At 41.6% G+C, this 57,671-nt stretch carries 45 protein-coding genes (1 of these 45 cut by a window edge); 20 read left to right on the plus strand and 25 right to left on the minus strand.

Features of this window, described 5'->3' with window-relative positions; genetic code table 11:
* Both ACS8FB_RS00745 and ACS8FB_RS00750 read left to right on the plus strand, forming a co-directional pair.
* Positions 1-970: the 3' portion of a YadA family autotransporter adhesin gene (locus ACS8FB_RS00745; RefSeq protein ID WP_439260567.1), read on the plus strand. The gene continues 1,760 nt to the left of window position 1, outside the view; only the last 970 of its 2,730 coding nucleotides appear in the window; its start codon lies beyond the left edge, outside the window; it ends in the stop codon at positions 968-970.
* A 79-nt stretch (positions 971-1,049) separates the two neighbouring features.
* Positions 1,050-1,490: an outer membrane protein assembly factor BamE gene (locus ACS8FB_RS00750; RefSeq protein WP_439260568.1), complete on the plus strand. Its 441-nt coding sequence runs from the start codon at positions 1,050-1,052 to the stop codon at positions 1,488-1,490.
* A 104-nt stretch (positions 1,491-1,594) separates the two neighbouring features.
* Here ACS8FB_RS00750 and fdhD read toward each other — a convergent pair whose 3' ends face one another.
* The 10 genes from fdhD to ACS8FB_RS00800 all read right to left on the minus strand — a co-directional run bounded on the left by fdhD (position 1,595) and on the right by ACS8FB_RS00800 (position 16,708).
* Positions 1,595-2,665, minus strand: a complete 1,071-nt coding sequence (fdhD, locus tag ACS8FB_RS00755) for a formate dehydrogenase accessory sulfurtransferase FdhD (protein ID WP_439260569.1) — start codon at positions 2,663-2,665, stop codon at positions 1,595-1,597.
* Between the two features lie 198 nt (positions 2,666-2,863).
* Complete coding sequence (locus ACS8FB_RS00760) at positions 2,864-5,239, minus strand: FdhF/YdeP family oxidoreductase (RefSeq protein WP_439260570.1); 2,376 nt, start codon at positions 5,237-5,239, stop codon at positions 2,864-2,866.
* Positions 5,240-5,467: 228 nt separating this feature from the next.
* Positions 5,468-6,436 (minus strand): c-type cytochrome, encoded by a 969-nt coding sequence (locus ACS8FB_RS00765; protein WP_439260571.1) that lies wholly within the window; start codon positions 6,434-6,436, stop codon positions 5,468-5,470.
* Positions 6,436-7,827, minus strand: coding sequence for a cytochrome c (locus ACS8FB_RS00770; protein WP_439260572.1), 1,392 nt, complete (start codon positions 7,825-7,827; stop codon positions 6,436-6,438). The genes ACS8FB_RS00765 and ACS8FB_RS00770 overlap by 1 nt, the downstream gene beginning before the upstream one ends.
* A gap of 398 nt (positions 7,828-8,225) precedes the next feature.
* Positions 8,226-9,020 (minus strand): ABC transporter ATP-binding protein, encoded by a 795-nt coding sequence (locus ACS8FB_RS00775; RefSeq protein ID WP_299216624.1) that lies wholly within the window; start codon positions 9,018-9,020, stop codon positions 8,226-8,228.
* A gap of 69 nt (positions 9,021-9,089) precedes the next feature.
* Complete coding sequence (locus ACS8FB_RS00780; protein ID WP_439260573.1) at positions 9,090-9,989, minus strand: ABC transporter permease; 900 nt, start codon at positions 9,987-9,989, stop codon at positions 9,090-9,092.
* 286 nt (positions 9,990-10,275) lie between these two features.
* Complete coding sequence (locus tag ACS8FB_RS00785; protein ID WP_439260574.1) at positions 10,276-11,316, minus strand: ABC transporter substrate-binding protein; 1,041 nt, start codon at positions 11,314-11,316, stop codon at positions 10,276-10,278.
* Positions 11,317-11,393: 77 nt separating this feature from the next.
* A complete protein-coding gene (locus ACS8FB_RS00790; protein WP_439260575.1) occupies positions 11,394-12,446 on the minus strand; it encodes an ABC transporter substrate-binding protein in 1,053 nt (350 codons plus the stop codon).
* A 428-nt stretch (positions 12,447-12,874) separates the two neighbouring features.
* The gene (gene metG / locus ACS8FB_RS00795) at positions 12,875-14,989 is read right to left on the minus strand and encodes a methionine--tRNA ligase (protein ID WP_439260576.1); all 2,115 of its coding nucleotides are present in this window, start codon (positions 14,987-14,989) and stop codon (positions 12,875-12,877) included.
* A gap of 237 nt (positions 14,990-15,226) precedes the next feature.
* Entirely contained in the window at positions 15,227-16,708 is a 1,482-nt protein-coding gene (locus ACS8FB_RS00800; protein ID WP_439260577.1) for a GntP family permease, read from the minus strand.
* A 398-nt stretch (positions 16,709-17,106) separates the two neighbouring features.
* Between ACS8FB_RS00800 and ACS8FB_RS00805 the strand changes: the two genes are divergently transcribed.
* From ACS8FB_RS00805 to dcd, 8 genes are all read left to right on the plus strand, one after another.
* Complete coding sequence (locus ACS8FB_RS00805) at positions 17,107-18,447, plus strand: short-chain fatty acid transporter (protein WP_439260578.1); 1,341 nt, start codon at positions 17,107-17,109, stop codon at positions 18,445-18,447.
* Between the two features lie 139 nt (positions 18,448-18,586).
* Complete coding sequence (locus tag ACS8FB_RS00810) at positions 18,587-19,300, plus strand: CoA transferase subunit A (protein WP_439260579.1); 714 nt, start codon at positions 18,587-18,589, stop codon at positions 19,298-19,300.
* A 72-nt stretch (positions 19,301-19,372) separates the two neighbouring features.
* Complete coding sequence (locus ACS8FB_RS00815; RefSeq protein WP_058369431.1) at positions 19,373-20,002, plus strand: CoA transferase subunit B; 630 nt, start codon at positions 19,373-19,375, stop codon at positions 20,000-20,002.
* 64 nt (positions 20,003-20,066) lie between these two features.
* On the plus strand, positions 20,067-20,867 hold the full coding sequence (locus ACS8FB_RS00820; protein ID WP_299216597.1) for a 3-hydroxybutyrate dehydrogenase: 801 nt from the start codon (positions 20,067-20,069) through the stop codon (positions 20,865-20,867).
* 839 nt (positions 20,868-21,706) lie between these two features.
* The gene (locus ACS8FB_RS00825) at positions 21,707-22,507 is read left to right on the plus strand and encodes a 3-hydroxybutyrate dehydrogenase (protein WP_439260580.1); all 801 of its coding nucleotides are present in this window, start codon (positions 21,707-21,709) and stop codon (positions 22,505-22,507) included.
* A 264-nt stretch (positions 22,508-22,771) separates the two neighbouring features.
* On the plus strand, positions 22,772-24,121 hold the full coding sequence (gene mgtE / locus ACS8FB_RS00830; protein ID WP_439260581.1) for a magnesium transporter: 1,350 nt from the start codon (positions 22,772-22,774) through the stop codon (positions 24,119-24,121).
* Positions 24,122-24,365: 244 nt separating this feature from the next.
* Positions 24,366-25,583: an iron-sulfur cluster carrier protein ApbC gene (apbC, locus tag ACS8FB_RS00835; RefSeq protein WP_439260582.1), complete on the plus strand. Its 1,218-nt coding sequence runs from the start codon at positions 24,366-24,368 to the stop codon at positions 25,581-25,583.
* Between the two features lie 117 nt (positions 25,584-25,700).
* Positions 25,701-26,276 (plus strand): dCTP deaminase, encoded by a 576-nt coding sequence (gene dcd / locus ACS8FB_RS00840; protein ID WP_058369435.1) that lies wholly within the window; start codon positions 25,701-25,703, stop codon positions 26,274-26,276.
* A gap of 78 nt (positions 26,277-26,354) precedes the next feature.
* Here the strand turns inward: dcd and ACS8FB_RS00845 are convergent, their stop codons facing one another.
* From ACS8FB_RS00845 to ACS8FB_RS00870, 6 genes are all read right to left on the minus strand, one after another.
* Positions 26,355-26,792, minus strand: coding sequence for a ClpXP protease specificity-enhancing factor (locus ACS8FB_RS00845; RefSeq protein WP_439260583.1), 438 nt, complete (start codon positions 26,790-26,792; stop codon positions 26,355-26,357).
* A 137-nt stretch (positions 26,793-26,929) separates the two neighbouring features.
* Positions 26,930-27,544: a glutathione S-transferase N-terminal domain-containing protein gene (locus ACS8FB_RS00850; protein WP_439260584.1), complete on the minus strand. Its 615-nt coding sequence runs from the start codon at positions 27,542-27,544 to the stop codon at positions 26,930-26,932.
* Between the two features lie 227 nt (positions 27,545-27,771).
* Positions 27,772-28,488: a cytochrome c1 gene (locus ACS8FB_RS00855; protein WP_299216576.1), complete on the minus strand. Its 717-nt coding sequence runs from the start codon at positions 28,486-28,488 to the stop codon at positions 27,772-27,774.
* Positions 28,488-29,693, minus strand: a complete 1,206-nt coding sequence (locus tag ACS8FB_RS00860; RefSeq protein WP_299217979.1) for a cytochrome b — start codon at positions 29,691-29,693, stop codon at positions 28,488-28,490. Before ACS8FB_RS00860 ends, ACS8FB_RS00855 begins: the two co-directional genes overlap by 1 nt.
* A 22-nt stretch (positions 29,694-29,715) precedes the next feature.
* On the minus strand, positions 29,716-30,300 hold the full coding sequence (gene petA / locus ACS8FB_RS00865; protein WP_439260585.1) for a ubiquinol-cytochrome c reductase iron-sulfur subunit: 585 nt from the start codon (positions 30,298-30,300) through the stop codon (positions 29,716-29,718).
* Between the two features lie 464 nt (positions 30,301-30,764).
* On the minus strand, positions 30,765-32,711 hold the full coding sequence (locus ACS8FB_RS00870; RefSeq protein WP_439260586.1) for an ATP-binding cassette domain-containing protein: 1,947 nt from the start codon (positions 32,709-32,711) through the stop codon (positions 30,765-30,767).
* Positions 32,712-32,961: 250 nt separating this feature from the next.
* On the opposite strand from ACS8FB_RS00870, the gene ACS8FB_RS00875 reads away from it, so the two are divergent.
* From ACS8FB_RS00875 to ACS8FB_RS00885, 3 genes are all read left to right on the plus strand, one after another.
* Positions 32,962-33,231 carry a SlyX family protein gene (locus ACS8FB_RS00875; protein ID WP_439260587.1) on the plus strand — a complete coding sequence of 90 codons (270 nt, stop codon included), beginning with the start codon at positions 32,962-32,964 and terminating at the stop codon, positions 33,229-33,231.
* A gap of 228 nt (positions 33,232-33,459) precedes the next feature.
* On the plus strand, positions 33,460-34,833 hold the full coding sequence (locus ACS8FB_RS00880; RefSeq protein ID WP_439260588.1) for a hypothetical protein: 1,374 nt from the start codon (positions 33,460-33,462) through the stop codon (positions 34,831-34,833).
* Positions 34,834-35,235: 402 nt separating this feature from the next.
* The gene (locus ACS8FB_RS00885) at positions 35,236-36,660 is read left to right on the plus strand and encodes an outer membrane protein transport protein (RefSeq protein ID WP_439260589.1); all 1,425 of its coding nucleotides are present in this window, start codon (positions 35,236-35,238) and stop codon (positions 36,658-36,660) included.
* Between the two features lie 332 nt (positions 36,661-36,992).
* Here ACS8FB_RS00885 and putP read toward each other — a convergent pair whose 3' ends face one another.
* Positions 36,993-38,492 carry a sodium/proline symporter PutP gene (gene putP / locus ACS8FB_RS00890; RefSeq protein ID WP_439260590.1) on the minus strand — a complete coding sequence of 500 codons (1,500 nt, stop codon included), beginning with the start codon at positions 38,490-38,492 and terminating at the stop codon, positions 36,993-36,995.
* A 780-nt stretch (positions 38,493-39,272) separates the two neighbouring features.
* The gene (locus tag ACS8FB_RS00895; RefSeq protein WP_299216559.1) at positions 39,273-40,145 is read right to left on the minus strand and encodes a LysR family transcriptional regulator; all 873 of its coding nucleotides are present in this window, start codon (positions 40,143-40,145) and stop codon (positions 39,273-39,275) included.
* A gap of 330 nt (positions 40,146-40,475) precedes the next feature.
* Here ACS8FB_RS00895 and leuC point away from each other — a divergent pair, with 330 nt between their 5' ends.
* The 5 genes from leuC (at position 40,476) to ACS8FB_RS00920 (ending at position 46,273) form a co-directional block, all read left to right on the plus strand.
* Positions 40,476-41,894 carry a 3-isopropylmalate dehydratase large subunit gene (gene leuC, locus ACS8FB_RS00900; RefSeq protein ID WP_439260591.1) on the plus strand — a complete coding sequence of 473 codons (1,419 nt, stop codon included), beginning with the start codon at positions 40,476-40,478 and terminating at the stop codon, positions 41,892-41,894.
* 153 nt (positions 41,895-42,047) lie between these two features.
* Entirely contained in the window at positions 42,048-42,698 is a 651-nt protein-coding gene (gene leuD, locus ACS8FB_RS00905) for a 3-isopropylmalate dehydratase small subunit (RefSeq protein WP_439260592.1), read from the plus strand.
* A gap of 134 nt (positions 42,699-42,832) precedes the next feature.
* Entirely contained in the window at positions 42,833-43,558 is a 726-nt protein-coding gene (locus tag ACS8FB_RS00910; protein ID WP_439260593.1) for a hypothetical protein, read from the plus strand.
* Positions 43,559-43,668: 110 nt separating this feature from the next.
* Positions 43,669-44,772, plus strand: coding sequence for a 3-isopropylmalate dehydrogenase (leuB, locus tag ACS8FB_RS00915; protein ID WP_439260594.1), 1,104 nt, complete (start codon positions 43,669-43,671; stop codon positions 44,770-44,772).
* A 382-nt stretch (positions 44,773-45,154) separates the two neighbouring features.
* A complete protein-coding gene (locus ACS8FB_RS00920) occupies positions 45,155-46,273 on the plus strand; it encodes a L,D-transpeptidase family protein (RefSeq protein WP_439260595.1) in 1,119 nt (372 codons plus the stop codon).
* 212 nt (positions 46,274-46,485) lie between these two features.
* On the opposite strand, the gene infA is transcribed toward ACS8FB_RS00920, so the two are convergent.
* The 7 genes from infA to dinB form a co-directional block, all read right to left on the minus strand.
* Positions 46,486-46,707 carry a translation initiation factor IF-1 gene (infA, locus tag ACS8FB_RS00925; RefSeq protein WP_068036477.1) on the minus strand — a complete coding sequence of 74 codons (222 nt, stop codon included), beginning with the start codon at positions 46,705-46,707 and terminating at the stop codon, positions 46,486-46,488.
* Between the two features lie 119 nt (positions 46,708-46,826).
* The gene (gene truA / locus ACS8FB_RS00930) at positions 46,827-47,654 is read right to left on the minus strand and encodes a tRNA pseudouridine(38-40) synthase TruA (RefSeq protein WP_439260596.1); all 828 of its coding nucleotides are present in this window, start codon (positions 47,652-47,654) and stop codon (positions 46,827-46,829) included.
* A gap of 69 nt (positions 47,655-47,723) precedes the next feature.
* Entirely contained in the window at positions 47,724-48,830 is a 1,107-nt protein-coding gene (locus tag ACS8FB_RS00935; protein ID WP_439260597.1) for an asparaginase, read from the minus strand.
* Positions 48,831-48,980: 150 nt separating this feature from the next.
* Positions 48,981-50,705, minus strand: a complete 1,725-nt coding sequence (locus ACS8FB_RS00940; protein ID WP_439260598.1) for a FimV/HubP family polar landmark protein — start codon at positions 50,703-50,705, stop codon at positions 48,981-48,983.
* A gap of 58 nt (positions 50,706-50,763) precedes the next feature.
* Complete coding sequence (locus ACS8FB_RS00945; RefSeq protein ID WP_439260599.1) at positions 50,764-52,626, minus strand: type IV pilus assembly protein FimV; 1,863 nt, start codon at positions 52,624-52,626, stop codon at positions 50,764-50,766.
* 122 nt (positions 52,627-52,748) lie between these two features.
* Positions 52,749-53,903, minus strand: a complete 1,155-nt coding sequence (gene queA / locus ACS8FB_RS00950; protein ID WP_439260827.1) for a tRNA preQ1(34) S-adenosylmethionine ribosyltransferase-isomerase QueA — start codon at positions 53,901-53,903, stop codon at positions 52,749-52,751.
* 157 nt (positions 53,904-54,060) lie between these two features.
* Positions 54,061-55,146 (minus strand): DNA polymerase IV, encoded by a 1,086-nt coding sequence (dinB, locus tag ACS8FB_RS00955; protein ID WP_439260600.1) that lies wholly within the window; start codon positions 55,144-55,146, stop codon positions 54,061-54,063.
* Between the two features lie 541 nt (positions 55,147-55,687).
* Between dinB and ACS8FB_RS00960 the strand changes: the two genes are divergently transcribed.
* Together ACS8FB_RS00960 and ACS8FB_RS00965 are read left to right on the plus strand one after the other, a co-directional pair.
* Complete coding sequence (locus ACS8FB_RS00960) at positions 55,688-55,933, plus strand: hypothetical protein (RefSeq protein WP_299216540.1); 246 nt, start codon at positions 55,688-55,690, stop codon at positions 55,931-55,933.
* A 1,236-nt stretch (positions 55,934-57,169) separates the two neighbouring features.
* Positions 57,170-57,631, plus strand: coding sequence for a tetratricopeptide repeat protein (locus ACS8FB_RS00965; RefSeq protein ID WP_439260601.1), 462 nt, complete (start codon positions 57,170-57,172; stop codon positions 57,629-57,631).
* The last annotated feature ends 40 nt before the right edge of the window (positions 57,632-57,671 follow it).

Raw genomic sequence — 57,671 nt, forward strand, 5'->3', positions numbered from 1 at the left:
TACTAACGTTAGTAATGGCACTGTAGCAGCAGGCTCTAGCGATGCCATAACAGGCGATCAGTTAAACAACACCGCAGACTCTATTACTGGCGTCATTGGCGGTAACGCGGTAAACAATGGCGGTGTTATTACGACTACTAATATTGGCGGTACTGGTCAAGATACTATCGATGGCGCTATCGGATCTATTCAGCAAGGCACAGCAGATACTAATGAAGCAGTTTCTAACAATACAACTAACATCGCTAGCAATACGACCAATATTACTAATAATACCAATCGACTGGATGGCGGATTAAACTTTGGTGCGGATAGTGGCAACAATATCAATAAACCAATAGGTGATGATAGCGTACTTGGCTTTGTAGGTGGTAACAACATTACCACTACTGCTCAAGGCAGTAGTATTAGATTCGATCTAAACAATAATATTAATGTAGATAGTGTGACTACAGATAGAGTGGTCGCTGGCAATACCACAGTCAACGATGATGGCGTGACCGTAACTGGTGGCCCAAATAATAATGTCGTTGTTAGTAATAATGGTCTAGACAACGGTGGCAACACAATAACTAACGTTGCTGATGGTGTCGAGGATAGTGATGCTGTGAACGTAGGTCAGCTTAACGACCAATTTGATAGTATTGACAGAGTAATCAATGGTCAAATTGCTGATATGGACTCAAAACTTGAGGGCAAGGTTGATTCGCTAGGTTATAGAATCGACGATGTTGAAGACGACGCCAATGCAGGTATCTCGGCGGCAATGGCAATGTCTTCATTACCGCAAGCTTATATTCCTGGTAAATCGATGGTAGGTGGCGGTGTGGCATCATATAACGGGGAAAGCGCAGTTGCTATCGGTGTGTCCAGAGTCTCTGATAACGGTCGCTGGGTGATGAAAATAAATGGTACAGCAGATACTCAAGGCAATGCTGGCGGCGCTATTGGTGCAGGCTTCCATTTCTAATCCAATCCAACCTATTTTGACGATGTCTGTACTCTGACAGACATTGTCATATCACTCATGACACATTAAGGAATAAACAATGAATTTATCTACTTATGGCCACGGATTATTGGCTACTGCCTTATTATTTGCTGTAACTGGCTGTACTTGGCTTGTGAGTCCTGGCGCACAGCATGGGACAGTTCATCCTGATGATCTTGTATTCCCTGAGCAAAGTAAGGCATGGCAAAAAGAAGGCAGGATCGTTGAGCAAAATGATGTTGCCAAAATCAAAGTCGGTACGACCAAAAATGAGATTTATAAACTCATCGGTACACCGCACTTTCAAGAAGGTTTTAATTCCCGTGAATGGGATTATATTCTCAAGTTCTATGATACCGATCAAAACGTAGAAACCTGTCGCTATAAAATCATCTTTGATGATAGTTACGAAGGTATACTGCGTAAAGATGAGTTTTATGCCACAGAGACCTATTGGCAACCTGCCTCTTGTGCAAAATATTCACAATTTACCCAATAGTCTAACTAAATGTGAAAGTACGAATAAAAGAAGTATAAAAAAGAGAACAAGGCATCTAGTGTCTTGTTCTCTTTTTTTATCAGCAGCTATGCGCGCTGAATGCTTCAAATACCAGAATAATACGTCACCCTGTTGTCACGTAAAAATCCAGCCAACCCCAAGCCATAACGTTCAGCGACTCGAACTGCTGTACTAGTAGGGGCAGACATACCGACTAACCAAGGTATGCGGCTACGGATAGATTTTTGTACCAGCTCAATGGATAAGCGAGACGTCATAAGAACGTATTCAACCTCCATTTTGTTCCGCAGTTGCCAGCCGATAAGTTTGTCAAGCGCGTTATGACGTCCTACATCTTCAAATAAATACAAATCATCACCTTGCATCGTTGCCGCTGCATGTACTGCACCTGTCAATTGATGAGTGTGTTGCATAGTATCTACTCGTTGCCGTATTGACAACAGATAGCTGAGGTGTGGGACGATGTCTTTTACATACTGTCTCTTTTGATGATAGGCACTCAAGTCAGGTAATGCTTGTGTTAGACCAGTCATACCGCACATGCCGCAGCCAGTACGGCCCGCTAGCTGACGTTTTTGTGCCTGAATACGCTGATGACAACGCTGATTCAATACTAGCTCTACTATATAAACATCATAATCTTGCAATTGTGCTAAGCTTTGTTCAAGTATTTCGCTTTGTTCAAATATTTCTGTTTCAGAATTTTTATCGATTGAGCCTTGTATAAAGCTCTCATAGTTGGTTGTATCGGTAAGCTGAGTCACCTCCCAATCTAGCAATTCATGACTATACTGAATTAAGCCCTCACTAAACAAAAACCCAACGGCCAAATACTCCAACTGGTAAGGACTGGCCATCAATACGGCATAATGCACACCATTGATGACGATAGCAACAGCAGCCTCTACTGCCAAACTTGCAGGTTTATTTTCGATATAAGGATGGTAATGGTCATAATAATTTGATGGATAATAGTGCTTTTGTGCCAAATGAGTGCGTGAAAGCGGTGTGACTGACGAGGGTAGTGAAGCATCAATTAAGACAGGTGCTTGAGCTTCATCAATTATATCGGAGACTGTATGAGATACCGAAGCAGATGACGCAACGGTTTCGAGTAGATTGTCTTCTAAGACTTTGGTATGTTCAGTTATCATAAAATCTGCTTTTAACCTAAAGCGTGTTATCAATAAGTACACTTATGCATTTAGCGGTCTTAAAATAGATAAATTTCGCTAAACAGTACCAAAAGCCTCGTTAATGTATTCATATTAATAACGATTTCTTCTTTGTTTAGCGCAATTTACCTCATTTTAAGCCTCACCATCTAAACTAAAAAATGACCATGGCAAAAATCAAGCCGAAGCTACCAGTCCATCTGCGCTACTAACTTGTGCTTGCTTATCAACTTTACTTGGCTCGCGACTATCAGCAGCTACGCGCTCCAAAGTCACAGTTGAGGATTTATAAGCTGGGATGTGCGACTCTGGTGCATGAGTGTCTAAATCAAATAAATCATTACACTCAGGATAATAAGCAGCGACTGCATTAGAAGCAATATCCATCTCAGTTAAAACGAGTGGACCAAGAGTACGTGCTTGGTTGCTACTGTCTTGACGCGTCACTATAACGCTATCTCCTTTTTGCCAGCCCAAGCGGCTAATTTCATCAGGATGCATAAAGAGCACATCACGGCGGTTGGTTTGACGATAACGGTCATTGTAGCCAAAAATCATCGTATTGAACTGATCATGACTACGCACACTGGTAAACTGCCAAACCTTTTGTTGCTCATTTTGAGATGGATTAACCTTCTGTTCAGTCGATGCAGTCTTTTGAGCCATTTGCTCAGCAACATAAGTAATCGGATATTGTGGTACTTCGATTTGAGCCTTACCACTATCTGTATTCCATACGCGATGACGCGCTGGGTGATATAGATGAAAACCGCGCTCGCTATCACGAATACGCTGATTAAAGTTCTCAAAACCATCGATAGCTTGCGATACATAATCACGCACCACATCATAGTCTTCACTCATCGCTTGCCAATCTATATTGGTTGTCGAGCCTAGTACATGTGTCGCAATATCTGCGACAATCTGCGCTTCAGACTTTAACGTATCGCTGATAGGTTTAATAGTGCCCTTGGTCGCGACAATTTGACACATAGAGTCTTCGATGGTGGCAAACTGCTCGCCTTTAGCGGTCACTAAACTTTCAATCCGGCTTAAGCAAGGCAGAATAATATTATTGGCACCAGGATACAGCATGGTGCCGTTAAGTTTGGTACCAACAAAAACATTCAATTCGTTGTCTGTTAAAGCTTGTTGAATCGCACTAGTATTTGGTGCTGCTACTGCAAAGTTGCCGCCCATAGCCATAAAAGCTTTAAGCTTGCCGTCGATCAAAGCTTTTGCTCCTGAGACAACATCATAGCCATCTTCTTGCGGCATCGAACGTTCAAACACCCGCTCAAGGCTGTCTAAAAGTTTTTGCTTAGGGCGTTCATGAATACCCATGGTTCTATCGCCCTGCACATTAGAGTGCCCGCGAATTGGCGAAGCGCCAGCACCATCAATACCTATCATGCCCATAAGCAGCAGCAAGTTGGTAATCATAGCCACATTGTCTTCGCCCTGCACATGTTGCGTAACGCCCATGCCCCAAGTACATATCGTCGCTGGACTATCGGCAACCAATTTTGCCAGTTTGACAATCTCTGCTTGTACAATACCACTACCGCGCTCAATATCTGTCCAAGTTTGCTCGGTTAGCCATTCTTTTAATGCCTCAAAACCTGAGGTGTGCTCGGTAATAAAATTGTGATCAATTTTGTCATGCTCGACCAGCCATTTGGCCATACCCGCTAACAAAGCCGTATCGCCACCAATTTGAATCTGGACGACTTCATCAGTCATCTCATCACTTTGACCTGCTGCCATGTGCGTGGGTTTTTGCGGATTTCTAAAAGCCTTTAAGCCTTGTTCGCGCATCGGATTGATAGAGATGATTCGGCAGCCTTCTTTATGCGCGTGTGCCAGCATCTCAAGCATGCGTGGATGATTGGTGGCTGGATTATGTCCAAAAGATAACAGCAGTTTGGCCTTTTCAAAATCTTCAAGCATGACCGTGGCTTTGCCGACACCCAATTGCTTACCCAGCATAACGGATGTTGGCTCATGGCACATATTGGAGCAATCAGGCAAGTTATTGGTGCCAAAACAGCGTACAAACAGCTGATACATAAAGGCAGGCTCGTTCGTTACTCGCCCTGAGGTATAAAATAAAGCGTCATCTGGCGAGTCAAGCTTATTCAACTCTTTCGCGATAATCTCATAAGCAGCCTGCCAAGAGATAGGGAGATAGCGGTCCTGCGCTGCATCATACCGAAGCGGTTCTGATAAACGACCACTATGCTCAATCTCGTAGCCGTTCCATTTCTGGAGCTCTTTGACGGTATATTTTTCAAAGAATTTGGCATCTGCTTTAGTAGACATGGCCTCACTAGCGATGACTTTAATACCAGTTTCGCAAATATCAAGTGTTTTATGAGACTTATGATCAGGCCATGCACAGCCTGGACAATCAAAACCCGTCTTAGGCTGATTGCTTTTCAACATGCTTAAGCTACCGCGCACAAAGGCCTTATAATCCATAAGTTTACGAGTAGAGGCAATGAGCGCTGGCCAACCAGCAGCAGGATGAGAGTAAATAGGAATTTTGCGCATAACAAACCTCATAGTAAATGGTGGCAAATAAGCTTATATAACAACTATATAGTGACTAACGAGAAGTTTGTATATAATTAACTATAGATAACAAAAAACCTTCAAGAAAAGTATATTTGCTTGAAGGTTTTTTATGTGACTGCTAACTCAGTGCTTGTTGGTTAAGGGATTATGAGCTGAGTTTTATTAATTGATAACAACGTATCAGTGTGCATTTTTTAATAAAAATCAGTAGCGCGCGTCCTTGGGCTTTTTACCATTTGGCCAATCATTCACTTTACCAGCAAAGTCAGGGCGCGGCTGATGAGTAAAGAAATGCGCCACATCGACGGCATCTTGATCGCTCAGCACATTTCCATGACCCCATAAGCCTTTGGTTTGAATACCCATCGGCATATTATATTTTACAAAAGCCGCTGCTTTATAAGTTCGCGCCATGCCAGCGCCGATGTTGAAAGATTCATCACCCCATAATGGCGGAAACACGATGTCACCGCGACTGTCTTTGATGCCTTCGCCGTTATCACCGTGACAGGTCGCACACTGAGCTTTATAAATTTGCTCGCCGCGCGTGGGGTCTGGGGTTAACGATTCGTCGACTTTACCAGCGTTTTGAATATCGACCTTTTGCTCTTTCGGCGTGTTTTGCGATAGCCACTTCATGTAAGCTATCATGGCCAGCATTTCAGATGATTCAGGGTTTAATGGTTTGCCATTCATTGAGCGCTGAAAGCAGCCATTGATGCGTTTGGTTAAATCAACTTCCTTACCAGAGCGTGGCATGACACGAGGATAAGTATTGTAGCTATTGATATAGGGATCGCCAAGAGGCACTTTTCCCTGCGAGATATGACAGCTATTACAGTTCATTTGTGCGCCAACATGCTCTGGCAGTAGACGCTTAGTCTCATTTAATAATCGTTTACCGTAAAATATTTCATCAGTATTTGGCTCATTCAAAATAGAGGTGTCTTGCGGCAACACATAAGTGCCGATATCCTCGTTGGCATCATCAGCGGTGATTAAGCCGTACTCAGGTGCATTTTGCTCAGCAGGCTCTGGTTGTGAGCAACCACTACTGATAGCGGCGACGCCCACTATTGAAGCAGTAAGGATAATTGAGGTTAGTTGGTTCATGATTGTTTTTTGGGAAATAACGCTAGCAACAGTAAGCAAGTTGAGGGGGGATTTTTTCATTATTTTGCTCCTTCTGTTTGCGTATCAATAGTTAGGTCTGTGGCAATATCGGTACTGGTTTTTGGCTTTTTGGCAAGAAATGCGCGCATTTTTACCACATCATCGACATCAATTTTGGGTGCTTGATTGGTCCAGCTGTTACGGACATAGTTGACGACTTCAGCCACATCTGCATCACTTAAGTTGGTGAATTCAGGCATGGTAAAGGCCATACGGTCATGTGGGGTCTCAGGCATTCGCCCGCCGCTTAGGGTAATCTGTAAGACTGAATCTGCGTTTTTAGAATAAACTGCACTATTGGCATCAAGTGCTGGGAAAATACGTGCCACACCTTTACCGTCAGCACGATGACAAACTTGGCAATACTCTGCATACAATATTGCACCGCGAGAGTCATAGTCACCATCTAGCAGTTTTTGCGTAGTGATGTCTTGTTTCTGAGGAAGCGTCTCTTCTTTATTTGGGGCAGGGGTCAAGGTTTTTAGATAAGAGGACATGGCGTTGATATCATAGTCAGTCATATATTGAGTACTATGCTCGACTACTTCAGCCATGGCGCCAAAGGCAGCAGTCGTATCGGTACGACCTGTCTTGAAAAAATCATTTAACTCTGCGATGGTCCAAGTACCAAGTCCGCGTTGTTCACCGCGTATGCTTTTGGCACGCCAGCCATCGATGACCGCGCCGCTTAAATATTCAGCAGAGTCTGCATTACTTAAAGTGACTTCTTGAAAGCCAATACCGCGCTCAGTATGGCAAGAACCGCAATGTCCGGGGCCTTCGATTAAGTATTGCCCACGAGTCAGTACGGCATCATCGGTCTCAGGGATAAAATCACGCTTGCGATCAAATAAGACTTGCCAGTAAGCCAATGGCCAGCGCCAGTTTGCCACGGGTGGTAGCTCGCTTTCTACATTCGGCTGATTGACTGCTTTGACATCCGACATAAAAAAGGCATACATCGCTGCCATATCTTCATCTGACATCAGCTGATAAGACGGGTAAGGCATAGCAGGGTATAGCGCTTTATTACCAGGGGCGACGCCGTGTTTGACCGCATTTTTGAAGTCGTCAAAACTATAATTACCGATACCAGCTTCTTTATCAGGGGTAATGTTGGTAGAGTAGATAGCACCAAGTGGGGTTAGCATCGGCAAGCCGCCAGCATAAGTTTCGCCGTCTAGTGTCGTATGGCAAGCGACGCAGTCAGCGGTACGTGCGATGTATTCACCTTGCTTGATGAGAGCCGGATCAGTGATATTGACCTTAATATCGCTACTGCTGATGCGTATATTCGGCAGTAATTGCCCAATGATAAATGCGATGGCCAACCCAATGATGACAATTATGATTATAATCAGTGGCCATTTTTTTATAAGCCCATTTCTCACAAGCTTACCCTCCATTAGAATTTTTTCACTTGCCAAAAAAAAATTAATCGTGCTATTTACTATAATGTAATAGCTTCGATTAATACCATATTATCATTAAGGATTTAATGGGGGATATTATCACATTCTAACTGTATAAAACCATACTGATTCTAAGGTATTATATTATTTGCTAGCTTGATCAATAAATGAGAAAAATAAAGTAGATAGATGTCAAGAAGGGTAATGAACTTATAATTATTCTGCTGTGAGTAAAAGATGGTAGAGGCAAATGACTGATTAGGTTTTTTTTAGACTTTGCTATATGGTTGTGATGTACGATTTTCAGCCAACAAAAAACGCCTGCTACTAGACAGGCGTTTTTTACTTTTTAAATCCAAACTATTTAGCTGAGTTGTTTAACTTAAAATCAAACTATCGTCTTCGACCTTTTCACCGCGTGTTTGCTCAAACATATCGAGAAGATCATGGACAGTCATACCACGACGAATATCGCCAGCAACATCTAAGACCACTTGCCCCTGATGTAGCATGACGGTACGTGTGCCATGTGCTAAGGCTTGCTGCATGGAGTGGGTAACCATCATAGTCGTGAGATTATTGTCTGTTACGATTTTATCTGTCAGCTCCAAAACAAACGCCGCTGTCTTAGGATCAAGCGCAGCAGTATGCTCATCTAGCAATAAAATCTTAGAAGGCTGCAATGAGGCCATAAGCAAACTAACCGCTTGACGTTGTCCACCTGACAGCAGTCCCATACGGTCGGTTAGACGCTTCTCTAACCCCAATTTCAAGACTGATAGTTTTTCTCGGAACAGGTCACGGTTATTTTGGTTCAATGCAAAATTCAGTCCCCGTTTGCCGCCGCGCTTATAGGCGAGCGCCATATTCTCTTCGATAGTCAAGGCTTCACAAGTGCCCGCCATCGGATCCTGAAACACACGCGCGACCCAATGAGCGCGCTGATGAGCGGTTTTTTTGGTGACATCAATGCCATTCAATAATATTGAACCACTATCAACACGTGTGGTACCACTGACTGCATTTAAAAAAGTTGATTTACCGGCGCCATTGGTACCGATGACAGTGACAAACTCACCATCAGCAATGTTTAGATTGATACCGCGTAGTGCAGGGTTTTCGATAGGCGTGCCTGGGTTAAAAGTTAACCGTAAATCTGTGGCTTGCATCATAATCGTGGTTCCTTGTCATCTCTTTAAGCTAAAAGCTTCTTCAAGCTTGTATGGCTATCTTAAGCATCATCAAGCGCGAACTCTACGAGATAAAAACTTAGTTTTAGCTTTTGGCAATACTAATGCCAATACGACGAGTAAAGCAGTAATTAAGTTCAAATCTTGTGGACCAAAGCCAATACTACGTAGCGTATCACTTGATAACGCAACCTGAATAAACAACTTATACAGTACTGCGCCAACGATTACAGCAAAAGTAATGAGCCAAATGCGTTTGGCAGGAATAATGGTCTCACCGATGATCACTGCTGCCAGACCAATGACAATGGTACCAATACCGATAGAGATATCTGCACCGCCTTGCGTCTGCACAAACAGCGCTCCGGCTAAAGCGATCAAACCATTAGAGACTGCCATACCGATAATAGTCATCCACGAGGTGTTGATACCTTGTGCTTGTGCCATGCGAAGGTTGGAGCCAGTCGCGCGCATGGACAAACCAGTTTCGGTGCTATAAAACCAATCTAACAGTAGCTTGGCAAGCAAGATAACGACGCCAATAATTAAGCAGCGCATCCAATAACCGTTGCCATCAGTCACAAGTGAGCTAAATACAGTGGTTTCACCAAGCAGTGGTAGATTGGGTGCGCCCATGATACGTAAGTTGACAGAATATAGGGCAACCATGACCAAAATACTGGCAAGCAGCTGTAAAATACCTAGCTTGACATGCAACCATGCTGTGACGATACCAGCGACTGACCCTGCCAGCATACCAAAAACGCAGGCAAGCCACGGGTTAATACCAGCGACGATAGAGATACCAGCGACCGCGCCACCTAACGGAAAACTTCCATCAGCGGTTAAGTCGGGAAAATCGAGGGTACGAAATGAGATTAGCACACCAAGTGCTACGAGGCCGTAAATCAGACCACTTTCAAGCGCACCAAAAAAAGCGATTAAAGACATAAGAGATCAGTAAGTCATAACCAGGCGTTTAGCGAATCGCATTCTAATGATTGACTGGTAAAACCAATAAATGGTGTCTGCCAATACTGTTTGTCCCAGCAACATAGAAGCCAATCTTAGCTAAACGTCTAAGTGGTGAATTTAACAGATTAAGTAATCTGCGGTTAGGGTAAATCAAAACATGTCGCTATTGAACATCAAAGCAGATGATAGTTGGCGATATTCATTGTGCTCGCTATTACCGTCTGTTTTACGGTTTTAATTTTAGGCAGCCTACAAAGGTGCGCTATTCTACCACTTCTTTTGCTTGGTCGATGACGGCTTGTGATAAGCTAATACCTTCTTCTTTTGCATGTGTTGGACTGACATACAAGTCAAGCATTTGCGGTGTATATACAGGTATAGCACCTGCTTCTTCACCATTTAAGATACGTACTACGATTTTACCAGTCTCACGGCCAAGATCGTAATAATTCACACCCAAGGCTGCAACGGCACCGCGCTCAACTGAGCTGGTATCTGACGCAATCAATGGAATCTTACTTTCTTTAGCGATTTGATATAATGACTCGTAAGCTGATACCACGTTGTTATCGGTTGAGGTGTAGATCATATCGACCTTACCTTCAAGGCTACGTGCAGCCATCGCAATATCATTACTACGTTGAGCCGGCGCTTCATGCACATTGATACCAAGTGGCGTCAGTTTTTCTTTTAAGTTTTTCAAAATAATGGTTGAGTTGACTTCGCCTGGACTATAGACATAACCGACGTTTTTGAGATCGGGTATGATTTGACGCATTAAGTCAATTTGTGGCTCATAGGGTAGGGCATCCGATGCACCTGTGACATTAGTGCCAGAGCCATCAAGCTTAGACACCAGTTTGGCTGCTACTGGGTCAGTCACGGCTGAAAATACCATCGGGATACTGCTGGTAGAGGCAGCAACAGACTGAGCAGACGGGGTTGCAATAGCGACGATAACATCAGGCGCATCTGCAACGAATTGCTTAGCAATCTGACCTGCTGTCGCTGTATTGCCTTGAGCACTTTGGAAGTTGACCGTTAAGTTTTCACCGTCTTTAAACCCTGCATCATTTAATTCGTCGATGACACCTTTACGAACACTATCAAGTGCTGGATGCTCGACAATGGCAGTGATAGCGACAGTCTTCATTGCTGTGACGTCATCGCTAGTAGCCGCACCATCAGGCGCACTCGTATCTTGTGCCGACTGGTTACAGCCGGTTAAGATGGCAGTACACATACCGCCTAATAACAAGGCTTTGCTAAAATTGAAATGACCAAAACGGTTTTGATAAAACATGGGTCTCGCTCCTAAAATAATAGTGTGTCCGTACACTATATAAATAATTGACGTGCTGATTGTTATCTTACTACTTTTTATTTGGTATCGACATCAGTATCAGTATCAGTGTTGATGGCATCTTTTAGTAAGTCTTCTGATAAGCTCACTCCTTGCTCAGCTGCGTGCTTTGGGCTTGCATACAAAGTTAACGTGTTCATAACCTCAGGTTTAATAGTGTTAACGGCTTCTCCATTTAATACGCGATAAACCATTTTGCCAGTAGTACGCCCAAAATCATAGTCATTTACCCCAAGTGCTGCTGTCGCGCCGCGTCTGACACTAAATTCATCTGAAGCAATAACTGGAATATCAAGCTCGTTTGCTGCACCTGCCATCGCCTCGAATGCAGACACGACGTTATTGTCTAACGAGGTATAAATGACATCAGCGCGACCAGCAAGACTGCGCGTCGCCATAGCAACATCAGTTGGTCGGTTGGCTGTTACGTCGAGTATTTTGAGTCCACGTGTTGATGCCGCCTCCTTAAGCTGATTCAGCACGACCACAGAGTTGACCTCACCTGGGCTATAAACGTAGCCAATGGTTTTTGCATCGGGGACAATCTTTTGAATGTTCTCTAACTGCGGCTCGATAGGCAATTGGCTGGATAGGCCTGTCACGTTGGTTTGAATGGGAACGCCCTTATCATCGATAAGTTTGGCTGCAACAGGGTCTGAGATGGCAGTATAAACAACTGGAACGGTTTTGGTGGATGCCACGATTGACTGAGCAGATGGCGTTGAGATGGCTACAATGGCATCTGGATTGTCGCCTGCAAACTGCTTAGCGATCTGCCCTGCTGTCGCCGTATTACCTTGTGCACTTTGGAAATTAACGGTTAAGTTTTGGCCCTCGACATAGCCGTTATCTGCCAACTCATCGATAATACCACGGCGCATCTCGTCTAGTGATGGATGTTCGACAATTTGAGTGATGGCTAATGTCTTGGCAGGTTTGTCAGTATCAGTTGCTGGATTTTCATTAGTCGCTGTTGCAGTATCAGTAGAGTTTGAGCAGCCAATCAATCCAAGAGCGGTGCTGATAGCAGCACCATATAGGCTTAAGCGTAGGGTAGAAGCAATAGTCATTATTAGATTAACTCATAAGTTGTATCAATTCCAAAAACCAGATTCATCAAGCCTAATCATAGTAGTGCTTGCACTCGTCTTCGTGATCTTTGATCTTTAAAGTAGTATTGGAGAATGCAGATTGGTCCGTTCAATGCTATGTTGATGTCAAAATAGCAGGTTAACAATAAAGCAATCGTTCCGTCGATCGTTATGTATAGGAGCTGAATTCTATGTAACCCCTATATTATGACAGTAATGTAAGTTATCGCAATAAAAAATTAAAGCGCATTCGTCATAGGTATTATTAAACAATGCTGTGGCACTTTTATAAAGCAATATAAAGCGGTTTTTAGCCATTACGTTATAAAAAATACACAAATTCAAAAAGACACAAAAAAAGATGCCATGTAGACATCTTTTTTATTATTTCACATTACACTCAAAACTTATGCCAAGGTATCACCAACGACACAGTCATCAGGCAGGGTAACGACCGTTAAACCTGTTTTGGGATCACCAGTCGACAACACCATGCCTTCTGAAACACCAAACTTCATCTTTCGCGGGGCAAGATTGGTCACACAAATTACTTTCTTATCAGCCAACTGTTCAGGCTCATAAAACTTACGAATGCCACTAAACACATTGCGCGGTTTGTCTTCGCCGACATCTAAGGTAAATTGTAGTAGCTTGTCCGCGCCTTCGACGTGATTGCACTCTAAAACATGTGCCACTTTCATCTCAACTTTGGCAAAATCTTCGATGCCGATATAATCCGCTTGCTCAGTATTAGTATTAGTATCAGTGTTAGCTGGCTGTGTGTTTTTGGCAGCTTTGCTATCATTATTTGCATCTGTGTCGCTTGCAACTGGTATAGCGGCTTGAGCCAAAGATTCCTTTGACGCCTCAACCATTGCCTCGATATCTTTTTCTTCGATACGCTGCATCAAAGGTTTAAACTTATTGATTTTTTGACCCAGTAGCCACTCATTGCGACTAGCAAAGCTTAAGTCTTCAATATTTAAGAACGCTTTGGCATTGGCCGTCAGCTCAGGTAATACTGGCGCAAGATATACCATCAATTGACGGAAGATATTAATCGCCACCGAGCATACGTCTTGCACTTCTTGCTCAGTACCCTCGATCTTAGCAAGCGACCACGGTTTTTTCTCGTCAATATATTCATTGGCTTTATCCGCACATTGCATAATCAAACGCATGGCACGTGAGAACTCGCGATTCTCATAAGCGGCAGCAATTTCATCACCGGTTTTGGTAATATCTTCTAGCAGCGTTGACTCTACGCAAACGTCCGACAGCATCCCGTCATACTTTTTAACAATAAAGCCGGCACTGCGACTGGCGATATTAACCACTTTACCCACCAAGTCAGAGTTGACCTTTTGCATAAAGTCTTCTAAATCAAGGTTGATGTCCTCGACTTTATCAGACAATTTGCTGGCGAAGTAGTAACGCAAATACTCAGGGTGTAAATGATCAGCGTAAGTTTCGGCTTTAATAAAGGTGCCGCGTGACTTACTCATTTTTTCGCCATTGACCATTAAGAAGCCGTGAGCAAAAACGCCGGTTGGGGTACGGAACTCACTACCTGCTAACATGGCCGGCCAAAACAACGCATGAAAGTACACGATGTCCTTGCCGATGAAGTGATAAACTTCTGTTTTGTGCTCGTTTTCTTGTGCCCAGTAACGATCAAAATCAAGCGCTTGCTCTGTACCTTCACGCTTATCGCATAGGTTTTTAAAGCTCGCCATGTAGCCGACTGGCGCATCTAACCATACATAAAAGTATTTGTCCGGCTCGTCGCTTGGCGTATCTGGGATTTGGAAACCAAAGTAGGGCGCATCACGTGAGATATCCCAACTGGCAAGCCCAGCTTCGAACCACTCTTGGAGTTTGTTGGCGACCGATACTTGCAGGCGATTATCACTACGCGTCCAATCTTTTAAAAACTGCTCAAATTCTGGCAAGTCAAAGAAATAATGCTTTGAGGTTTTTAGCACAGGTGTGGCATCAGACAACGTCGAGTACGGATTTTTGAGATCTGTCGCGTCATAAGTTGTGCCGCATACTTCACAGTTATCACCATATTGATCCAGCGCACCGCACTCAGGGCACTCTCCTTTGACAAATCGATCGGCCAAAAATAACTGCTTTTCAGGATCAAATAATTGCTCAACATCGCGAGTTGAGATATGCCCTGCGCTATTAAGACGGCGATAAATCAGCTCAGAGAAATGTTTGTTTTCTTCTGAATGAGTGGTGTGATAATTGTCAAAGTTAATCAAAAACTTTGCAAAGTCCGCTTCATGCGAGGCTTTAACTGAGGCAATCTGCTCCTCTGGCGTGATGCCATTGGCTTCAGCTTTTAGCATGATTGCCGTACCATGTGCGTCATCCGCGCAGACATACGTAACCTGATGGCCTTGTGCCTTCATCGCACGCGCCCAAATGTCGGTCTGAATATATTCTACAAGATGCCCCAAATGGATATAGCCATTGGCGTAGGGCAGCGCACTTGTTACTAAAATCTCACGCACTTTTGTCACCTATACTTTTATATAAACGGGTTAATTATCATCATCGCACGCTATTTATGGCGGGCGGACGCGATGTTATCAATGGTAAAGCTTTTAAAAAAGGAAAAATTTAAAAATTGTGCCTATGATACCGTAATTCGACCAAATTTGTGACAATCCTCGGTAATTAATCACGTTAAAAAACCCACCAAGTAAAGTACGAAGTGGGTTTCTATGCACATATTAATATAGATTTGTTTAGAAAGAACCAAACATCGTACCTAAGATAATGATAGAGGTAACAGCGATTAACGGAATAACCATGGTGACCATGGCAAGGTTTAAATATGACTGTTTATGGGTCAAGCCGCAAATAGCAAATAACGTGATGACAGCGCCACTATGGGGCAGAGTGTCAAGACCGCCCGCTGCCATAACTGCCACACGGTGCATAAGCTCTGGATCAATTCCAGCTTCTACCGCCATTCTTAAATAGTCGTCACCGAGCGTCGACAGTGCAATACTTAAACCACCAGATGATGAGCCTGTAATACCAGCAAGCGTGGTCATCGCCACGGCTTCTGAGATAAGCGGGTTATTAGGGCTTAGATTTAAGATATTGTCACGAATGATAAGAAAACCTGCCAATGATGCAATCACCGCACCGTAGCCAACTTCTGATGCCGTATTAAAAATCGGTAACATCGAATCGTAAGTACCACGGTTGATGGTCTTTTGTAGGTTATTCCAATGACCAATACGCAATACGATCAAAACTATACAGGCTACAACTAACGAGATAATAATTGACCAAAGTCCAAGTGATCCATCGATATTTAAGTCTGGGAACTGGGCTTGCAAGCCGCTAAAGTCTAATGACGGAAAAACAGCATAAGTAAGTAACGCGTTTAGAGCGATGACCAATACCAGCGGAATCATGGCGATGGCAAACGAGGTTTGATGCGTGTTGTGCATGGCGCTTGATGTTGCTAGATTGCTTTTAGCGATGTTGTTTTGTGCAGTATTGTTTGTCGTGTCACCTGTAGGCTCTTTTTTAGCATCGATACCACCGACGCCCACGTCATCATCATGTTGACCATAGCCTTCACCTGCAGCATTGGCTTTGCGAGCGCGCGACTGCAACCATAACCACCCACCAATGAACATGATCGTACCGCCAATAATACCTAAGATAGGCGCTGCAAAGACGTTGGTATTATAATAAGGAATCGGAATAGCATTCTGAATCGCTGGCGTGCCTGGCAATGCCGTCATCGTAAAGGTAAATGAGCCTAAAGCAATCGCCGCCGGAATCAAGCGCTTAGGAATATCAGCGGCTTTGAATAAGTCTTTGGCGATTGGGTAGATAGCAAACGCTACGACAAATAACGAGACACCACCATAGGTTAAGATAGCACAAACCAAAATAACGGCTAAAATGGCTTTACTGGCACCGAGCTTTTCGACCACGGTATTGGCAATCGCTGTCGCCGCGCCAGAGTCTGCCATCAACCGTCCAAACAGCGCACCTAATAAGAAGATAGGGAAGAATTTAAGCAAAAAACCACTTAATGCCCCCATAAACACATCGGTATAGGCGGGAATACTACTTAAAAAATCACCTGATAAAAAGACCGCTAACGTCGCCATAATCGGCGCTAGGATGAGCACCGAATAACCGCGATAAGCAAAAAACATTAATAAAAATAAAGTAATAATGATAGCAAATGTGCTAAACATGACTGCCCTCCTTGGCAAAATTCAGTCAGCGAGTATATAGTGCCTATCACAGTAGGCCAACAGTAAAACCCATCAATACAGCATAATTACATGCTTTATATTAAGTTTATGTTTGTATTGATATATTTACGTGGTGTTCACCTACACATAGTATTTTAAGCTCGCTTTCTAATACTCGCTATCCCTCTAATAATCTTATTCTCTAGTCGCTAAGAGAATAATGTGATAAGTTAGCATAAGTTTTTCGTATATGATATATCAATACAAAACTTATTGTTATTGAGTTAAATAGTTCATATGATAGTTAGTATATATAGGGTGTTATATATACTTGATAAACATCAGCTTGCCAATGACGGACTTGAATCATAAACATTAAATCGACAAGGAATGTGGATATGTTTAATGCCATAACCAACGCCAGTGTACAACTGGTTAACCGTTATTTGCCATCTCCGTTCGTATTCTCAATTATTTTAACGCTCATTGCCTTTGTTGTTGGTCTTGCCGTTACTGGTCAGGATATGATTGCTATGGCTGGACATTGGGGTAATGGATTATGGTCGCTACATAGCTTTGCCATGCAAATGGCCCTCATATTAGTGACAGGCTATGCGTTCGCTAGTGCACCCTTCATTCAGCGTTTACTGGATAATATTGCCAGCCGTATTCATTCTCCTTCGACCGCTATCATAGTATCGACCTTGGTGGGTTTGGTTGGTTCATGGATAAACTGGGGATTTGGTCTCATTATTGGTGCTATTTTTGCCAAGTCACTTGCCAAAAAAGTCGCTAATGTCGATTATCCCTTATTGGTAGCCGCAGCATATTCAGGGTTTGTTATCTGGCATGGCGGCTTTTCAGGATCGATACCGCTAACACTAAGCTCAGGCGGTGACACCTTGCTCACGCTATCGGGTAATGTCATGACCGAAGCAGTGCCTTTATCACAGACGGTATTTGCTGGTTATAATTTACTTATCGTCGGCTTGCTGGTCGTAATTTTGCCTCTTCTAAATCGTTTTATGCACCCCAAAAACCCTACGGTTATCGACCCCAAGCTCATTAAAAAAGAAGCTTATGTGTCGCCTCGTAGAGATACTCCAGCACAAATGTTGGATGACAGCCGTGTAGTCGCTATAGTTTTGCTAGCGTTGGCTTTGATGTACTATATCAGTGAATTTAGTAGTAATGGTTTTAATTTAGGGCTCAATATAGTTATTGGGCTATTTTTGTTTGTCGGGTTGTTATCGCATGGCACGCTTGAGCGTTATTATCGTGCAGTAAACTCAGGTATAGGCGGCATCACTGGTATTGTATTGTTGTTTCCGTTTTATGGCGGCATCATGGGTATCATGACCGGAGCAAACGCTAATGGCATCTCTATTAGTACACAAGTTACCGAATTTTTCGTCAATTCTGCCTCAGCAGACAGCTTTCCCATCTTTGCATTTCTAAGCGCAGGCTTGGTTAACGTTTTTGTACCATCAGGCGGCGGTCAGTTTGCTGTACAAGGGCCTGTTATGATACCTGCTGGCGTTGAGCTTGGCGTTAATCCAGCAGTGACAGCGATGGCGGTAGCTTGGGGCGATGCATGGACCAATATGATTCAGCCATTTTGGGCATTACCATTATTGGGTATTGCAGGCTTAGATGCTCGAGCTATTATGGGTTATTGCCTAATAGTGCTTGCCGTATCAGGGGCAGTTATTATGGGTGTATTTTGGTTGGTGGTATAGTTAGTGGTATAACTGGAATGACATATCAGCATGTACAAAATGTAAAGACTAGCAAAATTAATAGAATCAGTTAAAAGCAATAATAGAACGGATGCGTAATGAATATAAATCAACGAACAGATAATTATAGGAGTCAACCATGAGTCAATCAAAGGTATATAGTAGTGCAGAAGAAGCGTTAAAAGGTATTGTCAGTGACGGCCAAACTCTTGCTATTGGCGGTTTTGGTCTATGCGGCATCCCTGAGGCGTTGATCGAAGCATTGCGTGATAGCGGTGTTAAAGATTTAACCTGTATCAGTAACAACGCAGGTGTTGATGACTTTGGCTTAGGATTGCTACTACAAACTCGTCAAATCAAAAAAATGATCTCATCTTACGTCGGTGAAAACAAAGAGTTTGAGCGTCAGTACTTAGCAGGCGAATTAGAAGTTGAGCTGACCCCGCAAGGTACCTTGGCTGAAAAGCTACGGTCGGGCGGCGCGGGTATTCCTGCGTTCTATACTGCTACTGGTGTCGGTACACTTGTCGCAGAAGGTAAAGAGACGCGTGATTTTGATGGTCGCACATATGTGCTTGAACATACATTGCGTGCTGATGTGGCGCTAATTAAAGCGCAAAAAGCAGATAAGTCAGGCAACTTAATGTTCAACAAAACTGCTCGTAACTTCAATCCAGACTGTGCAATGGCTGGCAAAACCACCATCGTCGAAGTAGAAGAAATCGTAGAGACAGGCACTTTTGATCCCGATGAAGTGCATCTACCTGGTATCTTTGTGCAGCGTATTGTGTTGAATAATAGTCCTGAAAAACGTATTGAGAAAACGACAACTAAGGCAGTTGAAGGCGCTTAGAGAGAAGTTTTATTGAAATATTTAAAAGATAAAATTAATAATAGAGTATTGTGAAAAAATAAGGAAAGTAACATGGCATGGACAAGAGAACAGATGGCACAGCGTGCTGCAAAAGAATTACAAGATGGTTATTATGTGAACCTAGGGATTGGTCTGCCAACCCTAGTGGCCAACTATATTCCTGAAGGTATGGACGTTTGGCTACAATCAGAAAACGGCCTATTAGGTATTGGTGAGTTTCCAACTGCTGAAAATGTCGATGCTGACTTGATTAATGCGGGTAAACAAACAGTAACCGCAGAGCCGGGTGCCAGTTATTTTGGTAGTTCGGAGTCATTTGCTATGATTCGTGGCGGTCATGTCAATCTGGCAATATTGGGCGCGATGGAAGTCTCAGAGCAGGGCGATCTTGCCAACTGGATGATTCCCAAAAAAATGGTCAAAGGTATGGGCGGTGCCATGGATTTGGTTGCTGGCGTGCAGCGTGTGATTGTACTGATGGAACAAGTGAATAAACACGGTGATCCAAAAATCCTTGCCAATTGCGAGTTGCCATTGACGGGCAAAGGAGTAGTAGATCGTATTATTACCGAGCTTGCAGTATTAGATGTCACTGATAATGGCTTAAAGCTGGTTGAGCTTGCAGACGGTGTGAGCTTTGATGAGCTGCAAGAGAAAACGCCTGTGAGTATTGCTCAGTAATTATGGTGCATAAATATATCTAGCACAGGCATTCAAAAAGCTATTTAACAAAGGAATACAAAATATGGCGACCGAATTACAGCAAGATTTGACAGGAAAGGTAGCCTTAGTCACAGGCTCTGCAAGTGGTATCGGACGTGATATCGCTGAGACTTACGCTAAAGCAGGAGCAGCAGTTGGTATTGCAGATATCAATCTTGAAGCGGCGCAGCAAACGGTTGACGCCATAGAATCAGCTGGCGGACGTGCTCTTGCAATTGCTATGGATGTCACCTCAGAAGATGCCGTAAATGATGGCGTACAACAGTTAGTCGATACCTTTGGTGGTATAGATATTCTCGTCTCTAACGCAGGTATCCAGATCATTGATCCAATTAGTAAAATGGCGTTTGATGACTGGAGAAAAATGCTGGCTATCCATTTGGACGGGGCGTTCTTGACTACCAAAGCTGCCGTACAACATATGTATAAAGAAGACAAAGGTGGTACGGTCATTTATATGGGTTCGGTACACTCGCACGAAGCCTCACTTTATAAAGCACCTTATGTTACCGCTAAGCACGGTCTGCTTGGGCTGTGCCGTGTATTGGCAAAAGAGGGTGCAGCTCATAACGTGCGCTCGCACGTAGTATGTCCAGGGTTTGTGAAAACGCCGTTGGTCGAAAAACAAATCCCTGAGCAAGCGGCTGAAAAAGGTATCAGCGAAGAGGAAGTCGTTAACGATATCATGTTAGTCAATACTGTCGATAAAGAGTTTACCACTGTCGAGGATATTGCTCAGTTAGCGCTATTTTTAGCAGCGTTCCCAAGTAACGTATTTACAGGGCAGTCTATCGTTGCCAGTCATGGCTGGTTTATGAACTGATCTTCTGAATAAATACATTTATCTTTATATTGCTTTAAACAGAACAAAAAGCCTTGTAACTTTATCCCGATGGCTCTATAAGGCTATTAAGATAGGGTTATTAAGGCTTTTTTCTATTAATATCATAGTGATAATATAAGCTGATCATTCACAGGGATAGTTAAGCAATTCATATTTTAATCTTTAGTTCAAATTTATAGTTGACATTCAATGCATATCACTCTATAAATAATATTCAATTATAACCAACAGCCCATTGTTGTCACTTTGCTTTTAATGTGTGACAGCAACGTCATGGCGCTGCTCCAGTACCAATTCAGCATCTAACTCTTTATCGATAACCTGTGTAATATCGCAATCTATTGTATATCCTCATCTATTACACATAGCTCTACTGGCAACACTATCCGTATCAAATGAGCGAGCGTATTTTCTAGCGCTAGCGGTTATCTATTTTATATCGACTGGCTATAATATTGATTATCAATATCTATGCTCGTTTTTCTGAGTTGATACCATTATTACCTATCAAAAAACATTCAATAAGTACGATCAAGAACCATCATTAACAACAAAAAATTTCTACAATTCGTTATCTCCTCTTCCTAATAACAGCATTCAAAAGGCTGTTGTTTATTCAAGACCACGTAATACGAGACACTTCATAATGCGTGTTAACCCTAAGTAATAGGGTCAGAACGCTACAAAAACTGTGCAACGGAACTGCGCATAGCTTATCACTGAGCTACAAAAACAGTGAGTGCGTGCTTAGTTAAAGGCTTGCTACAACTGTAGCGTTTCGCCATTACTATTATACCCACCCATAATAAGGACAAACTATGGTGACTCAAGTACAACAAGATTTGACAGGCAAGGTAGCCTTAATCACTGGTGCAGCTGCTGGTATTGGGCGTGACATTGCTGAGACTTATGCAAAAGCTGGTGCTCTGATCGGCGTCGCTGACGTTAATCTTGAAGGCGCTCAAGAAACAGTCGATATGATTACCAAAGCTGGCGGTAAAGCGCTGGCAATCAATATGGATGTCAGATCTGAAGATGCTGTCAACAGTGGTACCAAACAGCTTGTCGATACCTTTGGTGGTATTGATATTTTGGTCTCAAACGCAGGTATTCAGCTTATTAATCCGATTAATAAAATGAGTTTCGACAACTGGAAAAACCTGTTAGCTATCCATCTAGATGGTGGTTTTTTAACCACTAAAGCGGCTGTAGAATATATGTATAAAGACAATAAAGGTGGCACGATTATCTATATCGGTTCAATTCATGCTCATGATGCGTCACTTTTTAAAGCACCTTACATTACTGCAAAGCACGGATTACTAGGTTTGTGCCGCGCCATTGCCAAAGAAGGTGCTCCGCATAATGTACGCTCGCATATGATTTCTCCAGGCTTTGTCAGAACGGCAATGGTTAATGAGCAAATACCACTACAGGCTACTGCAAAAGGTATCAGTGAAGAGGCTGTGATCAACGATATCTTACTTGCGAATACGCTTAATAAAGAGTTTACGACTATCGAAGATGTGTCGCAAACGGCACTGTTTTTGGCCGCTTTTCCAACCAATGTATTTACCGGTCAGTCTATCAATGCCAGTCATGGTTGGTGCATGAGATAAGTTTTTACTCCCATCATTTATAAGAATATTTATAAATAAGAAAATAATTTTTAGATTACCACAAAGCCAGTACTATTGGCATTGTGGTTTTTTTGTTCATCCAAAACCAGTTTATTCATACCAATACGAATTTGAATTGACTATCGCTTGCTAATAAAAAATCAATCCATTAACATCTTGTCTTCTATTGACTTGAGCCAATGATGTTGACTCTTTTTTATTATTGTTTGCTGCACCGCTTAAAGGTCGCTCGGAGTAAGAATAATGAATAACAAAGATGTTGTAGAGACCTTAGCAAAGACATTAAGCTGTGCTACTGAACAACACGAATTTGAGCAGTCAGTCAATCAATTACAAGACTTGCGCCCCATCGATATTGCTGATGTGCTCGCACTTATGGAGTCTAAACTTGCTTGGCAATTATTAGAACGCCTATCTAATCGCTCCACCATTTTTTCTTATTTAGAGCCTGATGTTCAAGTTGCTATGGCGCATGAGTTTCCTCGGAATATCATGGCGACATTGGTAGGGGAGATGCCTGCTGATGAACGCACTGACTTATATAAACATTTAAACCAAGATCAGCGTGATGCTTTACTTCCAGCACTGGCACAGGCGCAGCGTGAAGATATTCGTAAACTGTCCGCTTATGAAGAGCGCACGGCTGGTGCTTTGATGACATCAGACTATGCTACTTTGAGTGCTCAGATGACGGTTGCCGAAGCTTTGCATGCTCTACGTTTGGAAGCACCGGATGCTGAGACCATCTACCACACCTACGTAATTGACGACGAACGTAGGTTAATGGGGGTAGTGTCATTACGAGTATTGATTTTAGCGTCGCCTAATCAGGCTATTGCAGACATGATGATGAGTACTGTGGTGTCCTGTCATGTCGATGACGATCAAGAAGTAGTGGCTAAAACCATTGCACGATATGACTTGATTGCCCTGCCAATCATCGATAATAGTGGTGCTTTGGTAGGCATTGTTACCCATGATGATGCAATGGACGTTGCAAGTGATGAAGCCACTGATGACTTTCATAAGTCAGGCGGCATCTCAACTATGGTAGGCAAGCTCAAAGATGTTAGCATTCGGGTGCTATATCGTAAGCGCGTGTTTTGGTTGGTGTTTTTAGTATTTGGGAACTTACTATCAGGATTAAGCATCTCAAATTTTGAAGAGGTCATTGCAGCCAATCTGGTATTGGTGTTTTTCTTGCCATTACTGGTAGATAGTGGTGGTAACGCCGGATCGCAGTCTGCGACCTTAATGGTGCGCGCTCTAGCGACTGGAGATGTGGTCATGCGAGACTGGTTTTCACTACTGGCCCGAGAAGCTCTGGTCGCGCTCATGCTTGGTGCTACGATGGCAGTGGCTATCTCTATCATCGGTTACATACGCGGTGATGCTGTGGTATCACTAGTGCTTGCGCTTAGTATGATGTCCGTGGTTATGATCGGCTGTGTGATTGGTATGAGCCTTCCTTTTGTGCTCAATAAACTAGGGTTTGACCCTGCTACTGCGAGTGCACCTTTGATTACCTCAGTGTGTGACGCCTCAGGTGTGCTGATCTACCTCTTTATTGCTTCACAATTTTTGTCCATTTAACAAGGTAAATATAGATACCACAATCATCGACACCAGTATTTAAGTTAAAAGGCAGAAAAAACAGATTGTACAGGGCCTTGTGCGATTAGCGTTGTGGTTTTTTTATCCTTGTAATTGAGCTACACTGTCACGATAAAAGGTTTGGCTAAAAAGCTCATAGACTATCTGGTTTTTCATATTTATAGCATTGTTAACTGAGCTCTTTTACCATGTCCACCCACTTTTATAGGCAGTAATAGTAGCTATGTTTAACTTTATAAAAAAAATAACGTCAGAAAAACCTGAGACTCCCAAGCAACAGGCAGAACGTGATAGTGCAGTAGATAAAGTACTACTGGGCTATGAAGTAGGTACTGTTAGCATTGCTACCATGATAACAGGGCTTGAGCGCAGCGGTAACCAGCTAACCTTAGACTTACGGTTGCCACAAGATAGTGATCCTGAAACCATTCAGCAAGAGCTTGGACAACTGCTGCATCCGCATGGTATCCAAACGATCCATATGAATGTGCGCCTGCCTGCACCAGCAAAAGGTGACGGAGCAAGCTTACCGAAACAGATGCCAAAGACGACCGATGCAATGGCTAAGCAAGATAAGTCAAGCGTACAGTCACATACAGACAGCGAACCACCCATAACGAAAGCGGCGCCAACTCAAGCTTCACTAGCAGCACATCCGCGTATTCGACATATTATCGTAGTAGCGTCAGGCAAAGGCGGCGTCGGTAAATCAACCACCACCGTTAATATTGCCTTGGCTTTAAAAGAGCTTGGTAACCGTGTTGGTGTGCTTGATGCTGATATTTATGGGCCTAGTATGCCAACGATGCTGGGCGTTGCTGATGTAAAACCGCAACTAGAAAATGAGCAGTTTGTTCCTGTTGACGCGCATGGCTTAGCGATGCTATCTATAGGTAGCTTACTTGATAGTGATAATACACCTGTCGCTTGGCGCGGACCAAAAGCCACGGGTGCGCTCATGCAGCTATATAACCAAACCAACTGGCCACAGCTAGACTATTTGGTCATTGATATGCCGCCAGGTACGGGTGATATTCAGCTGACGCTTGCACAGCGTATTCCGGTGACTGGCGCAGTGATTGTAACGACGCCGCAGCATATTGCCTTACTTGACGCGCAAAAAGGTGTTGAGATGTTCAACAAAACCAGTATTCCAGTACTTGGTGTGGTTGAAAATATGGCATTGCATACTTGTAGCAACTGTCATCATACCGAAGCCATCTTTGGTATTGGAGGCGGTGAGCTTATCGCTGAGCAATATCACGTGCCGCTATTAGGTCAGCTGCCACTCGCCAGCGGTATTCGTGCGCAAGTGGATAAAGGTGAGCCAAGCGTTTTAGCTAATGATGAGTTCGCATCCTATTATCTGAACATTGCTAAGAACATTGAAGCCAATATTAGTAAGTTTGCTAAACCTGTCGATGATAAGCGTATATTTTAACCGACAATTAACTTAAGTAGGTTTAAAAAAGCCAGCTTAAGCAATTTTGTGATTACTCTATAAATTGATCTATCAATTCCGTATAATCGTCGCTATTAAAAATTTTGAGGAATAACAATGTCTATCAAGTCTGACCGCTGGATTCGTAAAATGGCTGAAGAACATGGTATGATCGAGCCATATGAGGCGGGTCAAGTACGCTTTAATGATGCAGGTGAGCGTCTGGTTAGTTACGGTACTTCAAGCTATGGTTATGACGTGCGCTGTGCACCTGAATTTAAGGTCTTTACTAACGTCCATTCGGTAGTCGTTGACCCTAAAAATTTCGATGAAAAAAGCTTTATCGACATTGTTGGTGATGAGTGTATTATTCCGCCAAATTCTTTTGCATTAGCACGTACGATGGAATATTTTCGTATTCCACGTGATGTATTGACTATATGTCTTGGTAAATCGACTTATGCACGCTGCGGTATCATCGTCAACGTGACGCCGCTTGAGCCTGAGTGGGAAGGGCACGTCACTTTAGAGTTTAGTAATACTACCAATTTACCTGCACGTATTTATGCGGGGGAAGGTGTGGCACAAATGTTGTTTTTCCAAAGTGATGCAGATGATGTCTGCGAGACCAGCTATAAAGATCGTGGCGGTAAATATCAAGGTCAGCGCGGTGTGACATTACCGAGAACTTGATTGAGGTTGTAAAACTTTAAATAGACAATAAAAAAGCTGGGCGTATTTAATACGCCCAGCTTTTTTATTGTCTATTTACTATTTTAAGACTTTCAAACCCGCTTTATTATCACGTTTTGGCTTGGACTCGGTAGCTGTGCTCTTTTTAGACGTACCTACAGAGTCTTCTTCAGGATCATAATTTTCATATTCGCTCGGGTCAAAAAACATACCTTGTGAGTTTTCTTTGGCATAGATACCCATGACGGCAGGTAGTGGCACCCAAATCTCTTGCGATACTCCGCCAAAACGTGCACTAAAGTGAATATAATCATTCTCCATACTCATATTACCAGTAGCGCGGCTAGCGATATTAAGCACGATACGGCCATCCTGTACGTGTTCGGTTGGTATTTGCACGTTTTTGGCAGTGGCATCAACCATTAAATATGGTGTCAGGGCGTTGTCCTCTATCCATTGATATAGCGCACGCACCATATAGGGACGAGTTGGGGTAATAGACGTGGTTTCGCTCATCTGATGGTTTCCTATATTTTTTGGTTTTTGATTAATAAAGTAATTTTATATGGCTTTTAGCTAACGGATAAGGATAAACTTACTTAGCTTATACTGGGTCAGTTGCTATTCTAGGACAGCTATATAAAGTTATCTAATTAGCGAACACTTTTTTGAAAGCTATTACGCTCAAAAAGCCGCGTTTGATAGTCTAGTAAAGGACGACTAATCGCACGTGGTAGCTCGATACCCATCTCGTCAAGTCGCCATAATAAAGGCGCCAACAGCACATCACACCATCCAAATTCATCTGACATAAAGTATGATTTATGAGCAAATAGTGGTGATAGGGTAATTAATGAATCGGTCAGCTGTTTTTTTGCTGAGGCTGCTTGCGTTTTGTTAAAGCTATCTGGATGTTTAAGCAAGCGTTTACCAAGCACTAACCAATCATGTTGAATACGCCATGCTAACTGACGAAACTGCGCACGTTCTTGAGGCGTATCAGGCAACAGTTTATTTGCATGATAACGCTCTTCTAAATACTCAAAAATCACGTTTATCTCATATAGTGAGATTTCGCGCTGCTGTAACACAGGCAATGTATGATAAGGGTTCAGTTCAGTAAGGTCTTCAGGGCGCTCTGAGTGTAGACGTGACAAATAATAATCAAGCTTTTTTTCTTCAAGCAACAGGCGTACCACATGACTGTCGTAGCCATCATCAGCATATAAAATCAGCTGACTACTCGGAATGTCATTCGCATCAATCATGAGAGCCTAATGTTAATAGTTGAGGGTGTCATCGTAAACAAAGTTACCCTGTTTATCAAGGTAGCGTGCGTAAACATTATATACTGGTAGAGTTTATGTGGTCACAGCAAGTCTATTTTATTTCTAAGATAGATTTTATTCAACTTTAAAACAATGCAAAAAAGGCACTACCTAAGTAGTGCCTAGTTTATACTGAATTTCTACATCTTTAACATCTACTTATATTATTATTTTACGTCTTTCCAAAACTCTTTATTAAGCAAGTAAACTGGAATGAGTAGTACCAATAAGAATAAGATGACAAAAAAACCAATTACTTGACGGTCATGACGGGCAGGTTCAGCCATCCATGCCATAAAATTCACCAAGTCACCGACTTCAGATTCGAATTCTTCAGCACTTAACTCTTCTTGCATATTATGCAATACATGAGGCATGGCCGCATTTGCCAGTACTAAGTTGTTAGCCCCCCAAGGACGGCTAGGATCTTCATAAAACGATAGTAAGTATGTATAAACCCAATCATCACCACGCAGTCTGGTTTCAAGCGTTAAATCTGGTGGTGCAGCACCAAACCATGACGCTTGAATCTCAGGATCAATTTCAGCATTGATATGATCACCGATTTGGTCAGTGGTTACCATCAAGTACTTTTCTACAAGTTCAGGCGGTATTTCAAGATCTTTAGCAATACGTGAATGACGAACGTACTGTGCAGAATGACACCCTGCACAGTAGTTCATAAATATTTTTGCACCGTTTTGTAGCGAGCCCTTATTGGTAAAATCAATAGGTGCTGTACTACAGGCTAAGTGTTCTTCAACGCCTTCGGCATTGACAAAAGTCCCGCATCCGCCGCCGCCTGCTGCCAGTGCCGTACCAGCAGTCAAGGTCAATGCCGCGCCTAAGCCTAAACCTGTTAAGGATTTTGTTAGCGTGTTCATTAGTGACCTCCGGTAACACGTTCTGGTGGCTGTTTACACTTCTCGATAGCAGTGTAAATCGGCATCAACAAGAAAAACAAGAAATACAAGATTGTAAAGACACGGGCCATGATAGTTGCAGTTGGTGTCGCAGGCGTAGCACCTAAATAACCCAGTACAATGAAGCTAATAGCAAACACAGTTAATGCAATCTTAGACAAGATACCTTTATAACGTATAGAGCGTACTGGTGATCTATCAAGCCATGGTATTAAGAATAGCACGGCAATTGCACCACCCATTGCAATAACACCGCCAAGTTTATTTGGAACAGCACGTAAGATTGCATAAAAGGGCGTGTAATACCATACAGGTGCAATATGTTCAGGTGTTTTTAGTGAATTCGCTGTTTCAAAGTTTGGTGGCTCTAGGAAGAAACCGCCGCCTTCTGGGAAAAAGAACACTACAGCAAAGAAACAGATAAAGAAGACAACAATACCGATCATGTCATGCACGGTGTAATAAGGATGGAACTCAATACCATCTAATGGTACACCATTTTTATCTTTAAGCTTTTTAATATCGATACCGTCTGGGTTGTTTGAACCCACATGATGCAAGGCAACGATATGCATAAAGACTAATCCCACAAGTACTAGAGGAATAGCAACGACGTGTAGCGCAAAGAAACGGTTTAACGTGATACCTGAGATAATATAATCACCACGAACCCATTCAGCAAGGCCATCACCAATCACAGGAAGCGCGGCAGGAAGGTTTAAGATAACCTGTGCACCCCAAAATGACATGTTGCCCCAAGGCAGTAGGTAACCGAAGAAACCTTCAGCCATCAACGCCAAATAAATCCCCATCCCGATCAGCCAAATAAGCTCACGAGGCTTTTGGTATGAACCATAAAGCAAGGCACGGAACATATGCAAGTAGACTACAACGAAGAAGGCTGAAGCACCAGTCGAATGCATATAGCGAATAAGCCAACCGCCTTTCACATCACGCATGATATATTCAACAGACGCAAACGCGCCTTCAGCACTTGGGTTGTACATCATCGTAAGCCAAATACCGGTCACCAATTGGTTGACCAATACCACCATTGACAATACGCCAAAAAAGTACCAAAAGTTAAAATTCTTTGGCGCATAGTACTTTGACATGTGGTATTCATAGGTTTCGGTCGCAGGAAAGCGTGCGTCCACCCAATGCATTAACTTTTTACCCATACTCATGTTAAGCCTCCCCAACCGTCAAGATAGTACCATCCATACTATATTCTGGGATGGGTAAGTTAAGCGGTGCCGGAACGCCACTATAGACACGACCCGCTAGGTCGTATTTAGAACCGTGACAAGGACAGAAAAACCCACCATACCAGTCATTGCCACCTAAGTCGGCTGCACCAACGTCAGGACGATAGTTCGGTGCACAGCCCAAATGCGTACAAACGCCTTCTACCACCAGTATACCCGGTTCAAGAGAGCGAGTAGGATTGACACAGTATTCAGGTTGTAGCGATGCACTAGAATCAGGGTCAGATAACAGCGGTTTTACTGATTCAAGCGTACCTATCATGTCTTCAGTGCGCTTAACCACAAAAATAGGTTTGCCACGATATTTGACGACGATCATTTGTCCATCTTCGATAGAACTGATGTCTTGAGTAACTGCCGCTCCGGCAGCTTCTGCTTTAGCACTTGGGGTCCAAGAACGAACAAAAGGTGTTGCTACAGCAGCTACCCCAGCTGCACCAATTGCGGCAGTCGAGGCAATAAGAACTCTACGACGTTGTACATTAACGCCTTCGGCTTGGCTCATTAATACTTCCTCCAGGTGAATGAAATGGGATTATCCCACACTGGGTTTGTGACTTAGAAATTTACAATACAAATATATAAGCCACGTTAGCTGTGCCTAATTTTGCTAATTGTTGCTATTCTAAGCTATTTTGGTCATAAAATAAATTAATGTGTCAAAAATAAAACGACTCTGACAACACATTGTTTATAGCTATAGTCTTATGAAAAAGTCACAGCCAAATCAAAGCTGAAACCTTATTATATTAAAATCCGATTGCAATAATCACCTTAAAATTAATAAGGATATTCAAAGACCAAGAATGATACTCGAAATTAGGGCAATGTTCACTAACTTTCCATAGATTTACTATCATTTGGTTCACCTAAACATATTCCAAACCTGCTTATCTATGATTTGTTACTATGGTCTATTCATAAACCTAGGTAAGTTGCTTTTGTAGACTGATCTAATTTAACAATGCTCTAATTGTTTTCGAGGGCTTCCCAACGTTCAAGCATATTCATCATCTCATCTTCGATCACTAATAAGCGCTCGCTTGCAACGGTTGCAGCGTCGAAGTCTTCGGTGAACCATGAACCATCCGCTAGTTTCTCTTGTAATTGAGTTTGTTCTTGCTCAAGAGTAGCAATCTGTTTTGGTAGGTTATCAAGCTCACGCTGCTCATTAAAATTTAATTTTTTAGCTGTTTTTTTAGGTTTGTTTTCCGCTGCTGACTTATTGGTAGATTTGGTATTTTCAGAGGCTTTATTTGCAGATTTGGCCGCATGAGCAGCTTGAACACGTTTTTTCTGTATCAAATATTCTTGATAACCACCTACATACTCTTTAACCATACCTTTGCCATTTTCGTCTTGGTCAAATACCCAAGTAGAGGTGACCACGTTGTCCATAAACGAGCGATCATGGCTGATAAGGAGAATGGTACCGTTAAAACTGCTGACCGATTCTTCTAATAGCTCAAGGGTTGCCATATCTAGGTCGTTGGTTGGCTCATCAAGCACTAGGATATTGGCAGGTTTTAGCAGTTGTTTGGCCAGTAAGACACGATTACGCTCACCACCTGATAGAGCTTTAACCGGGGTACGTGCACGCTCAGGCGCAAATAAGAAATCTTGTAAATAACTCATGATGTGGGTTTTACGACCACCAACTTCGATAAAGTCTGAGCCTTCTGATACATTTTGAGCGACAGTTGCTTCAAGATCCAGCTGATCTCGTAGTTGATCAAAAAAAGCGATTTGCAAATTTGTCCCAAGCTCAACGCTACCAGTCTTGGTTACCTCATCATCAGACATGTCGAGTAGGGCTTTAATAAGTGTGGTTTTGCCTGCACCATTTGGACCTATAATGCCGATTTTATCACCGCGCATAATAGTGGTTGTAAAATTATCAACCAACACATTACCGTCATACTCTAGATGCAGGTTTTTAACCTTACAGACCAGCTTGCCACTTTTTTCACCTTTACCCATAGTAATGTTAACATTACCAACTTGCTCACGGCGTGCGCTACGCTCTTCACGTAATGCTTTTAATTCACGAACGCGGCCTTCATTACGGGTACGACGTGCTTTAATGCCTTGACGAATCCATACTTCTTCTTGCGCCAGTTTTTTATCAAAATTGGCATTGTTCTTTTCTTCTGCTAGTAACTGCTGCTCTTTAAGTTCTTGATAACGGGCATAACCTTTTGCGCCCTGAGTCACGTCATAGCTTGTCAGCTGCCCGCGGTCGAGCTCTACAATGCGAGTCGCAAGCTTATCAACGAATGCTCTATCGTGAGTGACAAACAGTAGAGTTAGGCCTTGCCAGTCGAGCAAGAAGCGCTCTAACCACTCAATACTATCAACGTCTAAATGGTTGGTCGGCTCATCTAATAAGAGCATATCAGGCTTGGTCACTAATGCCCGCGCCAGTAACACACGGCGCTTACGACCACCAGATAAAGAGGATAAATCATCTTCAGGATCAAGCCCCATCGTTGTAATTAACCGTCTTGCTTCGCGCTCTAGATCCCAGCCATGCACAGCGTCGATATCATGTTGCAACGTTGCCATACGCTCGCACGCATCCATATCGCCATTTGCGCATAGGTCAGTTTGCTGATTGTATTTAATCAGTAAATCAGCGGTATGGCGGCTACCACCCATGACGATGTCGAGTATTTTACCACTGGTTTCAGGTACATCTTGCTCAAGCATCGCTACGCTTGCACTACCATTGATGATGATTTCACCACTATCAGGCTGTAAAGAGCCGTTGATGAGTTTGAATAAAGTAGATTTACCTTCACCATTGCGGCCGATCAAACAGACGCGCTCACCTTCATTAATGCTAAAATCAATACCATCGAGGACAGGGGCGACGCCAAAGGCGAGATGAATATTTTTTAAATGTATCAGTGCCATAAATTATCTTAAGCTTATATATAGTGATAAAAACAATGAGTGGACAATAGAGGTTTAAAGAATATTGCCAAATTGTTAACAGTATAACATGCTGCTAGATGACTTTAGTGTAAGCAAGGACTTTTTATCACCTCTATTATGATTAAAATTTTAGTAAGATGGTTTTGATTCCTGTGTTAATGCTTTGTTCCCTATAAATGACCTATAATATAAGCTCCATGCTACAAATAATTATGACAATGAGATAAGTATGAAGACAGCATCAAAGAATAATGCAAACCAAAAAGATCATGCAATAGAACTATCTGAACTACAAACACAAATGGTCGATCTACAAATGAGCATGGCGCATCTTGAATTGACTGTAGAGCGACTTGATGAGGTAATTGCTCGTCAAGACCAGCATATTCATACGTTACAGCGTCAGCTCCAACTGGTCTATAAGCAAGTAGAAAGCCAGAGGACTGACGACGGCATTGCACCATTCGATGTAATAGCAGATAGACCACCGCATTACTAGCGCGTATAGCTATAACTAGCTATAAAAACAGATCAAGTTCTCTAAACTATTATATTCATCTATATACATAAAAACACTCTTTTATGACTATTTAGTCATAAAAGAGAAATAATATTTTTTTCAGTTGTTTTAGTGTGCCAAAAACTTTACTATCTTTGACTTCGGATACTGCTTACTTGTCTACATAGGACAAAGTAGTAAAACAATGCGGACGTTTGGAGATAGACAATGCGCGCAATTTTTCATTTAAAAACTCTCACAGTAGCTGTTGCAGCTCTTTCTATCGCTAGCGTTGCTAGCGCTGCTGGTCTTGATCGCTCAGGTCAAGATATTACTGCATTTTTACAAGATGGCACTTATGCAGAAACCGTCTATACCTATATTAATGCTGATGTCACAGGCTATGACAATGCAGTGGTACGCTCTAATGATGAAAGCTATGTACAAGGCAGAAAAATAGATGATATCGCGGAATCCTACGACTTTTTTCGGTATGGTGTAAAAACCGACATCAATGACACCTTTAGTATTGGCGTGTTATACGACGAGCCATTTGGTGCTGCTGCTCTTTACAGTGGTGACAACAACTTTGTTTCAATCGACGATGCCGATACGATTGTTGCAGGTGGATCAGGAGGAGACATTCCGAATGTTGCAACACTCAATGGTGCAATCGCTCAGGCTAAAGGCGCTCTAGCTAATCCAAATATACCAGACGCTGCTAAGCCAGATATAGCAGAAGGGCTGGCTCAACTAGAAATTCTAAAAGGAGCAGCAGATGCAGCAGGTGAGGCGACCAATGTTGAAGTACGTAGCCACAGCCTAACGGGTATATTGGGCATGAAGCTTGGTCAAAACAAAAACTTCCAAGTGTATGGTGGCCCAGTTGCACAGCGCATAGAAGCTAATGTAAAGCTACGTGGTGCTGCTTATGGTCCAGCTTCGGGCTATACTGCGAATATCAACCCTAGCCAAGATTATGGTTGGTTAGCTGGAGCTTCATACAGCAAGCCTGAAATTGCTTTAAAAGCTGCTCTGACTTATCGATCTGAGATTGATCACAAAACCCAGATTGGCGAAAGTTTTGATGTAGGCGTTGGTAATTCAATTGAAATTACCACACCAAAATCAGTCAATTTAGACTTCCAAACAGGTGTTAATCCAACGACACTGGCGACTGCAAAAGTGCGCTGGGTACCTTGGGATGACTTTGCAATTACACCACCAAACTACAATGAAGTTAGTAAAACTCTGACTGGAGATGACAAAGGTTTAGATTTAGTCAGCTATGATGATGAGCAATGGGTTGTTGAGCTTGGATTGGCCAAACGCCTAACACCAGCTCTAGCAGTTAGTGGTACAGTTGGCTGGGATAGCGGAGCAGGTGACCCAGTCACGTCTTTAGGTCCTATCGAAGGCTACTATAGTGCAGGTCTTGGTGCCAAATACAATGTCACCGAAAATTGGGCAGTATCAGCAGGCGGTAAATATTTATGGTTTGGTGATGCAAAAGGTAAGACACCAACCCAAGATATCGTCAGCAACTTTGAAGACAACGACGGTTATGTACTAGGGGTTAAAGTTTCTTACCAAGCGCAATAGTGCTAAGAATTGCACGTCTATCTCGATGCAGCAATAGTCATCTAATGTTTATTGTTTAATGATAAAAAAGCGATCCAATAAGGGTCGCTTTTTTATTGGTTTTTTTAGATTAAACTTATTTATTAAAAGCGTTCTTGACAGTATAAATTTGGTTGACAAGAAGTTGGTATGCATAAGTTATTCGGTTAGAAAAATATTAATAATATTCGCTTAAGTGCATAATAATAATTAAGAACTGTCCAGTCATATTTAAGAAATAAAGTGCTTTAAGTGTTGTCTTAGTGTGAGAAAGCCATTACTATTCAAATTAGGAGACCGTTTAAATAATAGGTATGGAAGGAGATTATCCTGACCTACTGATTATAGTGACGGTAAAACAACGAGGACGTTTGGAGATATATAATGCGCACTACCTTTCATTTAAAAACACTTGCGGTAGCAATCGCAACGCTTTCTGTAGCCAGCGTAACAAGCGCTGCTGGCCTTGATCGCTCGGGTCAAGATGTCACAGCTTTCTTCCAAGATGGCGTTTATGCCGAAGCTGTCTATACTTACATTGATGCTGACGTTAGTGGTAGAGATAGCGCAAATAATGTGCCTAGCAGTAATACTTATGTTGAAGGTGGTGACACTGGTGATATTGCTGAATCTTATGATTTTTTCCGTTATGGCGTAAAAGCAGATATCAATGATACCTTTAGTATCGGTCTTTTATATGATGAGCCATTTGGTGCTGCTGCTGAATATACTGGTGATAGTAATTTCGTTTCAAAAGGCGATATTAATGCTTCTATCACTGAGTTATCAGGTGGTCAAGTCAATGCTCAAACTATTGCTCCTACAATACAAGCTTTGACGAATCAAGCTGCACAAGAGCCTAACGAAGAAACAAGAAACGCAATTGTACAACAAATAGAAGATCTTACTCTTGTGGGTGCAATTGCACAAGCTGAGGCAGGTAATGCAGGTGAAAATACCAATGTAGAGGTTCGTAGCCAAAGCTTAACAGGACTTCTAGGTATGAAGTTTGGTGCTAATAAAGAGTTCCAAGTGTATGGTGGTCCAGTTGTTCAGCGTATCGAATCTGAAGTAAAACTGCGCGGACTGGCTTATGGCCCAGCGACTGGTTATACCTCAAACAGTAACCCTGACATGGATTATGGTTGGATCGCAGGTATGTCATATAGCAAACCTGAAATTGCTCTAAAAGCGGCACTGACGTATCGTTCTGAGATTGACCATGATATGAATATAGCCGAAACATATCCGCTAGCTGGCTTTCTAGCTGGTGATCCTGCCGCAGCCAATCGAAGCAGTAAATATGAAATCACAACTCCTGAATCAGTCAATTTTGATTTCCAAACCGGTATCAATCCAACGACTTTAGCCACAGCAAAAGTGCGCTGGGTACCTTGGGGTGATTTTAAAATAACACCGCCATTATATAATGAAGTCAGTAAAAACAACGAACTGTATGCAGAAGATGGTTTAAACTTAGTTGATTATGATGATGATCAATGGCAGGTAGAGCTGGGCTTGGCTAAGCGTTTAGCACCTGCGTTAGCCGTTAGTGGAACAGTTGGCTGGGATAGCGGTGCTGGAGATCCAACGACATCATTAGGTCCTATCGAAGGCTACTATAGTGTGGGTCTAGGCGCTAAGTATAATGTCACTCCAGAATGGGCCGTCTCAGCTGGTGGAAAATACTTATGGTTCGGTGATGCGCAAGGTGCACTACCAACTGACAAAATCGTTGCTGACTTTGACGACAATGACGGTTATATCGTTGGTGTGAAGCTATCATACCAAGCGAAACAAGATTTTTAATCTAAATTTAAAAAGTCTAATCTGTAATTCTTACCGTGTTACATAAAAAAAGCGATCCATAACGGATCGCTTTTTTATGGCTATTATTAACGTGTCGATTTTATTTCGGACTTACTATAGAACTTATAACTGTCAAATAATATCTATCGCTTGCTCCAACAAACCATATAACATCATTAAATAAATTTCATGCTTGTCGTATAGGTCAAGCTACATTTTTAATTCGCTAAAATGGCTTATGTAAGGTAAGTCATTACCGATAAAAAGCTGAAAACAAAAAACCTCGCCAATAGTGACGAGGTTTTTTTATAGCGATAGGACAGTTTATAAGCTTACTTGTTTAAGTTTAGCTCCATCTCTTTATATTTTGCAGATACTGAAGGTCTTGGACCACCAGTCATAATACTAACTGCAAAGATAGCAATGGTACTTAAGATAAAGCCTGGGACAATTGCATATAACCAGCTATTTAATGCCATACCATTCATCTCGAATGGACCATAGACCCATAAAATAACTGTCAATGCACCAATAACCATACCAGCAACGGCACCATTACGGTTCATACCGCGCCATGTAAGACTAAAGATAACCAACGGTCCAAACGCAGCACCGAATCCTGCCCAAGCATTAGAAACCAAGTTCAATACCGAGCTATCTGGATCAGACGCTAGGAAAATAGCAACTACAGCGACGATAATAACTGAGATACGACCGACCAATACTTGACGGGCTTCTGGTGCATCTTTGTCAAAGAATAATTTATAGACATCTTTTGTTAGTGAGCTTGATACCACCAATAGCTGAGATGAGATAGTACTCATAATAGCAGCTAAAATAGCAGCCAATAAGAAACCTGACACCAATGGATGGAATAAAAACTGCGTAAATACTAAGAAAATAGTCTCGGGGTCATCGAGAGTCATAGCAGTTTTTTGTACATAAGCACGGCCAGCAAAACCAGTCATCAATGAACCAATAAGACTAACGACCATCCAGCTCATACCAATATTACGTGCTGTCGGTACATCTTTAACTGAACGAATAGCCATAAAACGTACAATAATATGGGGTTGACCAAAATAACCAAGCCCCCATGCCATCAAGGAGATGATACCAATAACAGTCATACCACTAGTAACATTTAGCAGATTTGTATCAATATTTCCAACCGCCTGTGTAGTAGCTGAAATGCCACCAAGATCGGTAAAGGCAACGATCGGCACGATGACCATCGCAAATAACATGATGATACCTTGCACAAAGTCAGTCATTGAAACTGCTAAGAAACCACCAAATAAGGTGTAGGCGACAACAACACCAGCCGTTACCCAAAGTCCCATGCTATAAGATAAATTGAGTGAGCTCTCAAAAAGCTTACCACCGCCAACTAAGCTTGCAGCAGTATAAACGGTAAAGAACAAGATGATAACCAATGCTGATATGACACGTAGCATGTGCGACTTGTCTTCAAAGCGATTGGCAAAATAGTCGGGTAGAGTAATTGCATTGTCAGCAACTTCGGTATAAACGCGTAGACGCGGGGCGACGATAATATAGTTCAATAAGGCACCAAGTGTTAAACCAAGTGCAATCCAGACACTGACCACACCGTCGGCATACATATACCCAGGTAGACCTAGTAATAGCCAACCTGACATGTCTGATGCGCCTGCTGATAAGGCTGTGACAGCAGGGCCTAGGTTACGGCCACCGAGCATATAGCCTTCAGTATCGTTTGCTTGTTTAAAGTAGGCGTAAATGCCAATCCCAATCATTACCAAAAAATAGGCGCCAAGTGATATTAGTACGCCACTAGAAATCCCATTCATATAAACTGTCCTTAACCAACATTGTTGGTTTTAATTATATTCAACTATAAAATATTATGATCAAAAGATAAAAGATGATGTATAAAGACAAAAAAAGCCATTAAGTAGAACAAAATGGCTTTTTGCTTATATAGTCAATCCTATATAAAAACGATACAGTGAGATGAAAAGCTGTTCTTCGCAGCATTTGTCTGCGTAGGCACAACAAGCAAGAAAAACAACTTTTCATTGAGCGGCTTGATAGCCATGTATCTGATTTATTTGGATTCATCTATAGTCAGTACTTACTTATAGTTTTATATGATTGATACTGTTTTTACCGATAACATCGCATTATCAACCATCAATTAAATTACCTATTTTAAGTCGTTTTAATCAATCGTTATGGACAAAATCAATCATTTAAAACTGTCAATCCTGCATATTAGCTATATTATTCGTTTAGAATAAAATATGTAGAATTTAGTAAATATTAAACATAAAGCACCATTATTAAGAACTATACCAATAATAGCTATGATCAATAAATCGCTTATTAAGATAAACGATTAACAAAACAAGTATATTGGCTATCGTAACTTACTAAAAATATTCAATAGGTAATTATCAGTGCTGTTATGGTAACTATATGTTATCAAAATTAACTTAAGCGTATTATAACGTATAGAGATTATAATTGCGAACCACTGCTTTTTATGTGGGCCGTTAACTACCAAATAACATTATTTGGTAGATTTATTTGCTGACTGTATTGGTAGCTATGTTCAGTAGGCCACATTACTAATCGATAGGAGCAAGCAATTCTAACAGTGCCTCAACGCTACTTGAGCGTGTAAGCTTTGGATTGATAACGACGCCTAGATAGCGCTGTAGCTCGATATTATCGGCCATATTAATACGTTCTAAATCTTGACTGATTAACGTTTGCGGTAATACAGACCATCCAAGTCCCACTGATACTAACATGCGAATGGATTCTAGAGGGTTGGTACTCATTGTCGCATAAGGTTTTAAATTGTGTTTGGCGAACTCAGCTAAAGTAATTTGACTGGTAAAAGTATTAGCAGAGGGCAGAATAGCAGGATAATGAGCCAACTGCTCTAAAGTTACATTGGTTTTTGTGGCTAATGGCGACAGCGTACCTGTCATAAAATATAATGGATCTGACCACAATGTATGATAGGTTAGACGCTTATCATAAACAGGTGGTAACGTCAAAAAAGCCAAAGATAAATTGCCATCAAGAACCGCTTTGTGCGCTTCTTCTGAATCCACAAAATGGACTTCGAGCTGTACAGCAGGATAACTTTGGATAAAATCTTTTAGCACTGGTGCAAGATGATGCAAACCAATATGATGACTGGTACCGATGACCAACTTGCCAGAGACCATTTGCTTAGAGTGTTGCAAGTTTATTTTAAAATTTTCATAATCTTCTAACCAGCGTTTGGCATGTGGTAGCATCTCACTTGCTGCTTGAGTCGGTACGATACCTCGACCTACTGTATCAAAAAGGACGATATTGAACTCGTCCTCTAGGTTTTTGATACGTTTACTGACAGCAGGTTGAGTGATAAATAGCTTTTCTGCTGCGCCTGAGATGCTACCTGTTTGCATAACAGTCACAAACGTCGTCAAATTAGTGGTATTCACACCGATGTCCTTAGCTTCAAAATAAGCTATAAATAAAAGTTGGCTTGTCTATTCGTTATATATTAGAAATAAAAGTTTGTGAATAGATAAAAATCATCAATTATTATTATAGAATTAGGCTGCTATAATCACAAGGTATCAAAGTACTTTTTGATGTTTTTATTTTAATCGCTTGGTAACTTGTCGATGAACGACGTCCGAATAAAATAACCGTTATCAAAGTAACCTTAAGAAAGAGCAAAGAGCTTTATGCGGCCAAAAACGTTTAGCATGCGCTAGATACAGTGGTATTTCATCATAGACAATTAGCAATTAACAAAGGATAGCAACATGGCCGGTCACACGTTATACGACAAACTTTGGAATGCGCATGAAGTCACACAGCGCGATGATGGTTCGAGCTTAATTTATATCGATCGTCATTTATTGCATGAGGTAACAAGTCCGCAGGCATTTGAAGGGTTGGAGCTTGCTAATCGTACCCCATGGCGTTTGTCGGCTAACATTGCTAGTCCTGATCATAACGTACCTACAGTGGTCAAAGAGCGACTTGAAGGAGTCTTTGGTATCAAAGACAAGGTGTCGCGTTTGCAGGTTGTAACTTTAGATGATAACTGCGCTAAATTCGATATTGCTGAATTCACCATTAACGATACTCGTCAGGGTATTTTGCACGTGGTTGGTCCTGAACAAGGCTTGGTACTTCCAGGCATGACGGTAGTGTGTGGTGATTCGCATACTGCAACCCATGGTGCGCTTGGTTGTCTTGCTCATGGCATCGGTACCTCTGAGGTAGAGCATGTGCTTGCAACCCAGTGTTTAATCACCAAAAAAATGAAAAACATGCAAATCCGCGTGAATGGTGAACTTGGTGCTGGCGTGACCTCAAAAGATGTGGTACTTGCCATTATTGCCAAGATCGGGACTGCTGGTGGCAACGGTCATGCTATTGAGTTTGCAGGCAAAGTATTTGAAGATATGAGTATGGAGGGGCGCATGACTGTCTGCAATATGGCAATTGAGGCAGGCGCACGCGTGGGTATGGTAGCTGTAGATGACACAACGATTGATTATGTTAAAGGTCGTCCTTATGCGCCAACTGATGAGCAGTGGGAGCAAGCAGAGGCTTACTGGCGTACATTGTTTTCGGACGACGATGCCAAGTTTGATACGATTATAGAGATTGATGGTAGTCAGATTGCCCCGCAAGTGTCTTGGGGCACATCGCCTGAGATGGTCGTTGATATTACTCAGTCGGTACCCACACCTGATCAGGCTGCTGATGAGACGCAGCAAGAGGGTTGGTTACGTGCTTATACCTATATGGGGTTGCAGGCAGGTCAGCCGATTACTGATATCCAACTTGATCGGGTCTTCATAGGCTCTTGTACCAACTCACGTATAGAGGATTTGCGGGACGCAGCAGCAGTGATTAAGGGTCGTAAAATTGCAGATACGATCAAAGAAGCCATCGTAGTAGCAGGCTCTGGACAAGTAAAACGACAAGCCGAAGCCGAAGGGTTAAACACGCTATTTACTGATGCAGGTTTTGAGTGGCGAGAGCCAGGTTGTTCAATGTGCCTTGCGATGAATGCAGACAAGCTTGAACCAGAAGAGCACTGTGCTTCGACGTCTAACCGTAACTTTGAAGGTCGTCAAGGTACTGGCGGACGTACGCATTTGGTCAGTCCTGCGATGGCCGCCGCCGCTGCATTGGCTGGTCACTTTGTGGATGTACGTACTTTTTAGTTGATAGACAATTGCGTTGTTTAAGCTGCGCATCCGTCACAACGCGTCTGATACTGATTGTATAAAACTATTTATTTATGTCGATAATACATCATGGGTTGATTTTGCCAATCAGTATCTACCAACACTACTGAGAATACGATAGGAACTATTATGCAAGCTTATAATACTCAAACGGGTATCGTCTGTCCGCTAGATCGCGCAAACGTCGATACCGATCAAATTATCCCTAAACAGTTTTTGAAGTCTATTAAGCGTACTGGTTTTGGCGTCAACTTATTCGATGACTGGCGTTATTTAGATGAAGGCTACCCAGGTCAGGACAACAGCACGCGTCCAATAAATCCAGAGTTTGTACTAAATCAGCCACGCTATCAAGATGCCGTTATTTTACTTGCCCGCAAGAATTTTGGCTGTGGCTCTAGCCGTGAGCATGCGCCTTGGGCGTTGTCTGAGTATGGTTTTCGTACGGTCATTGCCCCAAGTTTTGCTGATATTTTTTATAATAATTGCTTTAAAAATGGCATGCTTCCCATTATTTTGGAGGAAGCAATTGTCGATAAGTTAATGAAAGAAACTTTGAAAAATGAAGGTTATGAGTTAAGCGTAGATTTAGAGAGACAAGTCGTTATTGATCCAACTGAACAAGAATACTGTTTTGAAGTTGACGATTTTCGTAAGCATTGTCTATTAAATGGACTAGATGATATTGGGCTTACTCTACAGCAAAGTGATGCGATTAATGCGTACGAACAGCAAATGCAACAAAAGACGCCGTGGATATTCAATCAAGTCAAAGCATAAAGTTAAGTTTTTAATGTTATATAAATTGATGTTTAATAAAAATGAATTGGTCAATAATACAACGTTGAGTTATCGTAACAAAATGACTAGAATGAAAGGTAATTTGTTATCACTATGAAATAGTAGTCATCATTATGAATAAAAAACGTATTGCTATATTTACCAGTCTTTCTATCGCAACAAGCTTGCTATTGTCGGGTTGTCAGCTACTAACAGGCTATCAGAAAATAGATGATGCAGAAAGCGCTGACAAGTGGGCAGGGAAAATCAAACCGATTGCTGGAGAAGTAAACATCGCTTGTGCGGGTACTTATCATTGTGAAATTATGCAAATCGACCAAACTGCGGTTATCGCGCCAGATACACATCAACCAGTAGATCATAAGCTGTTAAGTGTGTTTGATACGGATGATAAAGTTGTTAAGCGTACACAAAATGTGCTATTTACACCATTAAAGAATCAGCACTCTGTCAAGGTTGTACCGTTATCAGCTTCTGGTATGGCTGGGATGATAAACTATTATGCGCGAGTTAAGCCTGCAAAACGTGAAGTGCATATAAATTTTTATCCTGAAAATAATATGGGTTATATTGAGCGTTTTGCTATGATCCATGAGTTTATAGAGCCAGACACTTATCTACTCCGTGCTTACCGTAAAGAATCTAGCCAAGATACGGGCAGTTTATTAGACACAGCCTCGCCCAATCCTTTATGTATTGATCTTATTCAAAACGATAGTATCAAGCGTCAGTTTTGTAAACAGATGAATAACGAAAGTCAGGGTGAGTTTGTAGAAACGAACGTGACAAACCAAATAAAGCAATCAGCACAAGCAACACAGTCAAAAGCTAAGGTGTAATATTGTATCTTTCGACCCATTAATTTGATGTCATATATCATGGACATAGATCGGTTAAAGCAACATTAGACGCTTGTCTCTTCTTTTTTTATCTATCAACAAGGATTAGTATGGCAACGATTTTAACATTAGCTGGTGACGGCATTGGTCCTGAAATTATGACCCAAGCCATCGATGTACTACAAGCCGTCAACAAAAAGTTTAAATTAAACTTGACTCTTGAGTCTGGGTTGATTGGTGGAACAGCTATTGATGCAACTGGTGAACCCTTGCCAGAAGAAACACTTAGCCAAGCACGTGCAGCGGACGCCGTATTGTTAGGTGCAGTTGGTGGGCCCAAATGGGACACCATCGAACGCAGTAAACGTCCTGAGCGTGGTCTGCTAAAAATCCGTAGTGAGCTTGGTTTATTTGCCAACTTACGTGTTGCTAAGCTTTATCCGCAATTGGCGAATGCCTCTAGTATTAAGGCTGAAATTATCTCAGGCCTAGACTTATTAATCGTTCGTGAGCTAACGGGTGGTATCTATTTTGGTGAACCGCGCGGCATTCGTACTTTGGATAATGGTGAACAGCAAGGCTATAACACCATGGTCTATAAAACCAGCGAGATTGAGCGTATCGGTAAGGTGGCTTTTGATTTGGCGCAAGTTCGTGCTAAAGCAAGTGATAAACCTGCAAAAATCTGTTCGGTAGACAAAGCAAACGTTTTAGAAGTCACTGAGCTTTGGAAAGAAACCATGACTAAAATGCAAGAATCTCAGTATTCTGACGTTGCACTTAGTCATATGTATGCAGATAATGCTTGTATGCAGCTGATTCGTGATCCAAAGCAGTTCGATGTTATGGTAACGGGCAACATGTTTGGCGATATTTTATCTGATGAAGCGGCTATGCTAACAGGCTCTATTGGCATGTTGCCGTCCGCCAGTCTTGATGAAAAGGGTAAAGGGATGTACGAGCCTTGCCATGGTTCTGCACCCGATATCGCTGGACAAGATAAAGCCAATCCATTAGCCACCATACTCTCTGTCGCTATGATGCTACGCTATACTTTTAAGCAAGAACAAGCTGCCCAAGCGATTGAACAGGCAGTGAGTGATGTTCTTGATGACGGCTTACGTACAGTTGATATCTTAGACAGTAGTGAAGCTGATTTACGACAAGTAGGGTGTCAAGAGATGGGTCAGGCAGTATTGGCAAAGCTTGTATAAATAAATCTATACGAATATAATAATAGACATTAGTATTTGTTTTACAAAAAGTCTTAAAGATAGTTTGCCCGTAAATTGCTCAGCAGTTTGCGGGTTTTTTATGATTAATAATACTTAGATCATAGCGGTTAAATCTATAATCTGTACTGTAGGCGCTTTTTTAACACAGAGACTATAAGACTAGATGTTTGTTAACATAAATCTGTTACATTATATAATGCTATTGTGACATGATTATATCTGCTCAAAGAGTGTATACAACTAGTATCTTATAGAGCTATCCATAGAAATAGGTCGATTATCATCTTGCTTGGTTTTATCAAAAGCGAAAAACAAAACAATAATTTTGATCTGTCTATAATAAAAAATTGAGGAATAAAATATGTATAAACCAAAAAGTAAAAGCATGGGGGTGTTAGGACTAATTGTAGCACTATTAATGAACCCAAGTTTTGCTGCTAACACCAATACCAATACCAATGCTAATGCTAGTAACAAATTTTCTAGCACTGATGTTAGTCCGGTGACTAATGGAGTCAGTCAAAAGCTTGCTGGAGATAGTGACACGGTAACTTCATTGAACAAGCTATTGCCTACTATTAAGTATGCGACAGATAACTTACCAAAGTTTGCTCAAAAGGTGAATAACGATAGTTGGCAGAAAGGGGTAGAGGTAAATCGTAGCATGAGTACCAAGCTTCAAGCTTTACTGAACTGGAACCAAAGTAGTGTCGGGCCTATAGATGGTTATTGGGGTAAAAACTCTCGAAAGGCCATGCAAGCGTTCCAAAAAGCTCGTGGTTTGAAGGTGACAGATCATCTCAATGATGAGACATGGCAAGCCTTAACTAACAATAAAAAGCTTATGTCCCAACCTGTATTGGTTAGCTATAAGCTAAATGATGCCGATGTGAATGTGAAAACTACTAGCATTCCTACTGGTGCAGAAGCGAAAGCCAAGCTTGAAGGTATGTACTATGAAAGCATCAGTGAAGCGTTAGCAGAAAAATTTCATATGAGTGAGAAGTATCTTAAGACTCTTAACCCGAATGCTAAGTTTGAGCCTGGAGAGACCATCACTGTTTATAACCCTGGTAATCCAAACACAAAACCGATAAGTCGAGTAGTCGCTGATAAAGCGACTGAAACTCTATATGCTTATGATGAGAAAGACAACTTAGTTGCAAGTTATCCAACGACTGTCGGTAGCACGGAAACACCCTCACCATCAGGGACGCATAAAGTTGAAGTCAAAGTACATGAACCTAACTACACTTATACTGGCGAGGATGGCAATCAGGCGATTATTCCGCCAGGGCCGAATAATCCAGTAGGAATAGTATGGATAGGGCTAAGTAAGCCTACTTATGGCATTCATGGTTCACCAGACCCGGCCCGCATCAGCAGACAAGCATCATCAGGATGCATAAGGTTGACCAACTGGGACGCTTTAGCACTACTAGGTACGATCAAAGATGACGCAACAGTAGAATTCAAGTAGTTTCCAAACCTCAAATACAAAAATACCGCTCAAAATTGGCGGTATTTTTTTGGCAAAATTAAGTACGATTGATTATAAAAGATAGCAAGAAACAGGCTACCATTTTTTATTATTATCGTAAAAATCGTTTAGTGTTACATAATAACAAGATAATCTACTCAACGACTTAAGAGTAAATAGCTGATATCTTAAAGATAAAACACTATAAGAGATTAGTTTTTGCCACGGTAGGTAATGCGACCTTTAGTCAAATCATAAGGCGTCATTTCTACTTTAACCTTGTCGCCCGTTAAAATACGGATATAGTGCTTACGCATCTTTCCTGAGATATGAGCAATAATCTCGTGTCCGTTTTCTAAACGAACTTTAAACAATGTATTTGGAAGGGTATCAATAACTTCACCTTCAAATTCAATAATATCGTCTTTAGCCATAGTTGGTATCTATCAATGAAAAATAAACCGATATTATACGTAAGTTTCAATATTAAAGCAACAAATCATTGTTTTTGCTTGACAGTGAGCAAGTGTTATGTATATCAGTCGGTAATATTTTATTCAGGTAAGTTGAGCCACAGGGGAGTAAGTGGTGACATGGGTAACAGCTGCTGATAATGCTCAGGATAGTAAGCGTTGATAAAGTATAGTCCGTCACCAGAAGCAGTGGGCGGCGCAATGGTACGGTCTTTTTTTGCCAAAATAGTTAAGAAGTCTGAAGGTTGTAGCTCATGCCTTCCAACTGCATGTAGTGTACCCATCAAGTTACGTACCATATGATGCAAAAAACCATCGGCTTGTATGTCAAAGACAACAAACGCGCCATGCGTAAAAAGCTTTGCGTGACTAACAGTACGTATAGGCTGGTTAGATTGACAAGCTGCTGCACGGTAACTGCTAAAATCATGAGTCCCAGCAATATCAGCTGCCACAAGTTGCATCGCTGCTACATCTAAAGGTTCGTGAATATGAGTCACTTGACGGTTGAGTATGGCAGGACGCGCAGCCTGATTGAGCGTGATGTAACGATAACGACGTGCTATAGCGCCAAAACGAGCATGAAAGTCTGTTGGCATAGGTTGCACCCAGCGTAGGGCAATATCGTCAGGCAATAGACTATTGATACCACGTAGCCAATTATGGGTCGGACGGTAGGCGCAAGTGACAAAATGCGCAATCATATTACCAGCGTGGACTCCGGCATCGGTGCGACCCGCTGCGATAACTTCAACAGTTTCGTTGGCGACAGTACTGATGGCTTTTTCTAGTACCTCTTGTACTCCTGTCACCTCTTTTTGACGTTGCCAGCCTCGATAGTTGGTGCCCAAAAACTCGATAGCGATCGCCAAGTTATAAGTAGGGATGTCTTGTTTCTCAGATTCCATTAATCTTTCAACTTCCATAATAATCGTAGCATTTGAAGTGAGTGCTTGTTTGTTGCTTGGCGCTCACGGTTAGCGGTTTTTGTTCAAAGTCGTTCCTGACTGGTTGACAGTATATGTCCAACGTTGTCGTCTGCGTGCAGGTGTATCATAACGTAGCAATAACCATAATAACCGCGCATAGATAGCAGGAATAGTTAAGCGTCCACCAGCGATGACATGGTAGTCATATTGCCAACTGCCCGCTGCATAACTATCGCTGACTCCGCCAAATGGGCATTGGCTAGCGCATACCACCATATGACCCTGCTCATATGCACGTTTTAATGCGGTGGCTAAACTCTCAGAGTAGGGAACGTTACCTGCACCAAAACCTAATAAAATGATACCGCAGGGTGGCTCATTCAACAGCGCCTCTAGTTGTTTGCCCAAGATATCAGGTGCGTTGGGAAGGCAATATAGCGCATGTACGCTTGCCCGTTTGGCACGCGCTTGGATACCGTCACCAACAGTCATTTGGTCATCAAGCCAGTGTTGACGACGAGTGTCTGGCAGCTGCTTTATATAACTGTTGTTTGGATAGCCAGCACGAGTATGACCAGTAAAAGCCATAAAGTCATGACTATGAATCTTTTGTACTGTTTGTGCAGGCCATGACTCGCCGCCAAAGCTAATTTTGACGCCGGATTCTCCAGCAGCAGCCAGACGTAGGGACTCACTAAGATTGTTCCATGCATCGCTATTTGCATCAACCGCATATGTCTTTAACACGTCGCTGTCTAACAGTGGACGCATACTACCTGTAACGATCAAGCACATATCAGTGCCTGCAAAAGCCTCTGCCAAAAATGCACCAAGATAACTCAAAGTATCTGTGCCTGTAATAAGTATAAATTGACGCCCTCCTGTCGCATAGGCATCTAGTAGTAGCCTGTAAAAGTGCATAAAATCGTTTGAAGTTAGTTGGCTACTATCTTTAATTAGTGTGTTATCTAACCATGAGAACTCTGGTAGATAGTTTGTTTGACTGTAATTGGTGAGCAGCGTCTGTAAAGCTGGCAAGAAAATGTCGGCATCTAAAGGCGCCAATGGACGTCCATAACTACCAAAGGTACCACCAGCATAAATGAGCTGAATAAGGTTGGACGATAGATTTGTCGAGGTTGGGGGTAATGACATGGGTTTACCGTACTAGATGTGAGTGAAAAAAATAAAATAGGGTTAATATAAATGATAAACCGTCAAATAGAAACAAGCATCTTATTTTCATAAGATGCTTGTTGATAAATAATCTTTGTTCAAAACACTGTAAAGCACTTTACCCGTATATTAAGCAGTACGCGCTAGCATCTCTTTTGCTTGACTTTGTTGTTCGCTATCACCTTGAGTGACGACTTCATTGAGTAGGCGTTTGGCACTATCGTATTCACCCAGTTGTAAATACTGACCTGCTAAGTCTAACGTCACTTGATTGCTGTCCAAGGTCTGAACAAAATCGAAATCTGTTGCAAACTGTGCGGCAAAATCACTATCGGACGCTGCAACTGTCGTATCGTTTTGAGTATCTACATGGTAGTCCTCGGTGACGCTGATATCAGCTTCATTCTCCACTGGTGTATCGGCAGTAGGTGCAGTTGTCACTTCATCAAAATCAAATTCTTCATCTATTGATAAAGTATCTTCAATACCCTCATCAGTACTATCGTCAATTACTTCCTGAGTCGCTGCTAATTCTAGTTGTGTAGCCTCGCTTACAGTGGGCTCGTCGCTACTGTCTGTTGTCTCAAGTGCAGCAAAACTGTCTACAACGTCGTTTCCTGATACCTGCTCATTTTCATTAAGGTGTTCTTGAGTTTCTAATGAGTTTGTAACAAGTGCGCTATCTTCAACTACTAAGCTGTCTTCAACTGCCAATTCGTCTGTAATCGACAAGCTATCTTCATCTTCTAGCAGTAACGCAAAATCATCGTTAGTAGGCTGAGTATTGTCTTCTTGATTAGTAGTATCTGTCTCTTTACTGGTAACTGTCTCTTCAACCAAGTCATCAAAGTCTAAAACAAATTCGTCATCTGAGCTGACATCTTGTGACTGGCTGTCTTGCGTTTGAACATCATCAAAATCTAGCTCCGACGAGTTGCTATCATTTGTCATCAAATCGAAATCAAGCATAAAGTCATCATCGACGTTTACGTTGTTTACGTGTTGATCCTTATTAACGTCGTCTACAGCAACAGGCTGAGCACTTGTTTCATCAGCACTTGTCACTTCGGTTATATCAAAATCACTGATGTCATCGCCATCTGCTGTAGTTTCTAGCTGAGTAGTTTCTAGGCTACTGGCGTTTAGATTGTTAGTTTCTGCGTTTGTGCTTTCCAAATCAGCTAACGTTAGATCAAAATTTTCATCAGAATTATTGTTAGCGCTAGGGATACTTTGTTGTGATGATACAGAGTCACTAAATGCTTCAGAACTATCTAAATTGTCGTTGTCTGTATCAGATTCAACATCCGTAACAGTCTGTGAGGTGGACAAGTCAAAATCTATACCTTCAAACGCAGCTTCATTGTCAGATTCAGGCTTTACTGGTTGGTTTTGCGTTTGTTCTTGGTCTAATAGAGCTTTGAGTTTATCCGCATTGTCTATAGCAGTTGCATTACCGGACAATTTGATCGCGTTATAAGTTTTATTAAAATCTTCACGCTGCTCGGTTGTAGCATAGATATTTAATAGCTTGTGTAATAACTCAGAATCTTGAGGTTTTTCAGTTAAGCCTCGTTCAATGGTTTCAATGGCTTTATCATAACGCTGCTGATCTATAAAGCGTTGAGCCACGGTTAATGGATCAAATTTGGTCGCGTTTTGCTGAGCAGGGACTTGTTTTGAGTCTACAGACGCCGTCTTTGGCTTTAATGTGGATGCATGAGCATCTACACTTTGATTGGTCTTATCCAAGTGTTGTGTGGTTGGTTGTTTGGCCTTATTTTTGCGTAGCACAAGTACCGCTACCAGTAAAATTGCTACCAGACCCACAATGATATACAGCATATTATCCATAAATACTCCTAAGCCTACGAGCCTTGTTTACAGCAATTTGTGCTGAGCAGCGAGGCAATTATTGATTGCGTAATTTTTTGAGACGAGCTTCAAGCTCAGCCAGTTTTTGGTTTTGTAGTTGTAATTTTTTGGCATAGCTACCAAGAGTGCTGTTGGTTGCTGCTACCCGCTTAGCCTGCTCAGCAGTCCGTTGACGCGCCGATTTTAGCGTGGCTAAAATATCTGTGCTTAATCCATTACCAGTTGCCGCGGCAGCTTTAGTTTGAGTGCCATCAGCGCTACCATCACGACCAGGCGCAATGACAGAGAAACGTGCTTTTGGCAAGGTTTTAGGAGCGACTTCTGAAGGCTTATTTGACTGTTTAGATGTTGTTTTTGTGTTAGAGGACATGTCTGTAGATGCTGTTAACTCCTTATCGCTAGACGAGTCTGCAGCAGTTGTCTTTTTTCTCTCTACGCTCTTTTTTTTAGCCCGGCTGACCTGTATGTAATGTTGTCTTTGAGCTGCAATAGCAGTCTGCAGGCTTTCTTGTGAAGGTACGATGTCATAACTGGGTAAGTTCAGCTCAGCGTTGGCTTTTAGCAAGTCAGCATCCTTTGCAATAAAAGCATCAGGATTCTGCGATTTTATTTGTTTCATCACCGTCGATACGTCAACATTATTTTGCTGTGCAATCTGCTGAGAGATAAGCCAAAGATTGTCATTACGTTGTACGGTATAGCTTGTCATGGCTGTACTTTTACTGTCTGACATAGAGTCTGTGGCGGCTATATCAGTACCAGTATTTGAGGAAACGGTAGCAGAGGGCAGTGGTGCGTTGGATGAAGTGCTTGTCGCCTCAATATCATTTGTAAAAGGGGTTGGCCGATTTGGACTATTTTTGAGATCTGTTTTTAGCTGTATTTGACGAGTTACTTGAATATTTAAGATACCGGCTTGTTTGTTGGTATTAACAGCAGTTTCGATAGGGCTAAACGCAGTATTCTCCACAGGAACACTGTTGTTTAGAGCTCTGTTTTTTTGCGTATTATCTTTAGTAGCCAAGCTGGTATTAGAGGCAGCCGAATTCTCTAATGTTAAGACGCTTTTTGGGTCACTGGTATTTACCGGATCTGTTTTACTGGTTTGTTTAGCGTTAGTATTATTCGTCGTTGAATTAACATTGCTCAAACCTTTGTTATTTAGGTCGTCAGCAGACAAACCGGTTGTCTCTCTTATCTTTAATGAGCTTATCTGTGATACACGTGAAGTCTGAGATACTGACAAAGGGGTGGTTTCAGCTGGACTTGTCACTGCTGGTGCATTGACATTAGGTGTTTTACGCAAGACAGTTTTTGGTAATGTCTGCATTGATGCTGGCGTTTGGGTATCTGGTACCATAATCAATGGTGGCGGCGCACCACGTCTGACCGTTAGGGGTTTAGCGTTAGAGTTTGACACTACCGGCAAGTTTGGTTTTGGCGCACCTGATACCACTCGTTTGGACTGTTTAATTGGTACGTTATTATTACCAAGAGGCATCAGTAGAGTCTTAGGAATGACATTGCGTTGGCCATTATCATTTATTGCTAGTACGACATCTGCAAATGGCATTGTTACAGGCTGTGATGTCTGGATAAGTAATTGACCTGCGGTGGCAGAAGTCGGTACAAACCGTACAGCCATAGATGCTGTAGGGGTCAGCCCCATTTGCTGATAAATCACAGGACTTGCAATACTAGCGGCAAAATCTTTAGCATCGATGTCGGTGACCGTAATACTGGCAGTCAAAGGTTCATGCTGAGCAGAGGTAATGGTTGTTTTACCCATAGTGGCTGCTTGAGCAACAGGTAACCACGCAATAGAGCTCACAGAACAAAGGAGTGCTACTGACACCGCGTGATGAATATTGGTCAATCGATGAGGTAAATGCCAAGACATGCGCAGCCCTTTTTATTATGACTTATTGAGAAATGACTTACGAAAATAGCCAAATACAATTATGTTTATCGCAATGTATTAGGTACTCGTATCGCTTTAATTAAATAATATTTAACACCCTGCTAATGTACTTTTTTATCCAATAACATCGCATCCCCATAACTAAAAAAGCGATATCGATGGCTAATTGCATGTTGGTAAGCTTGTTCAATAGCTGCTTTACCTGAAAATGCGGATACAAGCATTAATAAGGTAGACTTGGGTAAATGAAAATTGGTTAGTAGACGATCAATCACGCCAAACTCAAAACCAGGATAAATAAATATATCGGTATCGCCTGACCATGCAGCAATAATTTGTCCATCGTTTGCCGTTTTTTGATAAGCCGTCTCAAGAACACGTGCAACAGTCGTGCCAACAGCTATGACTTTTTTACCTTTTGCATGGGTTTGATTGATTAGGTCTGCGGTTGTTTGCGGTAAATGGGCATATTCACTATGCATAGTATGATTGAGCAGGTTTTCTGTCTTGACAGGCGCAAATGTACCTGCACCAACGTGTAGAGTGACAAACGCGGTATTAACCCCTTTGTTAGTCAAAGCTAAGAGAGTGGTTTCATCAAAATGTAAGCTCGCTGTGGGTGCGGCAACGCTGGCCAGTTTGGCAGGATCATGAAACACCGTTTGATAGCGAGTATTGTCAGTTGCATCAGCATGACGCTCAAAGTAAGGCGGGATTGGCAGCTCACCGTAGATTTCTAAATCAGGAAGAATAGGCGCATCGAAAGCTAACACAAATAAGTTATCCTGACGACCGATCATCTCACAGCTCATATTGTCATCAGCTAACCATAAGCGTTGTCCAATTTTTGGCGCTTTACTGGATTTTACATGACACAGTGCAATATTTTGGCGTGTGGCTAATGATTCATGATTGATATTTATATCTTCTAGTTCCGCGCGCTCTATCAAACGTTCAATCAATACTTCAACGCGCCCTCCAGTATCTTTTTTACCAAATAGTCGCGCTTTCATTACTTTAGTATCGTTAAAGACAATAAGATCGCCCGCGTCAAGCAACGACGGTAATGCAGTAAATAAATGGTCTTGAGGCAGACTTGTTTGTTCTGATTGATCTATAGTGGGTACATAAAGCAACTTAGAATCCGAGCGCTTAGCTAACGGATAGCGAGCAATTAGCTCGTCTGGTAATTCATAATCGTAATCGGCTACGCTCAGATAAGTCAGTGGGCTATCATCATGTTGAGTATCATTCATATCGGTATCGTTATCTACATTAGGAGTGGTGGTTTTGATGTTTAAGTTGGTCATAATGAGTCATACAGGTAGGTAAAATTTTGGCATTAGTTTAGCAGAAACGGGATAATAGCGGAAAAGTTCCAAATATAGTCAGATCAGTATAAAAAAGACACGATTAATCGAATAAGGTAAGTTGTGGTAGGGGCTGTACTGCAGAAGCTAAAGACGAGTAGGTGACTCCTACGAGTCTAATAGGTAGGGCGCGCGGTATGTCTAAAAATAGCTTATCTAACCAGTAATGCGCAGATTCTGCGCTAATAAAAGCCGTGGATAAAGTATGTGAGCGCGTTATTTGTGTGAAGTCAGCGTATTTTACTTTGAGGGTAATGGTATAAGCAATAAGCTGCTTATTGTTCATCTGTTTAAACGCATCAGCGTTCTGCTCATGTATCTGTAACCGTAATTGTTCGCAATCGTTCAGGTTGTCTTTAAAGGTAGTCTCTGAACCGACTGATTTGTGCTGACGTTCAGATTTTACTAATCGCTCATCACGTCCATGAGCAATATCATGATAAAACTGTCCTCGTTTACCAAACTCGTTAACTAATGCGGCAGCGGGCACCTGACGAAGATCAGCACCAGTAGACACTCCCATAGCCTGTAAGCGTCTGGCCGTTGCTTTACCAATTCCATGAAAACGCTCTATAGGTAGCGTACTAATGAATGCTTCTGCATCATCAGGGGTGATAATCGCTGTACCATTAGGTTTATTCATATCAGAAGCAATCTTTGCTAGCATTTTATTAAACGAAACACCTGCCGATGCCGTTAGTCCTGTTTGCTCTAATATTTGTACTCGTAACCAGTTAGCCATTAGGGTAGCTGAGCCTTTATGTACTTGAAGGCCTGTAACGTCAAGATAAGCTTCGTCCAAAGATAGTGGCTCAACATGCGGTGTCAGACTATGCATAATAGAGCGAATTTGGCTACTGACTGCTCTATAAACATCAAATCTTGGTCGTACAAATATCACCTCTGGGCACCGCTTGCGGGCTTCATAAGAGGACATCGCAGAGCGTACGCCAAATTTACGCACCTCATAACTGGCAGCAGCGACCACACCGCGACCACTTGGATCTCCACCCACGACTAAAGGCTTGCCACGGTATTGGGGAAAATCTCGTTGTTCAACACTAGCATAAAAAGCATCCATGTCGAGGTGAATAATCTTACGAGAGGTAGGGGTGATAGAAGCTGTCATAGATTCTATTTTACCTGAAAGTATGGAGTTTTTGAGTAGTAGTTGTTGAATATAAGATGTAATCGGAGGGGTTTAAAGCTAGATATTAACCAGCTGCACTACATTAATCTTAGAATCAACCGTTTGTGTAGCAGACTAATAGACACATTTTTGAATATATGACCATTCATTAGCCTTAGTAAGCTTTATTTAACAGCAGTACTACTATTTATTCGATTGATTTTACCATTTAAGAATACATTTGTACCACTTATGACAATGAAAAAATAAGTAGTAGCTGTTAGTGCACTTAGTTTGTTAAGTTAAGTCAAGATTGTTCAAAGTCATATCTTTAACTAAACAATCTAAAACTGGATTATTTAATTTTACTAATTAATTCATGGCAAAAATCCAATTAATATAAAAATATTATCATTCGAAAAATGATAGTGATACAGGTATTTGACTTCATTTTGAATAATAAAAGATAAAGGCTTTATATTACTATAATGTAATAAATCTTTTAAACTTTCAAAAAAAACTAATGACTAAGGAGTTTAAAATGAACAATCAATTAAAAGGTAGTGATCTAACTCGAGCAATGTTAAAAAACGGTGACCATAATATATGGTGTGCAGTAGACGACGAAAGTGATGAGCGGGCTATTACAGACCATAAGAATAATGACTTTACCGCTCGTATTGTATCTTTTGTAGATGGTAAATTCATCTGCACAAGTGGGGCACCATGGACCTATGCTGTCCCCATTAAGATAGTGGCAATTACGCAAGAAGATGCTGGATTATAATTATCAGTCGCAAACAACTTAAAAAGGGATGATTAAGATAATGATTAAAGTGATGAGTGGGTACTGATAAGGTTTATACTTAGATTGAAAGAATATAAAAACCAAGTGACTTATAAAATAGAACTCAAAAATTAATTTATTTATAGTTGAGTAAACTATATCTTATAGGAATTCTTAATATCTTAGTAATGCATTAGTTATGCAATGAGATTTTTTATAATTATTATATCTTTTATAGGTGTTGGATCAAATATAAATAATTATTATTGTTCACTAATATGAAATTAATTTTCAACAGAAATAAATCTAGTAACTATACAAGTTATCTATATATTAGATAGCACCAATTTTAATGCTTTTATAATATTTACCATTAAAGTGTGTAACTTTACTATTTTATGTCTACGTTCATTATTTGAACGATTGGTATAGGCGATTAATTATACTAAAAATTCTCACATCTAATTTTTAACCAAAAGGCTTGGGGCTGCTATTAGAAATAAGCAGTTCTAAGCTTTTTGGTTTTAAAAATATAATAACTGCCTGCATAGCCAACCATTACAAAGTTACTTTTGTAACCTCTGCATTAATCTCATTCATTCATACTGTTATCTTGACGCCCATTCATAACTTATGTTCTAGGTCTTTTATTCCATCAATGATGAACATCTACATCGTTATATTATAGGTAATGATATTACCCAATATTCTGACCATATTTCTATAAATAGCTTGCAACTGATATCTGGTTAATAACGGTTTTCAAAACCATCTTTTATCATTGTCTGGTTGCAAAAAAAATCGATTACAGATTTGTCATCTACCAGCCTTATTCTATATATCTAACTTAAAATGAACATTCGTTCAAAATAAAAATTATTAAACCAAACTTTAGTATAATAATTTAAGGGTCGTACTCGTATTTTTTGCTTAAAAAACATCAAAAAGCAGAGGGTGGGCGTGCTCTACAAAAATGTCAATGGTCAAAGTAGGCGATAAAAGGTAGATTATAGTCCCAAAAGATTACCTGTAGCTATAGATTGTAATTACAATCAAGCCTTTAAAATAAAGAAATAGACAAGTATTTATCAATAATATTTTACTTATTATTGAAATATTGTCAACTACATGTATAATCTGCTTTACTATTAACAATTATTTGTTCACTATTGGCGCATATCTTAGCAAATTATTGTTCCAATTCCATTGTTTTAAGATTTTGGTGACACTATATTTATGAACATTATTCATCGTACTAGGCTTACCAAATTAAATTTGTTGTCTATAGCTCTTATTGCCTCCGTCATGAATACAGGCTGCGGCAAAAGCACTAAAGTTAGCCAACATACTATTAGCCCGCCAACAGTTAAACAGTTAAGTAGCCCTTCACCCGTTTATTTGACTGGTGCTACCAAGGCTGAAAGTTTGAATGAAATTAGCATAGAAGCATGGATGACTATAGCCAAAACCAACTATGAGTCAAAGAACTACTCGCGAGCATTGAGAGCGGCTAATGAAGCGCTCAGTATCGACAATCAGATTGTGGAGGCTCGTCAAATTGCAATGTTGTCGTCTGTTAAGGTAATGCAGCTTAATATTGATGCTTACCATGACAATGCGTTGATGAGTAGTCACGATAAGGCTATGTTTAAAGATGCTTTAACCAGTATGACCACCTTAATTAATACCTCGGAGTAAACCATCCTTTGGTTAAACCACTCTTGAGTAAATAGGTGCA

Source organism: Psychrobacter sp. 1U1, assembly GCF_051847535.1.
Taxonomy (GTDB): domain Bacteria; phylum Pseudomonadota; class Gammaproteobacteria; order Pseudomonadales; family Moraxellaceae; genus Psychrobacter; species Psychrobacter saeujeotis.

Excerpts from the sequence above, each read along its gene's own strand:
- ACS8FB_RS00765 (WP_439260571.1), bottom strand. The coding sequence starts at position 6,436 with ATGAAAAAATCCCCCCTCAACTTGCTTACTGTTGCTAGCGTTATTTCC.
- ACS8FB_RS00860 (WP_299217979.1), bottom strand. The coding sequence starts at position 29,693 with ATGCATTGGGTGGACGCACGCTTTCCTGCGACCGAAACCTATGAATAC.
- ACS8FB_RS00935 (WP_439260597.1), bottom strand. The coding sequence starts at position 48,830 with ATGTCATTACCCCCAACCTCGACAAATCTATCGTCCAACCTTATTCAG.
- dcd (WP_058369435.1), top strand. The coding sequence starts at position 25,701 with ATGTCTATCAAGTCTGACCGCTGGATTCGTAAAATGGCTGAAGAACAT.
- ACS8FB_RS00850 (WP_439260584.1), bottom strand. The coding sequence starts at position 27,544 with ATGATTGATGCGAATGACATTCCGAGTAGTCAGCTGATTTTATATGCT.
- ACS8FB_RS00810 (WP_439260579.1), top strand. The coding sequence starts at position 18,587 with ATGAGTCAATCAAAGGTATATAGTAGTGCAGAAGAAGCGTTAAAAGGT.
- infA (WP_068036477.1), bottom strand. The coding sequence starts at position 46,707 with ATGGCTAAAGACGATATTATTGAATTTGAAGGTGAAGTTATTGATACC.
- ACS8FB_RS00785 (WP_439260574.1), bottom strand. The coding sequence starts at position 11,316 with ATGTTTTATCAAAACCGTTTTGGTCATTTCAATTTTAGCAAAGCCTTG.
- ACS8FB_RS00845 (WP_439260583.1), bottom strand. The coding sequence starts at position 26,792 with ATGAGCGAAACCACGTCTATTACCCCAACTCGTCCCTATATGGTGCGT.
- ACS8FB_RS00800 (WP_439260577.1), bottom strand. The coding sequence starts at position 16,708 with ATGTTTAGCACATTTGCTATCATTATTACTTTATTTTTATTAATGTTT.
- ACS8FB_RS00825 (WP_439260580.1), top strand. The coding sequence starts at position 21,707 with ATGGTGACTCAAGTACAACAAGATTTGACAGGCAAGGTAGCCTTAATC.
- ACS8FB_RS00780 (WP_439260573.1), bottom strand. The coding sequence starts at position 9,989 with ATGTCTTTAATCGCTTTTTTTGGTGCGCTTGAAAGTGGTCTGATTTAC.
- ACS8FB_RS00875 (WP_439260587.1), top strand. The coding sequence starts at position 32,962 with ATGAAGACAGCATCAAAGAATAATGCAAACCAAAAAGATCATGCAATA.
- ACS8FB_RS00750 (WP_439260568.1), top strand. The coding sequence starts at position 1,050 with ATGAATTTATCTACTTATGGCCACGGATTATTGGCTACTGCCTTATTA.
- dinB (WP_439260600.1), bottom strand. The coding sequence starts at position 55,146 with ATGACAGCTTCTATCACCCCTACCTCTCGTAAGATTATTCACCTCGAC.
- ACS8FB_RS00940 (WP_439260598.1), bottom strand. The coding sequence starts at position 50,705 with ATGGATAATATGCTGTATATCATTGTGGGTCTGGTAGCAATTTTACTG.
- leuB (WP_439260594.1), top strand. The coding sequence starts at position 43,669 with ATGGCAACGATTTTAACATTAGCTGGTGACGGCATTGGTCCTGAAATT.
- ACS8FB_RS00820 (WP_299216597.1), top strand. The coding sequence starts at position 20,067 with ATGGCGACCGAATTACAGCAAGATTTGACAGGAAAGGTAGCCTTAGTC.
- ACS8FB_RS00805 (WP_439260578.1), top strand. The coding sequence starts at position 17,107 with ATGTTTAATGCCATAACCAACGCCAGTGTACAACTGGTTAACCGTTAT.
- leuC (WP_439260591.1), top strand. The coding sequence starts at position 40,476 with ATGGCCGGTCACACGTTATACGACAAACTTTGGAATGCGCATGAAGTC.
- mgtE (WP_439260581.1), top strand. The coding sequence starts at position 22,772 with ATGAATAACAAAGATGTTGTAGAGACCTTAGCAAAGACATTAAGCTGT.
- ACS8FB_RS00945 (WP_439260599.1), bottom strand. The coding sequence starts at position 52,626 with ATGTCTTGGCATTTACCTCATCGATTGACCAATATTCATCACGCGGTG.
- ACS8FB_RS00790 (WP_439260575.1), bottom strand. The coding sequence starts at position 12,446 with ATGACTATTGCTTCTACCCTACGCTTAAGCCTATATGGTGCTGCTATC.
- ACS8FB_RS00965 (WP_439260601.1), top strand. The coding sequence starts at position 57,170 with ATGAACATTATTCATCGTACTAGGCTTACCAAATTAAATTTGTTGTCT.
- fdhD (WP_439260569.1), bottom strand. The coding sequence starts at position 2,665 with ATGATAACTGAACATACCAAAGTCTTAGAAGACAATCTACTCGAAACC.
- ACS8FB_RS00960 (WP_299216540.1), top strand. The coding sequence starts at position 55,688 with ATGAACAATCAATTAAAAGGTAGTGATCTAACTCGAGCAATGTTAAAA.
- queA (WP_439260827.1), bottom strand. The coding sequence starts at position 53,903 with ATGAATGATACTCAACATGATGATAGCCCACTGACTTATCTGAGCGTA.
- petA (WP_439260585.1), bottom strand. The coding sequence starts at position 30,300 with ATGAGCCAAGCCGAAGGCGTTAATGTACAACGTCGTAGAGTTCTTATT.
- ACS8FB_RS00855 (WP_299216576.1), bottom strand. The coding sequence starts at position 28,488 with ATGAACACGCTAACAAAATCCTTAACAGGTTTAGGCTTAGGCGCGGCA.
- ACS8FB_RS00885 (WP_439260589.1), top strand. The coding sequence starts at position 35,236 with ATGCGCACTACCTTTCATTTAAAAACACTTGCGGTAGCAATCGCAACG.
- putP (WP_439260590.1), bottom strand. The coding sequence starts at position 38,492 with ATGAATGGGATTTCTAGTGGCGTACTAATATCACTTGGCGCCTATTTT.
- leuD (WP_439260592.1), top strand. The coding sequence starts at position 42,048 with ATGCAAGCTTATAATACTCAAACGGGTATCGTCTGTCCGCTAGATCGC.
- ACS8FB_RS00880 (WP_439260588.1), top strand. The coding sequence starts at position 33,460 with ATGCGCGCAATTTTTCATTTAAAAACTCTCACAGTAGCTGTTGCAGCT.
- ACS8FB_RS00920 (WP_439260595.1), top strand. The coding sequence starts at position 45,155 with ATGTATAAACCAAAAAGTAAAAGCATGGGGGTGTTAGGACTAATTGTA.
- ACS8FB_RS00870 (WP_439260586.1), bottom strand. The coding sequence starts at position 32,711 with ATGGCACTGATACATTTAAAAAATATTCATCTCGCCTTTGGCGTCGCC.
- ACS8FB_RS00775 (WP_299216624.1), bottom strand. The coding sequence starts at position 9,020 with ATGATGCAAGCCACAGATTTACGGTTAACTTTTAACCCAGGCACGCCT.
- ACS8FB_RS00815 (WP_058369431.1), top strand. The coding sequence starts at position 19,373 with ATGGCATGGACAAGAGAACAGATGGCACAGCGTGCTGCAAAAGAATTA.
- ACS8FB_RS00910 (WP_439260593.1), top strand. The coding sequence starts at position 42,833 with ATGAATAAAAAACGTATTGCTATATTTACCAGTCTTTCTATCGCAACA.
- truA (WP_439260596.1), bottom strand. The coding sequence starts at position 47,654 with ATGGAATCTGAGAAACAAGACATCCCTACTTATAACTTGGCGATCGCT.
- ACS8FB_RS00760 (WP_439260570.1), bottom strand. The coding sequence starts at position 5,239 with ATGCGCAAAATTCCTATTTACTCTCATCCTGCTGCTGGTTGGCCAGCG.
- apbC (WP_439260582.1), top strand. The coding sequence starts at position 24,366 with ATGTTTAACTTTATAAAAAAAATAACGTCAGAAAAACCTGAGACTCCC.